General features: G+C 57.8%; 53 protein-coding genes and 1 riboswitch (2 of these 54 only partly in view). Of the genes, 37 read left to right on the top strand and 16 right to left on the bottom strand.

Annotated elements, in window-relative coordinates; translation table 11 throughout:
• Nucleotides 1-65 carry the 5' end (the start) of a uridine diphosphate-N-acetylglucosamine-binding protein YvcK gene (gene yvcK, locus NR302_RS06125; protein ID WP_008102701.1) on the bottom strand. Its footprint begins 838 nt before the window's first position, so the window shows 65 of its 903 coding nt (coding positions 1-65); the start codon lies at nt 63-65; the stop codon falls past the left edge of the window.
• A gap of 196 nt (nt 66-261) precedes the next feature.
• Nucleotides 262-397: riboswitch (molybdenum cofactor riboswitch) on the top strand.
• Here yvcK and moaA point away from each other — a divergent pair.
• From moaA to NR302_RS06160, 7 genes are all read left to right on the top strand, one after another.
• Nucleotides 387-1373 (top strand): GTP 3',8-cyclase MoaA, encoded by a 987-nt coding sequence (gene moaA, locus NR302_RS06130; protein ID WP_258144793.1) that lies wholly within the window; start codon nt 387-389, stop codon nt 1371-1373. (Overlaps the previous riboswitch by 11 nt.)
• 17 nt (nt 1374-1390) lie before the next feature.
• On the top strand, nt 1391-1906 hold the full coding sequence (moaB, locus tag NR302_RS06135; protein WP_258144794.1) for a molybdenum cofactor biosynthesis protein B: 516 nt from the start codon (nt 1391-1393) through the stop codon (nt 1904-1906).
• Between the two features lie 2 nt (nt 1907-1908).
• Nucleotides 1909-2394, top strand: a complete 486-nt coding sequence (moaC, locus tag NR302_RS06140) for a cyclic pyranopterin monophosphate synthase MoaC (RefSeq protein ID WP_154153274.1) — start codon at nt 1909-1911, stop codon at nt 2392-2394.
• Nucleotides 2387-2632 carry a molybdopterin synthase sulfur carrier subunit gene (moaD, locus tag NR302_RS06145; RefSeq protein WP_061717329.1) on the top strand — a complete coding sequence of 82 codons (246 nt, stop codon included), beginning with the start codon at nt 2387-2389 and terminating at the stop codon, nt 2630-2632. The genes moaC and moaD overlap by 8 nt, the downstream gene beginning before the upstream one ends.
• Before the next feature lie 2 nt (nt 2633-2634).
• Complete coding sequence (moaE, locus tag NR302_RS06150; protein WP_008102692.1) at nt 2635-3087, top strand: molybdopterin synthase catalytic subunit MoaE; 453 nt, start codon at nt 2635-2637, stop codon at nt 3085-3087.
• A gap of 80 nt (nt 3088-3167) precedes the next feature.
• Nucleotides 3168-4262, top strand: coding sequence for a DUF1615 domain-containing protein (locus tag NR302_RS06155; protein ID WP_154191948.1), 1095 nt, complete (start codon nt 3168-3170; stop codon nt 4260-4262).
• Nucleotides 4263-4325: 63 nt separating this feature from the next.
• Nucleotides 4326-5033, top strand: coding sequence for a Bax inhibitor-1/YccA family protein (locus NR302_RS06160; protein ID WP_258144795.1), 708 nt, complete (start codon nt 4326-4328; stop codon nt 5031-5033).
• A 72-nt stretch (nt 5034-5105) separates the two neighbouring features.
• On the opposite strand, the gene NR302_RS06165 is transcribed toward NR302_RS06160, so the two are convergent.
• From NR302_RS06165 to NR302_RS06175, 3 genes are read right to left on the bottom strand one after another with little or no spacing between them, the layout of a single operon-like run.
• Nucleotides 5106-6080: a lysylphosphatidylglycerol synthase domain-containing protein gene (locus NR302_RS06165; RefSeq protein ID WP_008102686.1), complete on the bottom strand. Its 975-nt coding sequence runs from the start codon at nt 6078-6080 to the stop codon at nt 5106-5108.
• Nucleotides 6080-7324: a cardiolipin synthase ClsB gene (gene clsB / locus NR302_RS06170; RefSeq protein WP_258144796.1), complete on the bottom strand. Its 1245-nt coding sequence runs from the start codon at nt 7322-7324 to the stop codon at nt 6080-6082. The genes NR302_RS06165 and clsB overlap by 1 nt, the downstream gene beginning before the upstream one ends.
• Nucleotides 7321-8082, bottom strand: a complete 762-nt coding sequence (locus NR302_RS06175; RefSeq protein WP_154191953.1) for an endonuclease/exonuclease/phosphatase family protein — start codon at nt 8080-8082, stop codon at nt 7321-7323. Before NR302_RS06175 ends, clsB begins: the two co-directional genes overlap by 4 nt.
• Nucleotides 8083-8259: 177 nt before the next feature.
• On the opposite strand from NR302_RS06175, the gene NR302_RS06180 reads away from it, so the two are divergent.
• The 4 genes from NR302_RS06180 to NR302_RS06195 all read left to right on the top strand — a co-directional run bounded on the left by NR302_RS06180 (nt 8260) and on the right by NR302_RS06195 (nt 12549).
• Nucleotides 8260-8652 (top strand): YbhQ family protein, encoded by a 393-nt coding sequence (locus tag NR302_RS06180; RefSeq protein WP_007890591.1) that lies wholly within the window; start codon nt 8260-8262, stop codon nt 8650-8652.
• Between the two features lie 215 nt (nt 8653-8867).
• On the top strand, nt 8868-10256 hold the full coding sequence (gene rhlE, locus NR302_RS06185) for an ATP-dependent RNA helicase RhlE (RefSeq protein WP_008102680.1): 1389 nt from the start codon (nt 8868-8870) through the stop codon (nt 10254-10256).
• 4 nt (nt 10257-10260) lie between these two features.
• The gene (gene dusC, locus NR302_RS06190) at nt 10261-11217 is read left to right on the top strand and encodes a tRNA dihydrouridine(16) synthase DusC (protein ID WP_258144797.1); all 957 of its coding nucleotides are present in this window, start codon (nt 10261-10263) and stop codon (nt 11215-11217) included.
• A 129-nt stretch (nt 11218-11346) separates the two neighbouring features.
• On the top strand, nt 11347-12549 hold the full coding sequence (locus NR302_RS06195) for an MFS transporter (RefSeq protein WP_258144798.1): 1203 nt from the start codon (nt 11347-11349) through the stop codon (nt 12547-12549).
• Here NR302_RS06195 and ppk2 read toward each other — a convergent pair.
• Both ppk2 and NR302_RS06205 read right to left on the bottom strand, forming a co-directional pair.
• Nucleotides 12546-13466 (bottom strand): polyphosphate kinase 2, encoded by a 921-nt coding sequence (gene ppk2 / locus NR302_RS06200; protein ID WP_154153256.1) that lies wholly within the window; start codon nt 13464-13466, stop codon nt 12546-12548. The two genes, NR302_RS06195 and ppk2, sit on opposite strands and share 4 nt — an antisense overlap.
• Before the next feature lie 12 nt (nt 13467-13478).
• On the bottom strand, nt 13479-15089 hold the full coding sequence (locus tag NR302_RS06205) for an inorganic phosphate transporter (protein WP_258144799.1): 1611 nt from the start codon (nt 15087-15089) through the stop codon (nt 13479-13481).
• A 162-nt stretch (nt 15090-15251) separates the two neighbouring features.
• Here NR302_RS06205 and NR302_RS06210 point away from each other — a divergent pair, with 162 nt between their 5' ends.
• Nucleotides 15252-16277: a transporter gene (locus NR302_RS06210; RefSeq protein ID WP_008102665.1), complete on the top strand. Its 1026-nt coding sequence runs from the start codon at nt 15252-15254 to the stop codon at nt 16275-16277.
• 166 nt (nt 16278-16443) lie between these two features.
• Here the strand turns inward: NR302_RS06210 and NR302_RS06215 are convergent, their stop codons facing one another.
• Nucleotides 16444-17496 carry a L,D-transpeptidase family protein gene (locus NR302_RS06215; protein ID WP_008102664.1) on the bottom strand — a complete coding sequence of 351 codons (1053 nt, stop codon included), beginning with the start codon at nt 17494-17496 and terminating at the stop codon, nt 16444-16446.
• 196 nt (nt 17497-17692) lie between these two features.
• Nucleotides 17693-19507, bottom strand: coding sequence for a glycoside hydrolase family 15 protein (locus NR302_RS06220; RefSeq protein ID WP_258144800.1), 1815 nt, complete (start codon nt 19505-19507; stop codon nt 17693-17695).
• Between the two features lie 117 nt (nt 19508-19624).
• Between NR302_RS06220 and NR302_RS06225 the strand changes: the two genes are divergently transcribed.
• Nucleotides 19625-20401: an SDR family oxidoreductase gene (locus tag NR302_RS06225; RefSeq protein ID WP_008102660.1), complete on the top strand. Its 777-nt coding sequence runs from the start codon at nt 19625-19627 to the stop codon at nt 20399-20401.
• Here NR302_RS06225 and NR302_RS06230 read toward each other — a convergent pair whose 3' ends face one another.
• On the bottom strand, nt 20402-20977 hold the full coding sequence (locus NR302_RS06230) for a DedA family protein (protein ID WP_008102658.1): 576 nt from the start codon (nt 20975-20977) through the stop codon (nt 20402-20404). It abuts the gene before it with no gap.
• Nucleotides 20978-21143: 166 nt separating this feature from the next.
• On the opposite strand from NR302_RS06230, the gene NR302_RS06235 reads away from it, so the two are divergent.
• The 3 genes from NR302_RS06235 to NR302_RS06245 all read left to right on the top strand — a co-directional run bounded on the left by NR302_RS06235 (nt 21144) and on the right by NR302_RS06245 (nt 25587).
• Nucleotides 21144-21731 (top strand): Yip1 family protein, encoded by a 588-nt coding sequence (locus tag NR302_RS06235; protein ID WP_258144801.1) that lies wholly within the window; start codon nt 21144-21146, stop codon nt 21729-21731.
• A gap of 268 nt (nt 21732-21999) precedes the next feature.
• A complete protein-coding gene (pbpG, locus tag NR302_RS06240) occupies nt 22000-22938 on the top strand; it encodes a D-alanyl-D-alanine endopeptidase (RefSeq protein ID WP_258144802.1) in 939 nt (312 codons plus the stop codon).
• A 207-nt stretch (nt 22939-23145) separates the two neighbouring features.
• On the top strand, nt 23146-25587 hold the full coding sequence (locus NR302_RS06245; RefSeq protein WP_061717305.1) for a DUF3772 domain-containing protein: 2442 nt from the start codon (nt 23146-23148) through the stop codon (nt 25585-25587).
• 48 nt (nt 25588-25635) lie between these two features.
• On the opposite strand, the gene dld is transcribed toward NR302_RS06245, so the two are convergent.
• The gene (dld, locus tag NR302_RS06250; RefSeq protein ID WP_258144803.1) at nt 25636-27345 is read right to left on the bottom strand and encodes a D-lactate dehydrogenase; all 1710 of its coding nucleotides are present in this window, start codon (nt 27343-27345) and stop codon (nt 25636-25638) included.
• A gap of 154 nt (nt 27346-27499) precedes the next feature.
• Between dld and bglX the strand changes: the two genes are divergently transcribed.
• On the top strand, nt 27500-29797 hold the full coding sequence (gene bglX, locus NR302_RS06255; RefSeq protein ID WP_258144804.1) for a beta-glucosidase BglX: 2298 nt from the start codon (nt 27500-27502) through the stop codon (nt 29795-29797).
• A 115-nt stretch (nt 29798-29912) separates the two neighbouring features.
• The gene (locus NR302_RS06260; RefSeq protein ID WP_258144805.1) at nt 29913-30776 is read left to right on the top strand and encodes an oxygenase MpaB family protein; all 864 of its coding nucleotides are present in this window, start codon (nt 29913-29915) and stop codon (nt 30774-30776) included.
• A gap of 3 nt (nt 30777-30779) precedes the next feature.
• Here NR302_RS06260 and NR302_RS06265 read toward each other — a convergent pair whose 3' ends face one another.
• Nucleotides 30780-31073 (bottom strand): hypothetical protein, encoded by a 294-nt coding sequence (locus tag NR302_RS06265; protein ID WP_008102643.1) that lies wholly within the window; start codon nt 31071-31073, stop codon nt 30780-30782.
• A gap of 225 nt (nt 31074-31298) precedes the next feature.
• On the opposite strand from NR302_RS06265, the gene NR302_RS06270 reads away from it, so the two are divergent.
• From NR302_RS06270 to idi, 3 genes are all read left to right on the top strand, one after another.
• Nucleotides 31299-32411, top strand: a complete 1113-nt coding sequence (locus NR302_RS06270; RefSeq protein WP_008102641.1) for a suppressor of fused domain protein — start codon at nt 31299-31301, stop codon at nt 32409-32411.
• 152 nt (nt 32412-32563) lie between these two features.
• Nucleotides 32564-34459, top strand: a complete 1896-nt coding sequence (locus NR302_RS06275; protein ID WP_258144806.1) for a methyl-accepting chemotaxis protein — start codon at nt 32564-32566, stop codon at nt 34457-34459.
• A gap of 283 nt (nt 34460-34742) precedes the next feature.
• On the top strand, nt 34743-35276 hold the full coding sequence (gene idi, locus NR302_RS06280) for an isopentenyl-diphosphate Delta-isomerase (RefSeq protein WP_192236588.1): 534 nt from the start codon (nt 34743-34745) through the stop codon (nt 35274-35276).
• 70 nt (nt 35277-35346) lie between these two features.
• On the opposite strand, the gene NR302_RS06285 is transcribed toward idi, so the two are convergent.
• Nucleotides 35347-36813 (bottom strand): MFS transporter, encoded by a 1467-nt coding sequence (locus NR302_RS06285; protein WP_154181421.1) that lies wholly within the window; start codon nt 36811-36813, stop codon nt 35347-35349.
• Between the two features lie 215 nt (nt 36814-37028).
• Between NR302_RS06285 and NR302_RS06290 the strand changes: the two genes are divergently transcribed.
• The 4 genes from NR302_RS06290 to NR302_RS06305 are packed head-to-tail and all read left to right on the top strand — an operon-like array spanning nt 37029 to nt 40766.
• Entirely contained in the window at nt 37029-37937 is a 909-nt protein-coding gene (locus tag NR302_RS06290) for an ABC transporter substrate-binding protein (RefSeq protein ID WP_008102632.1), read from the top strand.
• A 3-nt stretch (nt 37938-37940) separates the two neighbouring features.
• On the top strand, nt 37941-39107 hold the full coding sequence (locus NR302_RS06295) for an ABC transporter permease (protein ID WP_258144807.1): 1167 nt from the start codon (nt 37941-37943) through the stop codon (nt 39105-39107).
• Nucleotides 39100-40035 (top strand): ABC transporter ATP-binding protein, encoded by a 936-nt coding sequence (locus NR302_RS06300; RefSeq protein WP_154153219.1) that lies wholly within the window; start codon nt 39100-39102, stop codon nt 40033-40035. Before NR302_RS06295 ends, NR302_RS06300 begins: the two co-directional genes overlap by 8 nt.
• Nucleotides 40035-40766, top strand: a complete 732-nt coding sequence (locus NR302_RS06305; protein WP_061717283.1) for an ABC transporter permease — start codon at nt 40035-40037, stop codon at nt 40764-40766. The genes NR302_RS06300 and NR302_RS06305 overlap by 1 nt, the downstream gene beginning before the upstream one ends.
• A 170-nt stretch (nt 40767-40936) precedes the next feature.
• Here the strand turns inward: NR302_RS06305 and NR302_RS06310 are convergent, their stop codons facing one another.
• On the bottom strand, nt 40937-41671 hold the full coding sequence (locus NR302_RS06310; RefSeq protein WP_008102616.1) for a MerR family transcriptional regulator: 735 nt from the start codon (nt 41669-41671) through the stop codon (nt 40937-40939).
• Between the two features lie 151 nt (nt 41672-41822).
• On the opposite strand from NR302_RS06310, the gene NR302_RS06315 reads away from it, so the two are divergent.
• On the top strand, nt 41823-42386 hold the full coding sequence (locus NR302_RS06315) for a helix-turn-helix domain-containing protein (RefSeq protein WP_258144808.1): 564 nt from the start codon (nt 41823-41825) through the stop codon (nt 42384-42386).
• Nucleotides 42383-42901, top strand: coding sequence for a GNAT family N-acetyltransferase (locus NR302_RS06320; protein WP_258144809.1), 519 nt, complete (start codon nt 42383-42385; stop codon nt 42899-42901). Before NR302_RS06315 ends, NR302_RS06320 begins: the two co-directional genes overlap by 4 nt.
• Nucleotides 42902-42974: 73 nt before the next feature.
• On the opposite strand, the gene NR302_RS06325 is transcribed toward NR302_RS06320, so the two are convergent.
• Nucleotides 42975-43946: a LysR family transcriptional regulator gene (locus NR302_RS06325; protein ID WP_154153209.1), complete on the bottom strand. Its 972-nt coding sequence runs from the start codon at nt 43944-43946 to the stop codon at nt 42975-42977.
• A 157-nt stretch (nt 43947-44103) separates the two neighbouring features.
• On the opposite strand from NR302_RS06325, the gene argH reads away from it, so the two are divergent.
• Genes argH through NR302_RS06360 form a run of 7 tightly spaced genes read left to right on the top strand, consistent with a single transcriptional unit; the run spans nt 44104 to nt 51118 of the window.
• Complete coding sequence (gene argH / locus NR302_RS06330) at nt 44104-45531, top strand: argininosuccinate lyase (RefSeq protein ID WP_258144810.1); 1428 nt, start codon at nt 44104-44106, stop codon at nt 45529-45531.
• Nucleotides 45532-45541: 10 nt separating this feature from the next.
• Nucleotides 45542-46420 (top strand): amino acid ABC transporter permease, encoded by an 879-nt coding sequence (locus tag NR302_RS06335; protein ID WP_008102605.1) that lies wholly within the window; start codon nt 45542-45544, stop codon nt 46418-46420.
• 13 nt (nt 46421-46433) lie between these two features.
• Entirely contained in the window at nt 46434-47198 is a 765-nt protein-coding gene (locus NR302_RS06340) for an amino acid ABC transporter ATP-binding protein (RefSeq protein WP_008102604.1), read from the top strand.
• 16 nt (nt 47199-47214) lie between these two features.
• Nucleotides 47215-48036 (top strand): ABC transporter substrate-binding protein, encoded by an 822-nt coding sequence (locus NR302_RS06345; protein WP_008102602.1) that lies wholly within the window; start codon nt 47215-47217, stop codon nt 48034-48036.
• Between the two features lie 11 nt (nt 48037-48047).
• Nucleotides 48048-48893, top strand: a complete 846-nt coding sequence (locus NR302_RS06350) for a polysaccharide deacetylase (protein ID WP_154181425.1) — start codon at nt 48048-48050, stop codon at nt 48891-48893.
• Entirely contained in the window at nt 48886-49773 is an 888-nt protein-coding gene (locus NR302_RS06355) for a polysaccharide deacetylase (RefSeq protein WP_258144811.1), read from the top strand. The genes NR302_RS06350 and NR302_RS06355 overlap by 8 nt, the downstream gene beginning before the upstream one ends.
• Nucleotides 49757-51118, top strand: a complete 1362-nt coding sequence (locus NR302_RS06360; RefSeq protein ID WP_258144812.1) for an MmgE/PrpD family protein — start codon at nt 49757-49759, stop codon at nt 51116-51118. The genes NR302_RS06355 and NR302_RS06360 overlap by 17 nt, the downstream gene beginning before the upstream one ends.
• Before the next feature lie 463 nt (nt 51119-51581).
• Here NR302_RS06360 and NR302_RS06365 read toward each other — a convergent pair whose 3' ends face one another.
• Together NR302_RS06365 and speB are read right to left on the bottom strand one after the other, a co-directional pair.
• The gene (locus NR302_RS06365; RefSeq protein ID WP_258144813.1) at nt 51582-52667 is read right to left on the bottom strand and encodes an iron-containing alcohol dehydrogenase family protein; all 1086 of its coding nucleotides are present in this window, start codon (nt 52665-52667) and stop codon (nt 51582-51584) included.
• A complete protein-coding gene (speB, locus tag NR302_RS06370) occupies nt 52667-53623 on the bottom strand; it encodes an agmatinase (RefSeq protein ID WP_061717265.1) in 957 nt (318 codons plus the stop codon). Before speB ends, NR302_RS06365 begins: the two co-directional genes overlap by 1 nt.
• A 124-nt stretch (nt 53624-53747) precedes the next feature.
• Between speB and NR302_RS06375 the strand changes: the two genes are divergently transcribed.
• The 3 genes in view from NR302_RS06375 to ybiB are tightly spaced (at most 54 nt apart) and all read left to right on the top strand, a layout consistent with a single transcriptional unit that may run on beyond the window.
• Nucleotides 53748-54644 carry a LysR family transcriptional regulator gene (locus NR302_RS06375; RefSeq protein WP_258144814.1) on the top strand — a complete coding sequence of 299 codons (897 nt, stop codon included), beginning with the start codon at nt 53748-53750 and terminating at the stop codon, nt 54642-54644.
• 54 nt (nt 54645-54698) lie between these two features.
• Nucleotides 54699-56843: an ATP-dependent DNA helicase DinG gene (dinG, locus tag NR302_RS06380; protein WP_256696008.1), complete on the top strand. Its 2145-nt coding sequence runs from the start codon at nt 54699-54701 to the stop codon at nt 56841-56843.
• Between the two features lie 45 nt (nt 56844-56888).
• Nucleotides 56889-57671, top strand: partial view of a DNA-binding protein YbiB gene (ybiB, locus tag NR302_RS06385; protein WP_258144815.1) — the 5' portion only. The gene runs 186 nt beyond the window's last position; 783 of the gene's 969 nt are visible here — the first part of the coding sequence; the start codon lies at nt 56889-56891; the stop codon falls past the right edge of the window.

Here is a 57671-nt window from a genome sequence, read left to right on the forward strand (position 1 = left end):
CGGCCCAAACCGTGTCCGCCACCTAATGCCACTACGCGGTCCAAATCTGCCAGGGTTCGATTCATGTTTCTCCTTTGTCACTGACGTCCTCGCGTTGAGGCGTAGTTGAACTGATGTGCATCAATATCTGTGATGCATTTTACCGTATCCTGTCGCGAAAATGCGGTGAAAAACACGTTATACATCAAGATATATAGCGAAATTCACTGATGGATGCGAATCGCTAATCGCGCTACCATTCGTTTTAACCGTGTTGTCCATAATGACAACAAACTCCCAAGCCTGGTTTCCTAAGTCGTTAAAGATATGGAATGCAGGCCGCAGCCTTGAGCTGCCAGGGTGCAGAAAGAAATGACTGCATCTCCCGACTTTGGAAAGGTGTTCAGGTGCCACAATTTACAGATGCCTACGCGCGCAGCTTTTACTATCTGCGCCTGTCGGTCACGGATGTGTGTAACTTCCGTTGTACCTACTGCTTGCCGAATGGCTACAAGCCGAACGGTACGCACAATAAAAGCTTTCTCTCGCTGGATGAGATTCGTCGCGTGACGCGTGCCTTTGCGGCTGCGGGCACGGAAAAAGTGCGCCTGACGGGCGGCGAACCCTCTATGCGTCGCGATTTCACCGACATCATCGCCGCCGTGCGAGAAAACGCCGCTATTCGCCAGATCGCGATGACCACCAACGGTTACCGCATGGCGCGTGACGTACGTGCGTGGCGCGCTGCCGGTCTCACCCACATCAACGTCAGCGTCGATAGCCTCGACGCACGCCAGTTTCACGCCATTACCGGCCAGGACAAATTTGCCGAGGTGATGGCGGGAATCGACGCCGCCTTTGATGCCGGTTTTGAGAAGGTGAAAGTCAACAGCGTGTTGATGCGCGATGTGAACAGCCACAGTCTCAGCACCTTCCTTGAGTGGCTGCGCCTGCGACCGATTCAACTGCGCTTTATCGAACTGATGGAAACCGGCGAAGGCAGCGATCTGTTCCGCCGTCATCACATCTCCGGTGAAGTGATCCGCGATCAGCTGATCATGCAAGGTTGGCAACGCCAGCCGCGCGGTCGCAGCGACGGCCCGGCGCAGGTGTTCCGTCATCCCGATTATCAGGGCGAAGTGGGCCTGATCATGCCGTACGAGAAAGATTTCTGTGCCAGCTGCAACCGCCTGCGCGTCTCGGCGCTGGGCAATTTGCATCTGTGCCTGTTTGGCGATGGCGGCGTGTCGCTGCGCGATCTGCTGGCCTCTGACGATCAGCAAGATGCGTTGCAGGCACGCATTGCGCACAGCCTTGGACAGAAAAAGCAGACGCATTTCCTGCATCAGGGCAACACCGGCATCACACAAAATCTCTCCTTTATTGGTGGCTAAACACAGGAGTTACGGCCATGGGTAAACCTTCTGGCGAATTTGTCGCCTTAAATGTGGCGGTGATGACCGTCTCGGATAGCCGCGATGCCAGCAATGACACATCCGGCGATTATCTGCGTGAAGCGCTGGCGGAAGCCGGGCATCAGGTGGTGGATCGCACGATTGTGCCGGATAACCGCTATCGCATTCGCGCCACTGTGTCGCGCTGGATCGCCAGCGACGATGTGCAAGTGGTGATCGTTAACGGCGGCACCGGCTTCAACAGCAAAAACAGCACGCCAGAAGCGTTGCTGCCGCTGCTGGACCGCGAAATCGAAGGCTTTGGTGAGCTGTTCCGCATGATCTCCTATGAAGAGATTGGCAGCTCAACGCTGCAGTCGCGCGCGGTGGCCGGATTAGCCAATCAGACGCTGATTTTTGCCGTGCCGGGATCGACCAACGCCTGCCGCAGCGCCTGGGAACGCATTATTGAAGATCAACTGGATGCGCGTACGCGTCCGTGTAATTTCGTCTCACATTTGAAGAAGTTGTAAGCATGTCATCGTTAACTCATATCAATGCCGCTGGCGAAGCCCACATGGTGGATGTCTCTGGCAAAACCGAAACGGTGCGCGAAGCGCAGGCCGAAGCGCTGGTGCTGATGAGCGCCGAAACGCTGCAGATGATTATTGACGGCAGCCATCACAAAGGTGACGTCTTCGCCACCGCGCGCATCGCCGGTATTCAGGCGGCAAAACGTACCTGGGAACTGATCCCGCTCTGTCATCCGCTGATGCTGAGCAAAGTGGAAGTCAGTTTGATTGCTGAACCCGAGCACAATCGCGTGCGCGTCACCTCGCTGTGTCGTCTGACGGGCAAAACCGGCGTCGAGATGGAAGCGTTGACGGCGGCATCCGTCGCGGCGCTGACCATCTATGACATGTGCAAAGCGGTGCAAAAAGACATCGTCATCGACCAATTGCGTTTGCTGACTAAAAGCGGCGGCAAGTCCGGCGACTTCAAGGCGGTGAGCCATGATTAAGGTAATGTTTTTTGCTCAGGTGCGTGAATTGACCGGCACCAGCTCACTTGATTTGGCTCCAGAATATGATGACGTCGCGACATTACGCGCGGCGTTAGCGGAGAAGGGCGATCGCTGGGCGCTGGCGCTGGAATCTGGCAAGCTGCTGGCGGCGGTAAACCAAACGCTGGTGCCGATGACTCATCCGCTGCGTGCCGGTGATGAAGTGGCCTTTTTCCCGCCGGTCACTGGAGGCTGATGATGGAAACGCGGATTCGTGTGGGTTCAGAGCCGTTCAACGTCGGCGAAGAGTACGAAAAACTCGCCGCCCATGACAGCGACGGCGCGGTTGTCACTTTCACCGGCAAAGTGCGCAATCACAATCTCGGCGCTAGCGTGGCGGCCTTGACGCTGGAGCACTATCCCGGCATGACGGAAAAAGCGCTGGCCGATATTGTTGAAGATGCGCGTCAGCGCTGGGCGCTGCAGCAGGTCACGGTGATTCATCGTGTTGGCGAACTGTTCCCCGGCGATGAGATCGTGTTTGTGGGCGTCAGCAGCGCGCATCGTAGCAGCGCCTTCGCTGCCACTGAGTTCATCATGGATTACCTGAAAACCCGCGCACCGTTCTGGAAGCGCGAAGCTACCGCTGCAGGCGATCGCTGGGTCGATGCCCGCGACAGCGATCATCAGGCTGCTGAGCGCTGGAGCTAGCGCGCAAAATCCTCCGGCTCCGATAGCGGCAGGCCACTGAAAACGTTAAGGTACGGTTTTTGTTGGCGTCAGGGAGCAGGATGAACACGAGCAAGATGATGAAAGGCGCAGCATTGCTGGCTGCGCTGGTGCTGGTTGGTTGTAGCACCAAAAAAGAGCCGCAGGTGCCTGCACGTCAGCCCGCCGATGTGAAAAGCCAAATCCAGCAGTTGTTGCCCAGCGACGTTAAGCAAAAGTCCGCCTGGGCCGACGACATCTATACCGCGTTCCGCGTGCAGCAAATCGATGCCAGCGTCAGCAACATCTGCGCGGTAATTGCCGTCACCGATCAGGAGTCCAACTTCAGTGCTGATGCGGAAGTACCGGGCTTACCGAAAATCGCATGGGGCGAAATCGATCGCCGCGCCGCCAAAGTACACGTTCCGGCATTTCTGGTGCGCACCGCGCTGCTGATCAAATCGCCGAACGGTGAAAGCTATGCCGCGCGTCTGGATAAAGTGCGCAGCGAGAAAGAACTGAGCGCCATCTTTGATGATTTCATCGATATGGTGCCGATGGGGCAGAAACTGTTTGGCAACCTTAACCCGATTCATACCGGCGGGCCGATGCAGGTCAGCATTGAGTTTGCGGAAGCGCACGCCAAAGGCTATCCGTATGCGGTTGACGGTTCGATTCGTCGAGAAGTCTTCACCCGTCGCGGTGGTATCTACTTCGGCACGCTGCATCTGCTCGGCTATCCAGCTGATTATAGCCAGCCGCTCTATCGCTTTGCTGATTTCAACGCCGGTTGGTACGCCAGTCGCAACGCGGCATTCCAGGCGGCAATTGCGCGCGCCAGCGGCATCAAGCTGGAACTGGATGGCGACTTGATTATGTATGGCAGCGAGCAGGCCGGCTCCACCGAACTGGCGGTACGCAGTCTGAGCAAGCAGCTGGATATGAGCAATCGTGAAATCCGCCGCGATCTGGAGAAGGGCGACAGCGAAGATTTTGCCAAAAGCACGCTGTGGAAGCAGACCTTTATTCTTGCCGATAAGATGGCCGGAAAACGTCTGCCGCGCGAAATGCTGCCGGGCATCAAGCTGGAGAGCCCGAAAATCACCCGCAATCTCACCACCGCGTGGTTTGCCCAGCGCGTTAATGGCCGCTATCAACAGTGCTTGACGCGCCGTTGACGCAAACGGGTGTACACTCCACACTTACAGAGTTTGTTAACGTAAAAGCTAATGAGGCGCTTCATGGATCGATATCCACGTAATGATTCAATCGTGCAGCAGGCATCCACCTCGCTGCAGACCTACATGGCGCAGGTGTATGGCTGGATGACCTGCGGCTTGCTGCTCACCGCGTTTGTTTCGTGGTTTGCTGCGAACAACGATCAGGTTATGTTTTTCATTTTTGCTAACCGAGTTGTTTTTTACGGCTTGATTATTGCGCAATTGGGATTGGTTTTTGTGTTGTCGGGCATGGTTCACCGCTTAAGTGGCACAGTAGCAACCAGTCTTTTTATGCTCTATTCAGCACTCACGGGTCTGACTTTAGCCAGTATTTTCCGTATTTACACAGACACATCCATAGCAAGCACCTTCTTTATAACGGCAGGTATGTTCGGTGCGATGAGTTTATATGGTTACACCACTAAGCGTGACTTAACTCGTTTGGGCAGTCTGCTCTTTATGGCGTTGATTGGTATCGTACTGGCGTCGCTAGTGAATTTCTGGTTAAAAAGCTCGGCACTAATGCAAGCGATTACCTATATCGGCGTGGTAGTGTTTGTCGGCTTAACCGCCTATGACACGCAGAAGCTGAAGGCGATTGGCGAGAACATCAACGTCAATGATAAAGAGAACCTGCGTCGCACTTCCATCATGGGCGCGCTGACGCTGTATCTCGACTTCATCAACCTGTTCCTGATGTTGCTGCGCATCTTCGGCAACCGCCGCTAATCCTCGTATATCTTCGTAGGGTCGCCATTCATGGCGACCAGGTCGGCATAAATGCCGACCCTACGAGGATATTTACCGCGAAACCGATTTCTCCATCTTCTGCTCATTCTTCTGCCGCAAATGCTTCGCGCGGCTCTCCAGCCACAAATAGAGCACCAGCGCCACCAACAGCGGCAGAATAAAGTAGAGCACGCGGTAAGCCAGCAGCGCCGCGATAATGCTGCCGTGCGAGGCATGTTGCCCACTCAGCAGCGCCAAAAATACCGCTTCCAGTACGCCAATCCCGGCCGGAATATGAATAATCACGCCCGCGATACTGCTGATCAACAGCACGCCTAACACAATCGGATAATCCACCTGACGCGCCAGCAGCAGCCAGATAATCATGCCCATCACCATCCAGTTGGCGCAGGAGACGGCAAACTGGAACAGCGCCATGCGCAGCGAAGGCAGCTGCAGGTGCTGGCCTTTTACCGTCCAGCGGCGCTTCTTCGCAAAGGCGCACGCCCACAAATAGACCGCCACCATCACCAGTAGCACCGCGCCAATAATGCGCAGCGTGGTTTCGCCAATGAACCAGCCGGAAGGAATCGGCACCATGCCCGCCGCAAACACCACGCCGGCCAGCAGAATATAGCCGAGCCAATTGGTGGCGATGCTCAGCGAGAAAATGCGCGTAATGGTGTTTCCCGGCAAACCGAGTCGCGAGTAGAGCCGATAACGCATCGCCACGCCGCCAACCCAGGTGCTGAGCGTCAGGTTGAAGGCATAACAGATAAACGACACCAGCATCACCTGACGCTTCGCCAGCTTATGGCCGCAGTACGCGCGTCCAATCAGGTCGTAAAGGCCATAAGTCAGATAACTCACCACCACCAGCGCGGCAGCGCTCAGCACCACATAGCGGTTGTAGCCGACGATGACGGTATAGACGTCTTCCCAATTCACCTTGCGCGCATACACCACCAGCAGCACAATCACCGCGATAAAAAACAGCCAGGTGAGGATTTTCTTCGCCAGTTGCCAGCGCGGATTCTTTTTCGACATTAAGGTTTCGCTCCTGGATTATCGGCTTCAACCCGATCCTGGGTTTCCATTTCAGGTTGCACCGGCGGCGCAACCTGCGACAAGCGCGGCGTATGCGCAGGCAACCAACCGGCTATAGCCGGGAAGTGGCGTAAAAAGTGGAACACAATCACGCCTTTGGTCAGTTGCCACCAGTTGCGCGGCGGCAGCTTGTCATCTTCCACGCGCACGCAGTCCTGCTGAATCAGCAACTCCAGATTGTCGCGCAGCGTCTGGTTGAAGGCGCGATCGTGCACCATCAAGTTGGCTTCCAGATTGAGGGATAAACTCAATGGATCGAGGTTGCTCGAGCCGACGGTGGACCACTGCTGATCCTGCACCGCAATTTTGCCGTGCAGCGGGCGGCGGCAGTATTCATACACTTCCACGCCACCATCGACCAAATAGTTGTACAGCAGCTCGGCGCCAACTTTAACGATCGGCATATCGGGTTCGCCCTGCACAATCAGCCTGACGCGCACGCCGCGCTGTGCCGCGCTCCGCATCTCACGCAGCAAACGATAGCCGGGGAAGAAGTAGGCGTTGGCGATGATCACATCCTTCTGTGCTTTGCGCAGCATGGCGAGATAGTGCTGCTCAATGTCGTCGCGGTGTTCGTCGTTATCGCGATAGACAAACAGCACCTGCGCTTCACCGGGCATGGCGTTAACCGCCGGACGATGTGAACGCGCGCCCCACCAGCGCCGCGTGTGCTGTTCGCTGCCCATCTGTTGCTGCACGTATTGGGCAATATCCAGCACCACCGGGCCTTTCACCTCCACCGCATAATCTTGTTTGGCTTGCGCGCCAAAATCGGTGTTGTGCTCGGCGGAGAAGTTGATGCCGCCGACAAAGGCGATCGCTTCATCGACCACCACAATTTTGCGGTGCAGACGACGGAACACGTTGGTGCGCATGCCGAGCACCAGCGGACGCGGATCGTAATAGATAAAGCGCACGCCAGCGGCGGTCAGGCTATTAACAAATCGATCGGACAGATCTGGCGAGCCGTAGCCATCGACCATCACTTCAACTTTCACTCCACGCTGCGCTGCGTTAAGCAACGCTTCGTGCAGGTCGTTACCCACTTCATCTTCAAACAGAATAAAGGTTTCCAGCAGCAGCGTGCGCTCGGCGCGCTGAATCGCGCCTAACACGCGCGGGAAAAATGCGTCACCGTTCTCAAGCAAACGGAGCTGATTACCGTCGCGCCAATTGAAACTCATAGGAAAATCTCCACCGCTAATGGCGCATGATCGGACAGGTGTGACCAAGGTTTAACCGGCAGCGCCCACGGCTTACTTACCGTGGCGTTGCGGATGTAGATACGATCAAGCCTTAACAGCGGAAAACGTGCCGGAAAGGTGCGGGCAGGGCGGCCGGTTTTGATACTGAACACTTCCTCTAAGCCCACCGCGCGCTTGAGAAAGCGATTAGCGCTGACCTGCCAGTCATTAAAATCACCGGCCACCACCAAGGGCGCATCGGGTGGCAGCGTATCGATGAAGTCGCACATCATCTTCATCTGCGCCTGACGATGTTTCTCTTTCAGACCGAGATGCACGCAGAACACATGCAGCGGCTCAGCACGATCCGGCAGGCGAATTTGGCAGTGCAACATGCCGCGCTTTTCACTTCCGGCGACGGAAATATCGCGGTTTTCATATTCAACGATGGGAAATCGTGACAATATCGCGTTCCCGTGATGTCCTTCGGGATAAACGGCGTTGCGGCCATAGGCGAAATCGTCCCACATGGTATCGGCCAGAAACTCGTAATGTGAGGTTTCCGGCCAGTTTTCGATGTGCAGTGAATGGATAGCGTGGGTGCCCATCACCTCTTGCAGGAAGACAATATCCGCTGATGTCGCGCGGACAGCGTCACGCAATTCCGGCAGGATAAAGCGGCGATTAAAGCTGGTGAACCCCTTGTGGGTATTGATCGTCAGGACTTTAAATGAAAATCCTTGCGTATTTTGTGGCATACTTCGACGCGCTCCTTTTCATCATCAACAGCACAAAGTGTAGTCTTTGTCACAAATGGGTGGTGTTAAGGGCAGAAAATTAGGGCGTAATCCGAAATTTGCTTTACATTGAGGACGTTCGTCTGGCCTCCAGCCAGATACACTTGGGCGACCTGTTGGGTCTGCCAGGAGAAGAGAATGAAATGGTCTAATCGTGTTCAGATTGTTACCGGACAAACCTGTTTGCACATTGCAATGCACCTGCTGGTGATTGCCGCGCTGGTTTGGGGCTGGAAACATAGGGCGCTGGTTGAAGTGAGCAGTACCCTGGTGGCAGCTTATGCGGTGGTATTTATTACCATGCTGGTCATGCAGCGTAGTGCCCGTTTACGTAGAATGGGTGATTCCCTCGAAGAGGTGACCACCACGTACTACTTTGGCGCAGCGATGTTAACGCTGTTCCTGATCTCCCGCTTTATCCACAACAATCTGCTGATTGGTATCCTCGGCGTGGTGATGTTGGTGGGACCGGCGCTGGTATCACTGCTGGCGAAAGAGCCGGTCCAGCGCATCGAGAAGAAGCGCAGTTGATCAATTAGGGACCGCAACCCTGCGGACCTGACAAAAAGGAGCCAAATGCGGCTCCTTTTTTTATGGATGCTGTACGCGCGGAAAGCTGCTAAACTCGCGCCCTTACGCATGGTAGTTTGTGCCCTTTTCACACGTGAGCCCCGCGCTTGCGTCATATCCCTCCTGAAAACTACATCGCCTACGGCGATCAGGACGGTTCGGAGTAATACACCTGCATGTCATTTGACTCTCTCGGCTTAAGTGCCGATATTTTGCGTGCGGTAGCAGAACAAGGCTACCAAGAGCCGACGCCAATTCAGCGTCAGGCAATTCCTGTGGTGCTGGCTGGTCGTGACCTGCTGGCGAGCGCCCAAACCGGCACCGGTAAAACCGCCGGCTTTACGCTGCCATTGCTGCAGCGTCTGACTGCAAAACCGTCCACGGCGCGTGGCCGCCGTCCGGTGCGTGCGTTGATTCTGACCCCGACCCGCGAACTGGCGGCTCAGGTTGGCGAGAACGTGCGTGAGTACAGCCAATATCTGGATATCCGTTCGCTGGTGGTCTTCGGCGGCGTGAGCATCAACCCGCAGATGATGAAACTGCGCGGCGGCGTTGACGTGCTGGTAGCAACACCGGGCCGTCTGCTCGATCTGGCACACCAGAACGCGGTTGATCTGTCACAGGTTGAAATCCTTGTGCTGGATGAAGCGGATCGTATGCTCGACATGGGCTTCATCCACGACATCCGTCGCGTGCTGGCGCGTCTGCCTGCTAAGCGTCAGAACCTGCTGTTCTCTGCCACCTTCTCTGACGAGATCAAAACGCTGGCGGAAAAACTGCTCACCAACCCAGAACAGGTTGAAGTTGCGCGTCGTAACACCGCATCTGAGCAGGTTTCACAGCAAGTGCATTTCGTGGATAAGAAGCGCAAGCGGGAACTGCTGTCGCTGATGATTGGTCGTGATAACTGGCAGCAAGTGCTGGTCTTCACCCGTACCAAACACGGCGCCAACCACCTGGCTGAACAGCTGAACAAAGACGGCATCACCGCCGCCGCGATCCACGGCAACAAGAGCCAGGGCGCACGTACCCGTGCATTGGCTGACTTCAAATCTGGCGGTATTCGCGTGTTGGTTGCCACCGACATCGCGGCGCGTGGTCTGGATATCGAAGAGCTGCCACACGTGGTGAACTACGAGCTGCCAAACGTGGCGGAAGATTACGTGCACCGTATCGGTCGTACCGGCCGTGCGGCTGCTACCGGCGCGGCACTGTCGCTGGTGTGTGTTGATGAACACAAACTGCTGCGTGACATTGAGCGTCTGCTGAAGCGTGAAATCCCACGCATCGAGCTGCCTGGTTTCGAAGTCGATCCAAGCATCAAAGCCGAGCCAATCCAGAACGGTCGTCAGCAGCAGGGCGGCGGTCGCGGTCAAGGTGGACGCGGTCAAGGGCAGGGTCGCGGACAGGGCGGCAACGTCTCTCGCCCGCACAGCGGCAACGCACCACGTCCGCAGGGTGAAGCGCGTTCAGCGCGTCGTCCAGCGCAGGGCGCAAGCCAGGCCGCGCCAGCCGCCAACAGCGGTCGTCGTCGTCCGGCACCGAAGAAAACCGGGAACGCCTAACGTCATGAGGGTTTTGCTGGCGCCGATGGAGGGCGTGCTTGATTCGCTGGTGCGTGAGCTGCTCTCCGGGGTTAATGATTATGACTTATGCGTGACCGAGTTTTTGCGCGTGGTCGATCAGCTGCTGCCGGTAAAATCCTTCTATCGTTTGTGTCCTGAGCTGCATAACCACAGCCGCACGCCGTCAGGCACGCGCGTTCGCATGCAGCTGCTCGGGCAATATCCCGAATGGCTGGCAGAGAACGCCGCGCGCGCGGTGGAACTCGGTTCCTGGGGCGTCGATCTCAACTGCGGTTGTCCGTCGAAGCTGGTAAATGGCAGCGGCGGCGGTGCCACCTTGCTGAAAGATCCCGAACTGATTTATCGCGGCGCGAAAGCGATGCGTGAAGCGGTGCCGGATCATTTGCCGGTGACGGTGAAAGTACGATTGGGCTGGGATTCCGGCGATCGTCGCTTTGAAATCGCCGATGCGGTGCAGCAAGCCGGTGCCAGCGAGTTGGTGGTGCACGGTCGTACCAAAGAAGATGGCTATCGCGCCGAGAGCATTAACTGGCAGGCGATTGGCGAAATCCGCCAGCGTCTGAGCATTCCGGTGATCGCCAACGGTGAAATCTGGAACTGGCAGGACGCGCAGGATTGCATGCGCATTACCGGCTGCGATGCGGTGATGATTGGACGCGGTGCGCTCAACGTGCCGAATCTGGCGCGCGTGGTGAAGTACAACGAAGCGCCGATGCCGTGGTCTGACGTGGTCGCATTGTTGCTGAAGTACACTCAGCTGGAAAAGCAGGGCGATACCGGCATGTATCACGTGGCGCGCATCAAGCAGTGGCTTGGCTACCTGCGCAAGGCGTATCACCAAGCCGACGGCTTATTCAGCGAAGTTCGCACCCTCAAAGTCTCCGCCGAAATCGCCACCGCGATTGAGCGGCATGCATCAGCAATCATCAAATCCTCGTAGGGTCGCCATTTATGGCGACCTTCTCACACAAGTGCATATAAACTTTATAACTAAAAAATCCGCGATCTATTAGCAGGCTAAGGTTATAGTTGTCGTTCAATTTCATCATCATGCCCGACGCCACCTTCCATGTCTGACGCCGCTGTACTGAGTAACGCTCAGTTAAATAAACGTATTCTCTCCGTCATTGTCTTCACCTTCTTTTGCTACCTTTCGGTGGGTTTGCCGCTGGCGGTGCTGCCGGGATTCGTGCATAACCAGCTTGGATTCAGCTCATTCATCGCCGGATTGATCATCAGCCTGCAATACTTCGCCACGCTGTTAAGCCGTCCGCATTCCGGTCGTCTGGCGGATCGCTACGGTCCAAAACGCGTGGTGATGATGGGATTGGTGTTCTGCGGCATGAGCGGCGTGCTATCGATTATCGCCGCGCTGTGCAGCGATATGCCGCTGCTGAGCCTGGCGCTGCTGGCGGCGGGCCGCTTGTTCCTCGGCGTCGGTGAAAGTTTTAGCAGCACCGGATCCACGCTGTGGGGCATGAACATTGTCGGCCCGCTGCAAACCGCGCGCGTGATCTCGTGGAACGGCGTGGCGACCTATTTCGCCATGGCGATTGGTGCGCCGCTCGGCGTGCTGCTTAATCAGTGGTTTGGCATTAGTGGCTTTGCCGGTTTGGTGGCGATCATGGGCGTTGCCGGATTCTGGATGGCGAGCCGCAAAGCGGGCGTCAGCGTTACCGCCGGCGTGCGCATTCCGTTTCATCGTGTGGTCAGCCGCGTGTGGATGTTTGGTCTGGCGCTCGGCTTTGGCACCATCGGCTTCGGTGTAATCTCCACCTTTATCACCCTCTATTTCGCCAGCCGCGACTGGAGCGGAGCCGCGTTCGCGCTGACGCTGTTCAGCCTCGGCTTTGTGATTGTGCGCCTCGGTTTTGGCCGCTACATCACGCGTTTTGGTGGCCTGAAAGTGGCGCTGGTGTCGTTCGTGCTGGAGTGTGCCGGCTTGCTGCTGATTTGGCAGGCCGACAGTATCTGGCTGGTGGATTTGGGCGCGTTCCTTACCGGCGGCGGTTTCTCGCTGGTGTTCCCGGCGCTGGGCGTTGAGGCGGTGAAGCGCGTCCAGCAGCAGGATCAGGGTTCGGCGCTTGGCACCTATTCGGCGTTTCTCGATTTAGGGCTGGGATTAACCGGACCGGTGGCGGGCTTGCTGATTGGTCATTGGGGCATGCAATCGGTCTATCTGGCGGCGGCGCTGATGGTACTCGGCGCGTTTGTCATCACGCTGCGCCTGCACCAACAGCACGGCCGCCAGACGGCCGCGCAAGCGCTTTAGTATTTCTCTGGCACCACCATGTGCTCGGGTACCGGCGCGCGGCGATAGTCTTCAGAACGTTCGCGCGGCGGTAACATAATCGGTTTGGCTTCGCTCTCTTCGTATGGCATCTGCTGCAGCAAATGGCTGATACAGTTGAGTCGCGCACGCTTCTTATCCACGCCTTGTACCACCCACCACGGCGCTTCGGGAATATTGGTGCGCTCCAGCATCTCCTCTTTCGCCTCGGTGTAATCTTCCCAGCGACGACGGCTTTCGAGATCCATCGGGCTCAGCTTCCACTGTTTAAGCGGATCGTGAATGCGGCTGAGGAAGCGCAGCTCCTGCTCTTCATCGGTGATCGAGAACCAGTATTTGATGATCTGGATACCGCTGCGCGTCAGCATTTTTTCAAACTCCGGCACGCTGCGGTAAAACTCTTCCACTTCATCTTCGTTGCAGAAACCCATTACGCGCTCGACACCCGCGCGGTTGTACCAGCTGCGGTCAAACATCACGATCTCACCGGCGGCCGGCAGATGGGCGATATAGCGCTGAAAATACCACTGCGTTTTCTCACGATCGTTGGGCGCGGGCAGGGCGGCTACGCGGCAGGTACGCGGATTGAGACGCTGAGTGATACGTTTGATCACGCCGCCTTTTCCCGCCGCATCGCGCCCTTCAAACAGAATCACCACGCGATGTCCGGTGCGCATCACCCAATCCTGCAGCTTCACCAGCTCGCCTTGCAGATGCAGCAGTTCGCGGAAATAACGACGACGAAAGGCTTTATCGTCATCAGCCTGCGGCTCGTCGCTGTCGTTAAAACGCAGGTCATCCAGCTCCATCTCCAGCTCTTCGTCGTAGCTGTCGTAAAACTCCTGCAGCAGACGCTGATTAAAGGTCTCGCTGTGGAAGCTATTGTCGTGTGTCGCCATTATTTTCTCCCGTTACAGGTGGATAAACAGGGCGTAAAGAAGCCCCGAAAGTAAAACAGAAACCGGCAGCGTCAGCACCCACGCCATCGCCAGATTGCGGATGGTGGAAAGTTGCAAACCTGAACGGTTGGCGGCCATCGAACCGGCGACGCCCGAAGAGAGCACATGCGTGGTGGAAACCGGCAGGCCAAACACATCCGCCGCGCCGATGGTCGCCATTGCCACCAGTTCGGCGCTGGCCCCTTGCGCGTAGGTGAGATGGGTTTTACCGATGCGTTCGCCCACCGTTACCACAATGCGACGCCAGCCGACCATTGTGCCGAGGCCCAGCGCTATCGCCACCACCACTTTCACCCACATCGGGATAAAGCGCGTCGCGGCATCCAGTTCTTTCTTCACCGCCGCCAGGTTGCGCGCGGTCTCTTCCGGTAGCGTCACCTTGGCATTTTGCAGATGCTTGATGGTTTCCGATGCCAGATACATGTCATTACGCGTGTTGGTCACCGCCTGCGCCGGGATATTCTCAACCGCGCCATAGCGGCGAATCTGATCGCCAATATCGCCGAGCATCATGCCAAGCGCCGGCAACACTTGCGGGCGATTTTGGTTGGTGCGCACGAATTCGGTCAGCACTTCACGCGGCGCGGGCATGGCGGCGGGCGCGGGTTGCAGCGTCAGCAGCTGCTGTTCCGTCACCTGAGTTAAGGCGGCGACGCGCGGAATCTGCTCCGGCGGCAGCGAGCGGTTCAGCGCATAGGCAATCGGCATGGTGCCGACCAGAATCAGCATGATTAAGCCCATGCCTTTTTGGCCGTCATTCGAGCCATGCGCGAAAGAGACGCCGGTGCAGGTGAGGATCAGCAAGCCGCGAATCCATAACGGCGGCGGCTGATTGCCCTTTGGCGCTTCATACAGCTGGCGATTGCGGATAAAGGCTTTCATCGCCAGCAGCAACAGGGCGGCACAGACGAAGCCGACAATTGGCGACAGCAGCAGCGCATAACCGACTTTAATCGCCTGATCCCAGTCCACACCGCTGGTGCCGCTGCGACCATGCAGCAAGGCGTTCGCCACGCCGACGCCGATGATCGAACCGATCAGCGTATGCGAAGAGGAGGCCGGCAAACCGAAATACCAGGTGCCGAGGTTCCAGATAATCGCCGAGAACAGCAGCGCATATACCATTGCAAAGCCGTGGCCGCTGCCCGCCTGCAGAATCAGCTCCACCGGCAACAGCGAGATAATGCCGAACGCCACCACGCCGCTGGAGAGCAGCACGCCCATAAAGTTACAGAAGCCGGACCACATCACCGCCACGCCCGGCGACAGCGAATGGGTGTAGATCACCGTGGCGACGGCGTTGGCGGTATCGTGGAAACCGTTCACAAATTCAAAGCCGAGCGCGATGATTAGCGCCACGCCAAGCAGTACGAATGGCGTATAACTGGTGACCGGCGCGCCAGTCTCTTCAACATCATTAAACAGGTTAATGCCGGCATACATCAGGCCAGCGATCAGCAACAGTACAAAGATCAGGCGTGAGGCTGGACCGTTGCCGCGGTTAAGGTTCGGGCGTCCGCTGTGGGACGAGGAGGTCGATGCAGGTAAACTGTTTTCAGCCATAAAACACCTCAGTGTTAAATCACGATGCTCGAACGGCACCCGTTACTGGCAGTGTGATACGTGGTTTGTATGACAGAATGATGATGGCGATCACGCTGTGTCATCGTGCTGCAACAAAGCTGTCGCACGCTGTGGATCTGACCGTTGCGGAATGACCTGCTAATGCTCCAGCCCGTACTACCACTCGCCTCGCTGCCGGACTTCAACAACGAAGTCGCCGGATTGATTCACGGTTATCTGTTTACCCCCGCGTCGCCGCCCCAGCGCCTCAATGCGCGTGAAGCGGCCCAGCTGGCGCAGCAGCAGCTGCCGGAATCGTACTTTATCTGGCTGCACATCAACCTTAATCACGCACGTGCAGAGCGTTGGGTTCAGGACCACTTTGGCGTAGACCACGACTTTTTCGACGAGATACATTCCGCTTCGCCGCGCACCCGTTTAGCCCATCAAAACGATGCGCTGCTGGCGGTGCTCAATGACGTGACTTTCAGTAAAGAGGAACGCAGCACGCAGAACGCCACGCTGTGGATGTGGTGCTGCCCGCGTGTGGTGGTTACCGCGCGTTTTCGCCCGGTTGGCATGATTGAGCGCATGCATCAGCAGATGGATCGGCTGAAGTTCGCGGAGCCGGATGCGATGCTGCTGTGGCTGCTTGGCGAGCAGGAAGCGCAGCTGGAGCAAGTGGTGCGGCGATCCAGTCAGGCGGTGGATGCGATTGAAGAGCGCTTGCTGAGTGCGGCGATCAAAACCAACCGCCGCGAGCTTGGGCAGCTGCGTCGTATGCTGTTGCGCGTGCAGCGTTTACTGGCACCGGAACCGGCGGCGCTGTTTCGCCTGTTGAATCGTCCGCCCAAATGGCTGAAGCGTGAACCATTAGGCGAGCTGCGGATTTTCACCGAAGAGTTCAGCGTGGCGCTGAATGACCTGGCGAGTTTGATGGAACGCATTCGCTTGCTGCAGGAAGAGATTGCCGCGCGATTGATGGAGCAGAGCAACCGCACACTGTTTTTGCTGACGGTGATTACCGTGCTGGCGCTGCCGATCAATATCGTGGCGGGATTTTTTGGTATGAACGTGGGCGGGATTCCGCTGGCGAATAATCCGCACGGCTTTTTGCTGCTGGTGTTGGTGGTGCTGGCGTTTACGTTAGTGGCGGGTTGGCTGGCGTTTCGACGACCGCGGGATTGATTTGGCAAGGTCGCCATAAATGGCGACCCTACAAAACCCGGAACGGACGCTGTCGCCATGAATGGCGATCTTGCCGTTTCCGTAGGGTCGCCATTTATGGCGACCTTCTTAAAGCAGGCACAAAAAAACCAGCCCGCAGGCTGGCTCTTCACATCTTAAACCGCGATTACAGGCTGGTAGTCGGCTGCGCCGCTGGCGCTGCACCGTTGATACCTTGCGGTGTCATTGGCTCTTCTTTAGGCAATGCGTCAGAAGACTCCTGAACCGGAACCGGTGCTGGCTGAACTTCGCCTGCTGGACCGTTAATCTTGATCGGCATACCGTTACGCGCCTGGATAGCGTTGTTGACCGCATCCTGGTTGGTGCTGGCATCAGCAATCACTTTGGTCACAGCGGAAGTCAGGTTGATCGGCACCACTTCGCGTGAGTTGAACTGCTCTTCGGTGGTCGACAGCGGATTGTGCACTTCCACATAGCGCGAACCATCTGGTTCAACGGTGGCTTTCACCGGCTGATCGATGAACTGAACGCGCGTACCAACCGGCACGTTGTCGAACAGCCATTTGATGTCGTCAGCACGCAGACGCACACAGCCGTGGCTCACGCGCAGACCGATACCGAAGTTGGCGTTAGTGCCGTGAATCGCATACAGGCGGCCAATATAGAGCGCGTGCAGGCCCATCGGGTTATCCGGGCCAGCCGGGAACACCGCAGGGATGCTCTCGCCGCGTGCCGCATATTCTGCGTGCATCGCTTTGGTTGGCGTCCAGGTTGGGCCATCTTTCTTACGCTCAACCGCCGTTGTCCAGTTGATCGGCGTATCTTTACCCAGCTCGCCGATACCGATTGGCAGCACGACCACAGTCTTGGTGCCTTTCGGGTAGTAATAAAGACGCATCTCAGCGCTGTTGATCACGATGCCTTCACGCGGCGCGTCAGGCAGAATCAGCTGCTGTGGGATGATCATTTTAGTGCCAGCTTTCGGCAGATAAACGTCAACGCCCGGATTGGCTTCCAGCATGTTGCTGAGGCCCATCTGATACTGAGCAGCAAAGGCTTCCAGCGGAAGTTTGCTGTCATCAGGTACGGTGATTTCAATGTTTTCGCCGATCAGACGGCTGTTAGCCGGCGGCAGCGGATAGACTACTGCAAATGCCGACTGGCTGAACGCCGCCAGTGCGAGGGCGAGTGAAGCGAACGCGCGAATGCTCATTTTCATGTTTTTCAAGTCGTTATGGCCATGTTTCAGGCTTGTCAGTGTGTCGAATCCATCGTGGTCAGTATGACCCGCTGCGCATTATATGTGCATTGACGCATTGATGGAAATCAGGATTTTTACTGGCTGCAGATACTTTACGCAATTCCTTGTCTTTACCAGACAATTCTCTTGGATCCGCAGCCCAAAATGTGAATTTTCACGGCTGCCACAGCGTCACTTCATTACTCAGTTTACGATTGAGGAAAAAAGCGGCACTGATTAATGCAAGATGCGTCAACGCCTGCGGCATGTTACCCAATGCTTCGCCGTGCGAAGTGAACTCTTCGGCATACAGACCGAGCGGATTGGCGTAACTCAGCAGCTTTTCGAACTCAAAGTGTGCCTCATGTACGCGACCCGCACGCGCCAGACACTCCACATACCAGAATGAACAGGCGGCAAAGGATCCTTCGCCACCGGTTAAAGCATCGGCAGGCGTCTCATGAATGTTATAGCGTCGAACTAAACCGTCGCTCACCAAATGCGTTTTAATCGCGTCCAGCGTCGAAATCCAGTCGGGATCGGTGGAGCTGACAAAGCGTACCAGCGGCATCAGCAGCATCGAAGCATCAAGGAAGGTTCCGCCGCGCGTAGCGGTGAAATGGCCCAGTTCCGGGTTCCAGAAGTTTTGCCAGATATCATCGCGGATCTCGCTGCGCACCTTATCCCAGCGTTCGTACGGCATCGGCAATGAACGCTTCATACCTAATCGCAGCGCACGATCGAGCGCCACCCAACACATCAGGCGTGAATGCAGAAAATGCTCCGGCTCACCGCGCATCTCCCAAATCCCAGCATCGGGCTGATTCCAGTTAACGCAGACGTAATCGATCATATCGGAGACGTACTTCCAGCCGCGATGTGAAATCGCTTCGCCATATTTGTTGGCGAGATAAATGGCATCCATCAGCTCGCCGTAAATATCGAGCTGCGTCTGACGCCAGGCATCATTGCCGATGCGCACCGGGCGTGAATTGGCGTAGCCAGAGAGATTGAGCAACTCGGTTTCGTGCAGTTCGGTGCCGCTGTCGAGGCGATACATCACCTGTAAGTGTGGCGTGTCGTCGTGGCTGTGTTCAACGCAGCGGCCGACCCATTTGGTGAAGTCACGCGCCTCTTCGGTGTAGCCGAGGCGCATTAGCGCGTACATGCTGAATGAGGCATCGCGGATCCACGAGGCGCGATAATCCCAGTTGCGCTCGCCGCCCAACTCTTCCGGTAAGCCAAAGGTGGCGGCCGCGGCGATTGAACCGTGCTGATGCGAGGTTAGCAGCTTTAGCGCCAGCGCCGAACGCGTCACCATCTCCTGCCAGCGGCCACGATAGGAACTGTGGCTGCTCCAGCGTCGCCAGTATTGCAGCGTGTCATGGAAACACTGCTCGGTGGCGATCTTGGCCACGTTGGCATCGTCATCGTTGCCAAAGACAAATTCGGCGGTTTCACCGGCTTTCAGGGTAAATTCCGCTACCGCGCTGTGATTTTCGCGCGTCATCACCACTGTAGCGCTCAGGCGCAACGTGGGTTGTCCGGGCGCCAGAAACGCGATGCCGCCGGGCCGCAGTTCGGTGGTGGTTTCGGCGCGTGCATAGTCATGGCGCGGGGCGCACAGCAGATGAAACTTCGCCGTGCCGCGTACCATCTTCACACGACGCACGATACGCGGCACTTTGCTGTGTTCATCGCAAATCGGCATGTAATCGGTGATCTCTGCCACGCCCGCGTCATCCAGCCAGCGGGTTTGCAGAATATTGGTATCCGGCAGGTAAAGCTGTTGCTGGCGGGCATGTTTCCAGTCCGGCGCGAGAGAAAAAAGGCCAGCCTCATCGCTGTCGAGCAAGGCGGCGAAAACCGACGCGCTATCGAGCTCGGGCCAGCACAAATAATCGATGGTGCCGTCATTCGCGATCAGGGCGCAGGTGCGTAAATCACCAATCACACCGTGGTCGTCTATTCTTCGTTTTATCTCGCTCATCGTGCCCCCTAATGCGTATGTAATTGTTAACTATAGACGAAACGGCAGATTCGGCGGCCCCGAGGCACAGAAGGATAACTTCTATACTGTAAAGACACCCTCAATCAGGAGAATGTTATGAGCTCAGGAAAACAGAAAGTCGCTGTGGTTACCGGATCCAGTTCTGGCATTGGTCGCAGCTGTGCGGTGATGCTGGCCGAAGCGGGCTATACGCTTGGCATCACCTGGAGTTCGGATGAAGAGGGCGCCCAGGAAACCGCACGCATGGTGGAGAGCCGTGGACAGCAGGCGCAGGTGCGGCAGGTCGATCTCTCCGATCCGCAAGCTGGCGCGCAGCAACTGGCACAGCTGATCAACTCGCTGGGGCGCATCGATGTGCTGGTGAGCAACGCCGGCGTGATGACCAAAGCCGACTTTCTCGACGTCACCTTTGAGGATTGGCGCAAAGTGTTCAATGTGGATGTCGATGGCGCGTTTCTGTGCGGGCAGATTGCCGCGCGCCATATGGTGGATCAGGGCGACGGCGGACGCATCATCAACATCACCTCGGTGCATGAACACACGCCGCTGCCGGATGCCACTGCTTATACCGCCGCCAAACATGCGCTTGGTGGCCTGACCAAGTCGATGGCGTTGAGTCTGTTGCCGCACCACATTCTGGTGAACGCGGTCGCGCCGGGCGCAATTGCCACTGCAATGAACGATATGAAAGATGATCAGCAAGGGCGACGCATGCCGGAAATCCCGATTGGGCGTCCCGGCGATACGCGCGAAGTGGCGAGTTTAGTGGCGTGGCTCTGCTCGGAGTGGGCAACCTATACCACCGGACAATCGTTTATTGTCGACGGTGGTTTTATGCTGGCCAATCCGCAGTTTAAGGGTTACCACCAGTAATCAACCGGCGCGGCGGCGGTTCCAGTGGCGAATGATAAAGCGCAGGACAATGCCGAAAATCACCGCCGCCGCCAGCCATAATACCGGCTTGAGGTGCTGATCGATCTTGTGCAGCCAGGGCGCGACGATCTGTCCGGCGAAGTAGCCGAGCGAAACAAAGATCAGTGACCACAGCGCCGCGCCAATCACGTTAAGAATAAAGAAGCGCAGCGGCTTGAGATGGCTGGTGCCGATGATGATCGGCCCGACAATGCGAAAGCCATACATAAAGCGCACGCCAATCACGAACAGGCTGGGATGTTTGCGAATCAGCCGATTGGCTTTGCCGATGGTTTCCTGATGTTTACTGAAACGGCGCAAAATACGCGTGCCATAACGACGTCCCAGCCAGAACAGCAGCTGATCGCCAATGATGCCGCCCGCCATTGCCGCCAGCACCACGCCGCTGAAGTGCAATAAGCCTTCATGCGCCGCCACACCGCCCAACAGCGTGAACGTTTCCCCTTCGGCGATACAACCAATCAGAAGCGCCAGATAACCGTATTGGGTGATTAATCCATTGATATCAAGATGCAAATTATCCTCCCTGCAAAGTGTGAAATCGCTATTAGTGTATACCAGCGGCTTAATTTGTGTGGCGACCCGCAAAAACGGCGCTGACGATTATACTTGAGTTAACGCTGCCTCCGTTGATCAGGCCGTTAGCTGTAAGGGCAGCCCATCGCAGCAAAGGAGTAGATGTATGAATCATGTCTGGGGTTTACTGGCGCATCCAGGTCAGGAAATGCGCGATATTAAACAGGAAAATGAGAGCGTTTCGCACCATTACACCCATCATGTTCTGCTAATGGCGGCGATCCCGGTGATCTGCGCCTTTATCGGGACCACGCAACTGGGCTGGAATCTGGGCGAAGGGCAATTCGTACAACTCAATCTACTGACCGGTATCGGTCTCGGCATTCTGTTCTATCTGATTATTCTCGGCGGCGTGGCAGTGATGGGGCGGGTGATCCACTGGATGGCGCGTAACTATCCGCAGCGTCCTAGCCTGCAGCGCTGCACGGTGTTTGCCGGCTATGTGGCAACGCCGCTGTTTCTCAGCGGGCTGGTGGCGCTCTATCCGTTGGTATGGCTTTGCGTGCTGGCGGGCGCGGTGGCGCTGGTGTACACCGGTTATCTGCTTTATGTCGGCATCCCGGTGTTCCTGAGCATCGACCGTGAAGAGAGCCTGCGTTTCTCCGGTTCAACATTGGCGATTGGTGTGCTGGTGTTTGAGGTGCTGCTGGCGCTGACGGTGGTTTTATGGGGTTACGGGCCGCGTTTGTTCTGAGGTTAGCCAGGTCGCCATAAATGGCGACCCTACAAAAAACGCACCCACCCCGTAGGGTCGCCATTCATGGCGACCTTCCCCTAAAACGCACCCAACCCGTAAGGTCGTCTTTTATGGCGACCTTTTTAACGCCCAGAAACAATCTCGATAAGAAATTTCTCAGGTAAGTGCGTATGATACTGCTGCCAGCCCGCATCCTGTCTGGATTGTTGCGGGCGGCCTGTGTCTCAACACAGCGCAAAACTCCTTACCGGATTTTTTTGACACGATGTCTGCAAAAATGCGTATTTCCTTGCTGTCGCTGGCGCTGTTTGTCGCCGCGCCAGCCGCTGTAACGCCCGCGCACGCTGCGCCGGCGGCACTCTCTAACCTGGCGCCGATTGCCCAACCGCAAATCGCCTCCGGCAGTGCCATGATTGTTGATTTGGAAAACGGCAAAGTGCTGTTTTCCAGCCATCCTAACCGCGTACGTCCGATCGCTTCACTCACCAAAGTGATGACGGCGATGGTGGTCCTGGATGCCAAGCTGCCGATGGATGAGATGCTGTCGGTGGATATCAGCCATACCGCTGAAATGCGCGGCGTGTTTTCCCGCGTCAAACTGAACAGCGAAATCAGCCGCCGCAACATGCTGCTGCTGGCGCTGATGTCCTCGGAAAACCGTGCTGCCGCCAGTCTGGCGCATCACTATCCAGGCGGTTACGATGCGTTTATCCGCGCCATGAACGCCAAAGCGCGTTCACTCGGCATGACGCACACGCGCTATGTGGAGCCGACGGGCCTGTCGATTCAGAACGTTTCCAGTGCTGAAGACCTGGTTAAGCTGGTGAAAGCCACGCGTCAGTACCCGCTGATTGGCGAACTGAGTACCACCAAAGAAGATACTGCGGTATTTAAACATCCGAACTACGCGCTGCCGTTCCGTAACACCAATCATCTGGTGTACAAAAACGACTGGCGTATTCAGCTGACCAAAACCGGTTACACCGACGAAGCCGGGCACTGCCTGGTGATGCGCACGGTGATCAACAACCGCCCGGTGGCGCTGGTGGTGCTGGATGCCTTTGGCAAATACACCCATTTCGCCGATGCTAATCGCCTGCGCGACTGGCTGGAAACCGGCAAAGCCGCACCGGTTCCGGCCGCTGCGCTGGCGTATAAAAAGCAGAAGTCCGGTTTGACTGCCAGCAACAGCGAGGCGGAATAATCATTCGCAGGTAAGCTGCAATCTGTCGTAGGGTCGCCATTAATGGCGACCTGATTTACCCCGGCTACCGACAAAATTTCTTATCGTTAGCGCCAAAGTTTTACACCTTCATTCCTATAGTTTCAGTGTCGGCAACGTCTTAAACTAGCCGCCATTCACGATCGCACTTGCGTTTATCGGCTGTTATTGCGCTGGAATCTCATTCATATGTTCAAGTTTCGTCATCTGTTTACCCCGTTTTTACTGCTGCTTGTGCTGTTAGCCCCCACGCTGAGCGTGGCCGCTGATACGCCGCCCAACGATCAGGCAGAAGACGCCGCGCCCAAGGTTAACGCCTCGGTCGAGCTGCCTAAAATGCAGAAAATTCTCGACAAAATTAAAGGCCAGGTCTCAGGCGATACCAATGAAAGCCAGCTCAACCAGCTCAATGAGATGGCGCTCGAGCTTTCCGGTAATGCCGAAACCCTCGGCCAGGCCTTAGTGCCGCAGCGTCAGCAGCTGGATGCCCAGTTAGCGGTGCTCGGCCCGGCACCCAAAGCCGACAGCGGCGTGAAAGAGACGCCCGAAGTGACGCGCAAACGTGCGGCGCTGGAGAGCCAGAAAGCCAAACTGGACGATCAGATCAAACAAGCTGATGGCATCAAAAACGGTGCGCTGGTGCTGTCATCGCAGATCGTCAACCTGCGTCGTGACCAGCTGAAAAGCCAGCTGGCGCTGAACTCTGGCAGTATCCTCGGCCCGCGCTTCTGGGCGCCGGTGATGAGCAGCCAGGATCTCGATGGCGAGAAGATCAGCGATTTTATCGCCGAATTGCAGGACACCGCCGCGCTGTCGTGGGAGTCGGGCTGGCGTTTTGGCACCATCGCCTGGCTGTTTGCGGCGATGCTGGTGATGACGCTGGGACGCCGCTACAGCGAAGAGTTCTTTGCCTGGGTCAGCATTCATAAAATGCCGGAAGGGCGCTTACGTCGCAGCTTCCTCGCCGCCACCACCGCGCTCACCACGCTGGCGGCGGTGGTCCTGACTTTCAACTTCATCGCGCTGGCCTTTACGCGCCGCGACGAAGTCTCTGGCGATGTGCAGGATTTTGTCGAGCGTCTGGTGCAGCTCAGCGTCTATTGCGGCTTGATTGCCGGTTTAGGCCGCGCGTTCCTCTCAACCCGTCGCCCAAGCTGGCGTTTGCCGGCCATCTCTAACGAAGTGGCGCAGGCGCTAAAACCGTTCCCGCCATTCACTGCGGCGCTGGTGTTCGTTTTCCAGACGGTGGAAGCCTTCAACTACAGCGTTGGCACCAGCCTGAATACCACCATTTTTGCTAACGGCTTGACCGCGCTGCTGATCGGCAGCACCGGACTGGCGATCGGCATGCGCATCAACCGCGTACGCCGCCGCATGGTGCAGGAAGGCCATCAGCCTGAAGCGCGTTCAACGCTGGTGGGATTGGTGCAGCTGGCGCTGATGCTGACGGCACTGGGCATTCTGATATCGCTGATTATTGGTTACGTCACGCTGGCGCGCTTCCTCAGTTATGAGGTGATTTGGTGCGGCATCTTGTTTGGTTCGTTCTACTTCCTCAGCCATTTGGTGAATGACGGCTGCGAAAGCCTGTTCTCCACCAGCAATGCCACCGGCAAGCGCCTGCAAACCACGCTGAATATTGATGAGCGCTACCTGCAACAGGCGGCGACGCTGCTCAGCGCGCTGGGTAAAACCTTGCTGATTGCGATCCTGGCGCTGGCGCTGCTGAACGGCACTTTTGCTTCATCAACGCCGATTGAGCTGATCCAGAAGGTGATTGAATTCTGGGGCGGTAAAGGGCTGGAGTCGCTGAACATTGTGCCGGCGCACATGGTCAACGCGATTCTCTGTCTGGTGGTGGGCATTTACGTGCTGCGTTCGGTGCGTCGCTGGCTGGATAAAGATTTCCTGCCAAAAACCACCATGGACGTTGGTATGCGCGTGTCGCTGGTGACGCTGTTCAGCAACATCGGTTACGTGCTGATCATCCTGCTGACGCTGTCGATTATGGGCCTGCAGTGGAACAAGCTGGCGTGGATCGTCAGCGCCTTGTCGGTCGGTATCGGTTTTGGTTTGCAGGAGATCGTGAAGAACTTTATCTCTGGCCTGATTCTGTTGACCGAGCGTCCGGTAAAAGTGGGTGATCTGGTGAGCATCAGCGGCATTGAAGGGGATATTCGTCGCATCAACGTGCGCGCCACCGAAATTCAGCTGGGCGACAAATCGACGGTGATTGTGCCGAACTCGCAGTTTATCTCGCAGAACGTGCGTAACGCCACCATGGGCAATGCGCAGGGCGTGGTCACCATCTTGCTGACCTTCCCGCTGGATATTGATCCGGTGCGCGTGCGTGAAATTCTGCTGGAAGTGTATCAGGAGAATGAACGCATTCTGGAGACGCCAGAGCCGTCAGTGTCGTTTAAAGATTTGACGCCGGCGGGCATCGTGTTAAGCGTCACCGGTAACGTGGCGGGTCAGCGCCAGATTTCTGGTGCCAAGAGTGATTTGCTGTTCGATATTCTGACGCGTCTGCGCAAAGAGGGCATTATGCTGTCAACGCCGCAAACCATGATTATCGAGCGCCGCGCCATGGCTGCGGCACAAGATCAGCAAAGCGATCCGTTGCCATAAATCCGTAGGGTGGCCATTCATGGCCACCTTAACAACAACCGATCGGTCTCAAACCTTCACCGCCCAACCTTTCTGTTTACTGGTTTTGCCAATCCCCGGATTAAAACTATTGGTAGGATCGAGCTGCTGATAAAACGCCTGCAGCTGCGGTTTTGCCTGATACAGATGGCCGACGTTATGTTCGGCCGGATATTCGGCACCGCGCGCGGCTAAAATCGCCAGCATCTTCTCTTTCAGCGCATGCGCATCCACGCCTTTTTTCACGATGTAGTCCTGATGGAACACGTGGCAGAAGAAGTGGCCGTAATAGAGACGATGGCTTAAATCGTTATCGAACTCGGCCGGCAGGCGTTCAAACCACTCTTCATCATTACGACGCAGCGCGATATCCAGCGCCAGAATGTCCTCCACTTCATCGGCATGCACCGCGTGATAACGCACTGCAGCACCGGCGGCAGCAAAGCGATGCAGGAACGCGTGCGCGCCCTCTTTGGCGTCGCAGGCGAAGAACGCGCCGCCGCCTTCGCGGAAATATTCGGTCAGATAAGTCTGCGCTTCGGCCACGCCGTCGCCAGACATCTTGAGCATCAGGTGATGCTCATATTTATCGCGATACAGTTTAAGGCGTTTGGGCAGATGCGCCGGAAGCCAGCCGCTGACGCGCTGCAACAGGCGATCGGTGAGATGCGGTTTCACCCAGCTCAGCTTGCCTAGCCAGGCATCCACGCGGCCTTTGAGAGTGAAAAACAGCGGCATTTTGTCGGTGCCGAGTTTGTCGATCATCACGAAGGTATCTTTGCCGTACACCTCGGCGATGTCGAAAATGTCGCGGTGCATATATTCGCCCGCCACCGGCAGATGGGTAAACTCCGCCAGAATATGGCGACGAATATCGCCTAGCTCCGCCGGATTGTTGGTGCCGATATAGAACACCTGCTGCTGCGGTTCGGTGGGGAAGGTATCCAGGCGCACGGTAAACACCGCCAGCTTCCCGGCGCAGCCGGAGGCTTCAAACAGGCGGCGCTCATCGGCGTTGAAGCGCGCTGGCGTCTGCGCATTAATATCGCGCACGCGCTCGGCGTATTCGTGATCCGAGGCGTGACGCTCGTCCCAGCGCACATCACTCTGCTGCCAGCGATCGTCATCCAGCCGACCCAACATCTCTTCCGGAGAATGGCCAAGATCGATGCCGAGATGGTTTACCAGCTTGAGTTTGCCGCTGGCATCAATCTGTGCAAACAGCGCCATTTCGCTGTAGGCCGGACCGCGTTTGATCAGCGATCCGCCTGAGTTATTGCAAATTCCGCCCATCACCGAGGCGCCAATGCAGGAGGAACCAATCACCGAATGCGGCTCGCGCCCAAGCGGTTTGAGCGCTTTTTCCAGCTGATACAGCGTGCTGCCGGGGAAGGCGAGGATCTGTTTGCCGCTGTCGATCAGCTGCAACTTATCCAGACGCAAGGTGCTGATGATCACTACCGGACGATCGTAATCGTTGCCGTTCGGCGTGGAACCTTCGGTCAGACCGGTGTTGGCGGCCTGCATTAAAATGATCGCATCGGCGCTCACCAGCGCCTGCAACGCACGCCACAGCTCAAGCAGCGAACCGGGGAAAATCACCGCCAGCGCTTCGCCTTCGCCGGAGCGAAAACCTTTGCGGTAGCGCGCGGTTTGTTCTGCGTCGGTTAACAGGTTCGACGATCCGACCAGACGACGCAGTTCGGCGAGCAGAGTAGGGTGCGAAGTGTTGTTATTCATTGGCCTATCCTTGTCTTTAACATGGCGCATTTACTGTAGCACGCGTCAGCGACAGGGTCGCGGTGTGACATGGCGGCTACCTGCTATCCTCATCTTGTGGCAAACTGCCCCGGTTATTTCGATATTGCGCAGTCACTTAAGAGAACCCGACCTGATGAAATGGATTTACTCTGTTAGCCTCGCTGTCTCCTTAGCCATGCAACCCGCTTTCGCGGACGACTTGTTTGGCCCACATCCGATGACTGAACAGGCGCGCGACGCCTTTGTGAATCAGCTGCTCAGCAAAATGACCCTTGATGAAAAAATCGGGCAGATGCGTTTGATCAGCGTAGGACCGGATACGCCAAAATCGGCGGTTCGCGACATGATTCAGCATGGTCAGGTCGGGGCAATTTTCAACACCGTGACGCGTCAGGATATTCGCGCCATGCAGGATCAGGTGATGCAGCTCAGCCGCCTGAAAATTCCGCTGTTCTTCGCCTATGACGTGGTGCATGGTCAGCGCACCATCTTCCCGATTCCACTTGGCCTGGCGGCGAGCTGGGATCTGGATGCCATCGCTGAGGTGGGACGCGTCTCTGCTTATGAAGCCGCAGATGATGGCCTGAATATGACGTGGGCACCGATGGTTGATGTGTCACGCGAACCTCGTTGGGGACGCGGCTCGGAAGGCTTCGGTGAAGACACCTTCCTCAGCGCACAAATGGGCAGCAGCATGGTAAAAGCCATGCAGGGCAAAAGCGCGGCGGATCGCTTCTCGATCATGACCAGCGTGAAGCACTTCGCGGCCTACGGCGCAGTGGAAGGCGGACGTGATTACAACACCGTCGACATGAGCCCGCAGCGCCTGTTCCAGGATTATCTGCCGCCGTATAAAGCATCACTGGATGCCGGCAGCGGTGGCGTGATGGTGGCGCTCAACTCGCTGAATGGCACGCCGGCCACGGCAGACAGTTGGCTACTGAAAGACATCCTGCGCGGCGACTGGAAGTTCAAAGGCATCACCATTAGCGATCACGGTGCGATTAAAGAACTGATTAAACATGGTGTAGCCAGCGATCCGCAGGATGCGGTGCGCATTGCGATGAAATCAGGCATCGACATGAGCATGAGCGACGAATACTACAGCAAATACCTGCCGGGCCTGGTGAAGAGCGGCGCGGTGAGCATGGCGGAAGTGGATGATGCCGCGCGCCACGTGCTGAACGTCAAATATGACATGGGCCTGTTTAACGATCCTTACAGCCATTTAGGGCCGAAGGAGAGCGATCCGCAGGACACCAATGCCGAAAGTCGTTTGCACCGCGCCGAAGCGCGTGATGTGGCGCGCAAAAGCATTGTGTTGCTGAAAAACTGGCGTGAAACGCTGCCGCTGAAGAAAGACGCTACCATTGCGTTGGTGGGGCCGTTGGCGGATAGCCAGCGCGACATCATGGGCAGCTGGTCGGCGGCTGGTGTAGCGAAACAATCGATCCCGCTGCTGCAAGGCATGCGTAATGCGATGGCCGGCAAAGGCACGGTGCTGTACGCCAAAGGCGCTAACATCAGCGACAACAAAGGCATTCAGGACTTCCTCAATCTGTATGAGCAAGCGGTAAGCGTGGATAAGCGCTCGCCGCAGGAGCTGATTGATGAAGCGGTAGCACAGGCGAAAAAAGCTGATGTGGTGGTGGCCGCCGTCGGCGAAGCGCAAGGCATGGCGCATGAAGCCTCCAGTCGCAGCGATCTCGTTATTCCACCTAGCCAACAGAAGCTGCTGGCGGCGCTGAAAGCCACCGGTAAACCGCTGGTGATCGTGCTGATGAATGGCCGTCCTCTGACGGTGGTGAATGAAGATAAGCAAGCCGATGCGATGCTGGAAACCTGGTTCAGCGGCACTGAAGGCGGCAACGCGATCGCTGATGTGCTGTTTGGCGATTACAACCCGTCAGGCAAATTGCCGGTCTCCTTCCCGCGTTCCGTGGGCCAGATTCCGATTTACTACAACCATCTGCCAACCGGTCGTCCCTACAACTTCGCCAAACCGAACAAGTACACTTCGCATTACTACGATGCGGTGAACGGTCCGCTTTATCCGTTTGGTTACGGTCTGAGCTACACCACCTTTACTGTATCGCCGGTGAAGATGTCTTCACGCACCATGCCGCGTAACGGCTCGGTGGAAGCGTCAGTGACCGTCACCAACAGCGGTAAACGCGATGGCGCGACCGTGGTGCAGCTCTATCTTAACGATCCGGTGGCCAGCATCAGCCGTCCGGTGCAGGAGCTGCGTGGCTTCCAGCGCATCATGCTGAAAGCCGGTGAATCGCAGACCGTGAAGTTTAAGATCGACGTTGATGCGCTGAAATTCTGGAACCAGAAGATGCAGCACATCGCCGAGCCAGGCAAAATCAATGTAATGATTGGACTGGATTCGGTGCGCACTCAGGATGCGCAGTTTGATTATCTGTAAGTAAGCTTGTGGCGCTCTTTGGTCCGGTCAGCATGAATGCTGACCCTACATGTTATGCTTCACTGATTTGTAGGGTCGGCATTCATGCCGACCAGGTCAATGAGCGCACAAACCCATGAACATCCGCGAACGCATCCAACAGCAAGTCTTCCGCCTCAACGGCCTGTCACTCAACGAATTCGACATCTCGCAACCGCCTGGCGATCCCGGCTTATTTGGCCCGGATCACGTTATCTGGCGCGTCCACGGCGACTTCACCTCCATGCTGTGCGGCGGCATCAGCGCGTTGATGCTGCAAATGCTGCATCCGGCGGCGCTGGCGGGCGTGTGGGATCACTCCAATTTCCGTCAGGACATGATGGGCCGCCTGCGCCGCACCAGCCAGTTTATTGCCGTCACCACCTTCGGTAACACCGTGGATGCCAATATCTTGATCGACCGCGTCAAACGTATTCACCTGCGCGTCACCGGTGTCGATAACGCGGGCAAGCCGTATGCCGCCAGCGATCCGCATCTGCTCACCTGGGTGCACGTCGCGGAAACCAGCCGCTTTCTGGCGGCGCATCTGCGCTATAAAAATTCGCATCTCAGCCTCGCCGATCAGGATCGTTACTATCAGGAAGCGGCATTAGTTGCTGAAGCGCTGGGTGCGCAGCGGGTGCCGAAAAGCGTGCAGGCGGTTGAGGCATATCTTCAGATGATGCGGCCCGAGTTGATCTGCGATGCGCGCACGCTGGAGGTGATGCAGTTATTGATCAACGCGCCCGCGCCCAGCTGGCAGGCAAAACCGGCCATGCGCGTAATGCTGAAAGCGGGGATGGGATTGCTGCCGGACTGGGCGCAACAGCAGATCCAGCAGCCGGTTGCGCCGCTGACGCAGTGGCGAGTCGATCGGGAAATGGCGGTGATCGCCGCACTGCTGCGCTGGTCGATTCAGCGCGGCGCTTATACTCGTGCGATGCAGCGCATGGGCCGCTAAAGGTTACAGATGCAGTTCATCCTGCTTGTTCGTGTAGGTGCGCGGCGTGCGCGCTTGACGTTTTAACGCCAGCTGACGTTGCTGATAATGATGCAGCAACATGCCAAGCCCGAGGCCAATCAGCGCCAGCGGCAACAAGCTGTAATAGATATCAATCGGTAATAACACCAGCAATGCCACGCCGCTTAGCAACAAGGTCAGCGACGACATCACCCACGTATAGCGGATAAACAGCCACACCAACATCACGAAAATAACCACATCCCGCAGGTTCAGATCGAGGTTTTGCAGCACCATGATGGCAGCTCCAAAGAGGCGAATGTGCAAACAATATCACGCGAAATTGTAAAAGAATCGCAAATTAATCTGAAGCTTGTCAGCCAGTTAAGCGGCGATACATAAGCCGCTCTCATCTATTTCCCACCGCACTTTGAGAGTTTTACCCTTGTGTCACATGGCACGAGTGCCGATCCTGCTCTATTCTCGGGGAAAATGGATTCCTCCAGGTAATATCGAGGCGTTATGACCCACCAACCTCTGATTGCTGAGGTGCCGAATCAGCAACACACACTAACCGCGATCGTCGAGCAGGATGCGCGTACGGCTTATTTTTATATCTGGCCGAATGACCTGTTTCGCAGCCAATACGCGGTGCGCGGCTGCTGGCTGCGTAACCTGCTGCCTGCTCCCGCGCAGGAAGATCGTGAAGCGATGGAGCAGGGCATCGCGCCGCTGCTGAGTGCCGAGTATTGCCGCACGCTGGAAGCCGAGCCGATGCTCGATCCGGCGGGATTACAGGTGCTGTGGGAGCCCAGCGACGACGGCGCAGCGCTGTGGTATTACGGCCAATTGCTGGCGGTGATCCCCGGCTGGAGCCTGTATCAGGATAAGCAGGTGAGTTTTTCTGCTGCCTGCATCAAAGAGAATCGCCTGACTGCGCCGCTTGGATCGGCCTCCACCAACGATTACTACGCGCGCGCTGAACAGCAGCGTCACTTCTGGCGCGACTGGCACGACGGTCATTTGTGGGATGTGGTGCAGCGCGAGCTGATGCAGTGTTATCAGGCGCAGTTTGGCGAGTCGGTAAAATATTACTCCATCGATCAGGGCAACTGGCCGCCGATGGCGATTTCGCAGCACTTGCATAACGGCGTTTGGTACTTCCTCACCCTGGGAATGGGAATTCGTCCGATGCCGCAGGTGGATCATCTGTTTGACGAGCTGGCCCCGCAGTATCGCCGCGTCGAGCTGGCGATGGCGGTAGACGGTGAAGTGATGACCGAAGCCAACGCGGTGCAGATGGCGAGCGCGCTGGCTGAGTTTGCCCATCTGCCGTGGGCGCGCCTGACCTGGATTGGCGAAGGACATACGCTGGCGTCGGAAGTGGCACCGGTGGGCTTTGAAAGTTTCCTGCTGGCGAATGATTTAGCGCCCGAAGCGGCGCAGTTCCGCTTGCCAAAACGCGATGGCGATCGCGTGAATCTGCTGTGGTCCACGCCGATTACCGAAGCCGAACGCCAGTTTGCTCAGGCTGACGATCGCGGTGGACAACAGCTGCTGCAGCGTTTGCTGGCGGACGGTAATAATCATGTGTTCCGGCCACGGCAGGAAGTGGTGGAAACCCCCGCACCGTAAATCAGGTCGGCATCAATGCCGACCCTACGGTTTTAAATTATCACCCAAATCAACTATTTCACTGCTTTGTGATCCCGCTCACCTCAAGTTCCCTATTAACACGCCGTTAACCTCGATCAGGCAACTCGCCAACCAGGGTAAGGGCACACATAATGTTCAAAACAACACAATCCCGTTTCACCGCGACGCTTGTCGCCTTTTTTGCCGGTCTGATGCTGGTTACCGTGCTGGTAATCAATCAGTTCATCGCGCCGCAACTCTCCGAAAATGAAAGTCGTCTGGTGCGTTACGAAGTGGACGGCCTGGCCGGTCGCATTGTCGAGCAGATGAACCGCGTACAGGCGCAGCAGCGCGCCATTACCGAAGCCGCAGGCGTGATGGACAGCGCAGCCATCGATACCTTGCTGCCCGCCTTAGTTAACCAATATCAGGACAGCAATGTGTTCGGCGGCGGCATCTGGCCGTTACCGAACCGTCGCGATCCGGCCAAAGAGAAAAACAGCTCATTCTTTGCGCGCAACGCCAGCAACCAGCTGCAGGTCAACACCTACTGGAACTCGGATGCCGCCGACAAATACTGGGAGCAATCCTGGTACAAAGATGGTTTAGCCGCGCCTAAAGGCCAGTGCGCCTGGGCGAAAGCCTATCAGGATGCCGCCAGCCCGCAGCCGCGTACCAACTGCGCAATGGCGATCTATCGCGATGGCACCGCGTGGGGCGTGGCGACCATTGACGTGACGCTCGGCTTCTTCAACCAGCTGGCAAAACAGATGGGTGAGGCGATTCAGGGCCGCGTACTGATCGTTGAAGCTGACGGCAAAGTGGTGGGTAACGCCGCGCTGGTAGATGGCGCGCCGAAGCTGGAAAACCTCGCGGATACCCAGCTGCCGATGGCATCGGCGCTGAAAGGTCTGTTGGCGCAGGCGGGCAGCCAGCCCGCGCAAACCACCTTTGAAGGTGAAGATGGCGAACACACGCTGTTCGTGCAGGCGATTGCCGGCAGCCCGTGGTATCTCGCCAGTGATGTGCCGTCGAGCTTGCTGGATGCACAAACCCACAGCATGTTGACGCGTCTTGGTCTGGTGCAGATTCCGCTGGCGGTGATCCTGCTGCTGGTGCTGCTTGGCTTCGTGCGTGCCATGATGAAACGTCTCGCCGTGCTGAACAGCAACATTGAAGCCTTATCAACCGGCGGCGCCGATTTGACGCAGCGTCTGCCTGCCAGCAACAGCCCGGAGTTCAACGCCGTGGCGCAGAGCTTCAACCAGTTCATTGCTTATCTGCAAGGCCTGATGCGTCAGGTGGGCGACAGCGCGCTGGCGATTACGGCGGCTTCGCGTGAAATCGCCAGCGGCAACGCCGATCTCTCGGCGCGTACCGAATCGCAAGCCAGTTCGATTGTCGAAACGGCGGCGTCGATGGAAGAGCTGACCGGCACGGTGCGGCAGAACGCCGACAACGCCACGCACGCAAACCAGCTGGCGGATGGCGCATCGCAGGTTGCCGCACGCGGCACCGAAGTGGTGCGTCAGGTGGTCACCACCATGGGCGCGATCAATCACTCATCGCGCAAAGTGGTCGATATCATCAGCGTCATCGACAGCATCGCCTTCCAGACCAACATCCTGGCGCTGAACGCCGCGGTAGAAGCGGCGCGCGCCGGTGAACAGGGTCGCGGTTTTGCCGTGGTGGCATCGGAAGTGCGTAACCTGGCACAGCGCTCGGCTAACTCAGCGCGTGAAATCAAGAAGCTGATTGAGGAGTCGGTGGCGAATATCGATACCGGCAGCCAGCTGGTGGAGCAGGCCGGGCAAACCATGGATGAGCTGATGCAGGGCGTCAGCAGCGTGACCACGCTGATGAGCGAAATCATGTCGGCCAGCCGCGAGCAGAGCATGGGCATCGATCAGGTGAACGTGGCGATTACTCAACTGGATGGCAGTACTCAGCAGAACGCCGCGCTGGTCGAGCAGGTTTCCGCCGCCGCGCAGTCGATGCAGCAGCAGAGTGTGCAGCTGGAGCAGGTGGTGCAGAGTTTCAAGTTGTAAGTTTTTGGATGCGGTCGCCATAAATGGCGACCCTACAAAATCTCCCGGCCGTCGAAAAATTGCGGCCGCCACAACTCTCCCGTAGGGTCGCCATTTATGGCGACCTTCTCACCCTCCGCACACATCTCCTCCATTAACGCCGTTCCCCGCCTTTTTATGCTGAATTGCCCGCCGGCTGCTACGCTTTAGTGTGCCCACGTTAACGCACGGAATGTGCGCTATTTCCTCCATCAACCCTGTGGAGGTTGTGTACAATAGCTGCGAATTTTCCGAAGGAGTTGTCATGCCCGCCATTGAAGTTATTCTCGTTGACCACCTCGATCGTCCTATCGGCAAAATGGAAAAGCTGGAAGTGCATGAAAAAGGATTGCTGCATCGCGCGGTGACGGTTTACGTGTTCAATTCGCGCCATGAAGTGCTGCTGCAGCGCCGTGCCAGCAGTAAATATCACTGTGGTGGCTTGTGGAGTAACACCTGCTGCAGTCATCCCTATCCGCAGGAATCAACGCGCGACGCCGCCGAGCGCCGTTTGCGTGAAGAGATGGGCATGAATGTGGCGTTAACACCGGTGTTTGAGCTGAGCTACAACCTGCCGCTGAGCAACGGGTTAACCGAGCATGAATATGGCCACGTGTTCTTCGCCATCAGCGACGAGCAGCCGGTGCTGAATCCGGAAGAGGCAGACGCGTGGTGCTACCGTTCGATAGCGCAGATTCAGCAGGAGATGCAGGAGAATCCGGCGCAGTTCACGCCGTGGTTTTTGCATACCTTCCCGCGAATCCCCAATACGCTTGGGGAGTTTCGCCTGACGGCGTAATGGCAGAGGTCGCCATAAATGGCGACCCTACGAGGTGATGTCGCCATTTATGGCGACCTCTGTTAATCCATCACTGAAAATCTTCCGCATCCACGTCGTAACCCGACGGCTCCCAGCGAATCGCCAGCAGCGCCAGTAAGCCAATCAGCGGCGCAAGGAAAATCACCCAGAACACGCCAGTGCCGAAGGCCGCCACCAGCAGCGGGAAAGCAAACAGCGACACGGTTGAGCTACCGCGCATCAGCGTCTGGTTGAAGCCGACGCCGACACCGCGCAGAGAAGCCGGATAGCTCAGCGAGGCAAACGTCATGGTGTGCGAGCCGGGACCAAAACCCTGACCAAACAGGAACAGCGCCAGCATGGCAATCGCCACTGCCGCCTGTTCGCCGCCTTCCGGACGACCAATCAATGCCAACCCGAGCAGCGCCACGCACTGACAGGCGTAACCGGCCACCGACATCTTCCACGCGCCTAGACGCGGCACCAGCCGCACCGCCAGCAAGCCGCCGACAAAGGCAAACAGCAGATTCAGCGCCAGCGACACCAGAATGGTGGTCAGCATCGATTGCGCAAAGAAGCTGGAGATAATCACCGGCAAACCAAACGCCACCGCGTTATAGGCAAACGACGAGGCGATCGAGGTGACGGTAGCCAGAATCGTACGACGGCGATAAACGCCCTGCAGCAGCGCGCCGTAGTTGCGCCAGCTGGCTTTGCGCACCGCTTTCTGCGGCGTTAGATCGGCGTCATCCGCCACCTGCGCGTTGATGTTGTAGGAGTTGCGCAGAATCTCCGCCGCGCCCTTCAGGTTGCCCTGATTGGCTGCCCAAATTGGTGATTCACTCATGTAGCGGCTGCGAATGGCGATGATCAGCAGCGCAGGTACCGCACCAAATCCCAGAATCAAACGCCACAGCCAATCGGTGTGGCTTTCGGGCAATACCGCATACAGCAGCAGGACCAGCAGATAGGAAATACTGATCGCTGCGTACCACGTCGGACACCACATCGCCACGCTGGCGGCCTTGTTACCTTGCCCGCGCAGCTTGGAAAATTCGGCGAGAAACGCCATCGCCACCGGCAAATCAATCCCCACACCGAGGCCCATCACAAAGCGCGCGCCGGCCAGCACATACTCGTTTGGCGCAAACGCACAGGCCAATGCTGCCACCACGAAGAAGAACATATCGGCCATAAACACACGATAGCGGCCAATTTTGTCAGTGAGGTAGCCGCCAATCAGCGCCCCGACAATCGCACCAAAGGTAATCGCCGATGCCACCATGCCGGTGCCCGCTGGCGTAAGCTGGAACTCACGCGTCACGTCTTTGATGCCAAAGGCTAATGCGCCGAGATCGTAGGCGTCGAGAAATACGCCGCCCAGCGCAATGGCGATAACGATGCGCGCGTTGCTGCGCGATTCGTCGCTGTTGTTGACTAGTCCGGAGACGTCGGCCGCGCTGCGGATCCATTTGGTCTCGCCGGTTGGTGTATTCCCTGCCTGCGCGACGTGCGCCGGAGAAGCTAAGTCGGTCATGATGTTTTGTAATTTATTGTAATGAGTGGGACTGTGAGCATAAGCCGCCACCGAAGCATCGAAAATTCCAATTGGTTATATGTGCTGCGTTTTGGTTATAACCGTTGCGATATTGATAGCAAAAAAAGCACGAAGTAAGCCGCTTGACCGCGCCCATCCCGATTCGCCAGGCTACGCTTGATAGTCACACAATGAAAACAAATGAGGGAAGCGAGATGATAAAGCAGGGTTTATTGGGAATGATTGCATTGGCAATGAGCGTGGGTGCAGCGCAGGCGGCGGATCCGGTCAAAGTCGGTTCCAAGATTGATACCGAAGGCTCGCTACTCGGCAACATCATCCTGCAGGTGCTGGACAAGCACGGGGTAAAAACCGTCAACAAAATCCAGCTCGGTACTACGCAAGTGGTACGCGGTGCGATTACCGCCGGCGAGCTGGATATCTACCCGGAATACACCGGCAACGGCGCGTTCTTCTTCAACGATGAGAAAGACACGGCGTGGAAAAACGCTCAGCAGGGCTACGAGAAAGTGAAGAAACTCGACGCCGAGAAAAATCATCTGGTGTGGCTGACGCCCGCGCCGGCCAACAATACCTGGACCATTGCGGTGCGCGGCGACGTAGCGCAGAAGAACAACCTCAACTCGCTGGACGATCTCAGCGCCTACCTGAAAAAAGGTGGCACCTTCAAGCTGGCCGCCTCGGCGGAATTTATCGAACGTAGCGATGCCTTACCGGCGTTTGAAAAAGCCTACAACTTCAAGCTTGAGCAGGCGCAGCTGCTGTCGCTGGCCGGTGGTGACACCGCCGTGACCATCAAAGCGGCAGCGCAGCAAACCTCCGGCGTGAACGCGGCGATGGCGTACGGCACCGACGGTCCAGTGGCGGCGCTGGGCCTGCAAACGCTGAGCGATCCGAAAGGCGTACAGCCAATTTATGCCCCTGCGCCGGTGATCCGCGAAAGCGTGCTCAAGCAATATCCTGACATCGGCAACTGGCTGCAGCCGGTCTTCAGCAAGCTGGATGAGAAAACCCTGCAGCAGCTAAATGCGCAGATCGCGGTGGATGGTCAGGATGCCAGCCAGGTCGCGAAACAGTGGTTACAGACCAATAAGTTGCTGTAAGCAGTGTCGTCGTTGTTACTCAGACCGCGCCAGCAGCCGGTGCTGCTGGTGTTAATCACGCTTATCACGCTGGCGCTGTTTGCCTTACCGCTGCTGAGCTTTGCTGCCAATCGGCTGGTATCGGGCCAGCCGCTGACCTTCTGGCAGGTGACCAACAGCGCACTGCTGTTGATTCCGCTGCTGTGGCTTTGGCAGAGCTTGTGGTGGCCCCCGCGCCGCATCCACGCGATAACGGTGCTGCTGGCTGCGGAGTTGCTGCTGGTCTTGCTCATCTGGCTAGCCGGACAGCAGGCCAGCGAACTGGCGAACAGCGGCAGCCCGCTGGCACGCACCGCGTTTGGTAGCGGCTTGTGGTGCGCGGCGGCGCTGGCGCTGCTGCTGGCGGCGGAAGCGATACGGCAAATCACGCGCAGTACGCCGTGGCGGATTGTGCTCAATCTACAAATCTGGCTGTTGCCGCTGGTGTTGTTACTCAGCGGTCATCTCGATCGTCTCTCGCTTATGAAAGAGTACGCCAACCGTACGGCGGTGTTTGACGCGGCCTTCACGCAGCATTTGTGGCTGCTGGGCGGCACGCTGCTGCCGACGGTAATCATCGGTTTGCCGCTCGGCCTGGCGATTGCGCGCCGTCCGCGCTGGCAAAACGCCGCGTTTAGCGTGCTCAATCTGATCCAAACCGTGCCGTCGGTGGCGCTGTTCGGCTTGCTGATTGCGCCGCTGGCAGGATTGGTGGCGCATTTCCCGGTTCTGGCCCGCTGGGGCATCAGCGGCATCGGCATCGCTCCAGCATTGATTGCGCTGGTGCTCTACGCGCTGTTACCGCTGGTGCGCAGCGTGGTGGCCGGTTTGCAGCAGGTGCCGCAGGAAGTGCGTGAAACCGCGCGCGGCATGGGCATGAGTGCGTGGCAACAGTTCTGGCACGCCGAGCTGCCGCTGGCGCTGCCGGTGTGGCTCTCCGGGCTGCGCGTGGTGGTGGTACAAACCGTTGGCCTTGCGGTGGTCGCAGCGCTGATTGGGGCAGGCGGATTCGGCGCCATTGTTTTTCAGGGATTGCTGAGCAGCGCGCTGGATCTGGTGCTGCTGGGCGTGATTCCGGTGGTGGCGCTGGCGGTGATTTTTGATGCACTGCTGCGTTTACTGTCGGCACTGCTGGAGAGACGTCATGATTGAATTTCACCAGGTGAGCAAAGTGTTCGCCGGCAAAGAGGCGATACGTAACCTGTCGCTGAAGATTGAGAAGGGCAGTTTTACCGTGCTAATCGGCACGTCCGGTTCCGGCAAATCGACCACGCTGAAGATGATCAATCGGCTGGTGGAGCACGACAGCGGCGAAATCCGCTTTGCCGGAGAAGCCATCGAAACCATGGATGCGCGCGCGCTGCGCCGCCGCATCGGCTACGCCATTCAGTCGATTGGCCTGTTTCCACACTGGAACGTGGCGAAGAACATCGGCACCGTGCCGTCACTGCTCGGCTGGCCGCAGGCGAAGATCAACCAACGCGTCGAAGAGCTGCTGGCGCTGCTCAATCTCGATAGCCATCTGGCGACGCGCATGCCGCATCAGCTGTCGGGCGGACAGCAGCAGCGCGTCGGCGTGGCGCGTGCGCTGGCGGCCGATCCCGAATTGCTGCTGATGGATGAACCCTTCGGCGCGCTCGATCCGGTTAACCGTCTGGCGCTGCAACACGAGATGCTGCGCATCCAGAAAATGTCCGGTCGTACCGTGGTGCTGGTGACGCATGACATCGACGAAGCGCTGACGCTGGCCGATCAGCTGGTGCTGATGGACGGCGGAGAAATCGTGCAGCAGGGCAGGCCGATCGATCTGCTGACGCAGCCGGTGAATGACTTTGCCCGCGAGTTCTTTGGTCGCAGCGAGCTCGGCGTGCGTTTGCTGGCGCTGGGGCGTGCGGGCAGCGCGGCACGACGCGGTGAATGGCTCGATGCCGAACCGATTGCCGCATCGTTGACGCTGCGTGAAGCGCTGTCGCAGTTTATTGCACGCCGCACCGACAAATTGCCGGTGATCGATCAACATCAGCAGCCGCTCGGCGTGCTGCACTTCAGCGATCTGCTGCGCCAGCGGGAGGCGAGCTGATGCGGCTGTTACGCGATCCGCTTTACTGGCTGTTGGCGGCTTTTCTGCTGCTGCTGTGGGGCTTGCCGCACAGCGGTCCGCTGTTTGCCCACTGGTTTCCACAGCTGGAGCGTCCGCTCTATCAGCAGGAGAGTTTCTGGCGGCTGGCGCTGGCGCATCTGGCGTTAGTGGTCAGCGGCAGCCTGTTGGCGTTGCTGGTTGGCGTTGGCTGTGCGGTGTTTGCTACGCGTCACGCCGGTCGCGCCTTTCGTCCGCTGCTGGAAACGGTGGCTGCGGCCGGGCAGACTTTTCCGCCGGTTGCGGTGTTAGCGATTGCGGTGCCGGTGATGGGATTTGGTGCGACGCCCGCGGTGATGGCGCTGTTTCTCTACGGCTTGCTGCCGATTTTACAGGGCACGCTGGCGGGCTTAGATAGCGTACCGGCCAGCAATCGTGAAATCGCGGTCGGCCTTGGCATGGGGCCGTGGCGACGCTTGTGGCAGATTGAGCTGGCGCTGGCAGCACCGGTGATTATGGCGGGCGTGCGAACCTCGGTGATGATCAACATCGGCACGGCAACCATCGCTTCCACGGTGGGCGCGGAGAGTCTTGGATCGCCGGTGATTATCGGTCTAAGCGGCTTTAACACCGCCTATGTGATTCAGGGCGCCCTGCTGGTGGCGCTGCTGGCGTTGATTTGCGATCGCCTGCTAGAGCGCGTGCAGCGCAAACTTAGTTGGTATGCACAATGAGGCTGTAGCCGACCAGCATCATGCCGCCCATGCCGCCAAGCGCCATGATGGCAAACAGGGAACCGATGAGGAGTTTATTCCAGTTCATGTGGAGACCTGAGAAAAGAAATTTAGGGCGGCATGATAACGCGCACACCACGCCAGGCAAAGGCCGTGTGTGCGATTTTTAGTTACGCGGGATCGTGCAGGTGAATGGCAAAACCTTGTGCCTGCCAGTGCTCAAACTGTTCGACCTGGCGACGCGTCGGCTTTTTGCCGGTCCAGATAAACAGGTTTTGTCCGGGGAATAACTCAGGGCGCGGCATGTCCAGCGGTTCCGCCAACACATCCATGCGCCAGCCTTGCTGCGACAAACGCCAGGCTTCCAGCCAGATGCGGGTACGATCTTCCACCGCCCAGCCAATCATCAGCGCATCTTTACCGGCTTTTTTACGCCCACCGGCCAGACAAAACGCCACATAATCAATCAGCGCGCCATCTAGCAGGCTGCACATGGTGCGCGCAGTATTTTGATCTAAACCGAGACGCTGACGAACCGGCACGAACACGTGATCGATCAGCGCATCTACCGGATGTTCCCGGCCAATGGTGGCAATTTTGACGCGCAGTTTTGCTGGGCGAACGTGACGCAGCACGCTCATCAACTCTTCCTGCAGCGCCGACCAACCGTCATGCACATTGACGGTAGCACCTTCCAGCAACGCTTTTACTTTGCCGACGGGCACGCCGCTCTCTATCCAGCGTTTTATCTCTTCGATACGCTGAACATCTTCATCATCAAACTGCCGATGACCACCTTCGGTGCGCTGGGGTTTTAACAGACCGTAACGTCGCTGCCAGGCGCGAAGCGTTACCGGGTTGATTCCACAGCGTTCGGCCACATCCCCGATACTGTATAAGGCCATAGACTCCTCGAAAATACTGACCTGCATAACAACACCTTAACCCCCACGCTTGGGTTGTACAACGATTTTTTAGTTGTACAACTTGACCTTGTTTAGGATTCGTAGTGTTATCTCACATATGAGATTTATTTCCCATAAATGAGAGGTAAAGATGTCTGCTTCGGATACCGACGATCGACTGGCGGCACGACTGGCCGAATTACGCGTACAGCGCGGTTGGTCATTAGATGATTTGGCGATGGCGACCGGCATCAGTCGGGCGTCATTGTCGCGCATTGAACGCGCTGAAACGAGCCCAACAGCCGCTTTGCTTAACCGGCTTTGCGTGGCTTATGGATTGACCATGTCGCGCCTGCTCAGCGAGGTGGAAGAGGAGGCCGCGCTGCTGCTGAAAACGGAGCAACAGCCGGTGTGGCGCGACGACGCCAGCGGTTTCCAGCGCCGCAACGTATCACCGCCCGCCAGCCACTTTAAAGCGGAACTGGTGGAAGGCGTGCTGCGTCCCGGTGCGCGTATTGATTACGACGCGCCGCCAATTCAGGGACTGGAGCAGCACATCTGGCTGCAATCGGGCGAGCTGACCATCAGCATGGACGATCAACACTGGACGCTGCAGGCGGGTGACTGTCTGCGCTTCCACCTCACTGGCAAATCCGCGTTTGCCGCCCATGCCGAAGGCGGCGCGCGCTACATTTTGGTGGTATGCAAACCATGATTGACATCGAACGTCTCAGCGCCACCCAGGCGCAGCCGCTGCTGGCGGCATTGTGTGATGTGCTGCAGGGCTGCGTCGCCGACGGCGCCAGCGTGGGCTTTATTGATGCCAGCGATCGCGCGGCCATTGAGCGTTTCTGGCAGGACAAAATTTACAGCCTGGCGAGCGGCGACAATCAGCTGTTGGTGGCGTATCAGCAGGGCGTGATTGTGGCGACGGTGATGGTAGGTTTCAGCGCGATGCCGAACGGTCGCCATCGTGCGGAGATCAGCAAGCTGCTGGTGCATCCGCGCGCCAGACGGCAGGGCATTGCGCGCCGCCTGATGCAGCAGGCCGAACAACTGGCGGCAGAGCAGGGCAAAACCTTGCTGGTGCTGGACACGCGCAGCGGCGACGTGGCGACGGATTTGTATTTGTCGATGGATTGGCAGATTGCGGGGTCGATTCCAATGTATGCCGAGTCAACTGAAGGTGTGCTGGATGCGACCACGGTGATGTTTAAGCTGCTGCGTTGACCAGGTCGGCATAAATGCCGCCCCTACGGTAGGGTCGCCATTCATGGCGACCTGTACAAAACTCTGCACCAAATCAGTGCGCCGCCTCTCCCTCTGCCACGCCCAGCGCCTGCATAAACAGCCGGATAATCGGGTTTATTTTGCGGCCCTTCTTCATCATCAAACAAAACGGGTTTTCACGGCGAATCGAATCATCGCCCAACTCACACAGCTGACCACGCGCAATAAACGCGGCGGCATAATGATCCGGTAAATAACCAATAAAATGGCCGGTTAAAATCAACATGGCGACAGATTCAACCTGAACTGCCTGCGCACCGCTGTCCTGCAACGGAATGATGCGACGATCGTCGCGTGGCGTCACATATAAATGATTAATGATTTTCTGCTCACGTAATATTTCCAGTGAGATGTTTTTATCACACGAGCCGGAATATAAAGGATGTGACATGGAGCAATATAATTTTGAATATTCCTTATAAAGCGGGAAGTAATCAAAATCACTTTTCATTTCATAAACCGGTGCAATGCCACAATGAAAACGGCCTTCGCTGATGCCGCGTTCAATATCATCTAATTGCGCGGTTTGCAGTCGAATTTGTACCTTTGGCGCTTTCTGGTGCAGCTGTTGCACCGCGGCGGTGACCGGTGATTGCGGATCCGAAATAGTGTTATCCACCACGCAAATGGCAATGTCACCCAGCAGTTCATTGCGGCTGTTGTGCAGCCGCTCGCGAAACAGATTCAGCGAGACGAACAGCTCCAGCGTGGCCTGATAGACGTTGATGCCGTATTGCGTCAGCTCAAAACCTTCGCGTCCACGGCTGCACAATGTCATGCCGAGACGAATTTCCAGATCGGAAACCTGTTTACTGATCGCCGCCAAACCAATATTGAGTTCGTGACTGGCAGCGGTTAATCCGCCGGCTTCCACCACGCATTTAAATACCCGCAGTAATTTTAAATCGATATTACTCAGTGCCAGAACCGCATTATCGCTGCGATTATTTGCATTGTTTCCGGACTGGGAAACTTTACTTTCCATTTTTGCTATTCAACTCCGGAATAATTGCGGTGAAAGTACAGTGAACCTGAAATAGGCCCTATTTACCAGTGTAGCCATAAAATAAGTTTTTATTATCTCAACTGGCTCACCCATATCTTTTTCATATCGCTGATGATTATCTGTAAGGGGAAATAGCATGTCTGATAATGCCGAACTGTTATGGGGCGCGCGTTTCAAAGCGGCACCGGCGGCGAGTTTAACCGCGCTGTCTCGTAGCCCGGATTATTACTTTGCATTGGCACCTTACGATCTGGCGGGCTGCCGGGCGCATGCCCGTGAACTGGCGCGCGGCGAACTGCTGAGCGCCGAAGAGCTCAGCACCATGCTGGACGCCATTGACGCCTTAGACGCCGATTATCGCGCCGGTCAGCTGCATCCAATTGCCGCCGACGAAGATGTGCACACCTTTATCGAACGCGCGCTGACCGAGCGTTTAGGCCCGCTGGGCGGCAAGCTGCGCGCCGGGCGTTCACGCAACGATCAAACCGTTAACGACTTGCGTCTTTACCTGCGCGACAACGGCCGCAAAGTGGTCAGCGCCTTGCTGGTACTGCAGCAGGCGCTGGTCGAGCAGGCGGCGCAGCACACCGAAAGCGTCGCACCCGGTTTCACACATCTGCAGCAGGCGCAGCCGATTGTGTTCGGCCATCAGCTGCTGGCCCACGCGCAATCCTTCGCCCGCGATATTGAACGCATGCAGGATTGGGATCGCCGCAGCGCGCGCTGTCCGCTCGGTGCTGCGGCAATGGCCGGTTCCGCCATTGCGCGTCAGCCGGAGCAAGCCGCCGCCGATCTCGCCTACCTCGCGCCGTGTGAAAACTCCATCGATGCCGTGGCCAGCCGCGACTACGCCGCTGAATTCCTGTTCGTCACCAGCATGATCGGCATCAACCTGTCACGCCTGTGCGAAGAGGTGTGCATGTGGGCATCCCGCCAGTTCCGCTGGGTCGAGCTGCACGACAGCTACGCCACCGGCAGTTCCATCATGCCGCAGAAGAAAAACCCGGACATCGCCGAACTGACGCGCGGTCGCTCTGGCCGCCTGGTCGGCAACCTGATGGCGCTGCTCACCACCATGAAAGCGATGCCGCTCTCCTATAACCGCGACCTCAGCGACGACAAACGCAACGTGATTGATGCGGTGGATACGCTGCTGCTGGTGCTGCCAGCGATGGCGGGCATGATGGCGACGCTGAAATTCAACACCGACGTGATGCGTGAGCAGGCGCCGGATGGCTTCACGCTGGCGACCGAAGTGGCCGACTGGCTTGCGATGCGCGGCGTGCCGTTCCGCGAAGCGCATGAGATCACCGGCCAGCTGGTGCAGCTGTGCGAGCGCGAAAACTGCGGTCTGTCGGATCTCAGCGATGCGCAGCTGCACGCGGTGGATGCCCGCTTAACGCCGGAAGTACGCAGCGCCCTGACGCTGGAAGCGGCGCTGGCGGCCCGCAGCGGCTACGGCGGTACCGCACCGGCACGCGTGCGTGAGCAACTGGCGCGCTTGCAAACCCTGATGCAGGACCAGCAGCGCTGGACTGAAGATTACGCTGGCCCACGCGCCTGAGGAGAGCTCTATGTCGCAATCAACGCCGATTGAGCCGGGTTTGAACAATAGCCGCGAGCAGACGCATTACGATCTCGATCGTTATCAGGTGGTGCCGCGCCGTTATTACGGCCGCATTACCGCGTCGGCGGTGATTCTGGTGCTGCTGGCGCTGCTGGTGAACGCCTTTGCCCACGGCAATATCGAATGGTCGTTTGTCGGCCAGTTCTTTACCGCTCAGGCGATCCTCAACGGCGTGGTCAACACGCTGATCATGTCGGTGCTGGCGATGGGGCTGGGCGTACTGTTTGGCGTCATCACCGCCATCATGTACATGTCGCCCAATCCGGTGCTGCACTACATCGCCGTGGGCTACGCGTGGATTTTTCGCGGCACGCCGCTGATTTTGCAGCTGCTGCTGTGGTTCAACCTCGCGCTGGTGTTTCCCACCATCAGCATTCCGGGTGTGTTCAGCGTGCAAACCGTCACCATCATGACGCCGTTTCTCGCCGCGCTGCTCGGTTTGAGCATCAATCAAGGCGCGTACACCTCGGAAGTGGTGCGCGCGGGCTTGCTGTCGGTGGATACCGGACAGTACGAAGCGGCGAAAGCCATCGGCATGCCACGTCTGCAGGCGCTGCATCGCATCATTCTGCCGCAGGCGATGCGCGTGATTCTGCCGCCGGTCGGCAACGAATTTATCAGCATGATCAAAACCACCAGTCTCGCCAGCATGATTCAGTACTCCGAACTGCTCTACAACACGCAAACCATCTACTTCGCCAACGCGCGCGTAATGGAACTGCTGTTCGTGGCAGGTATTTGGTACTTGATTGTGGTCACGGTGTTGTCGTTTGGACAGAGCCGACTGGAACGTTATTTCTCACGCGGCCATCGTCAGCGTCAGTAATCAGGAGCCCAACATGAGAAACATCGTGCGCGCCGTCAAGGTGAACAAATATTTCGACCAGTTCCACGCCCTGAAGGATGTCAGCCTCGAAGTGAACTACGGCGAGGTGATGTGCATCCTCGGTCCGTCCGGTTCCGGCAAAAGCACCTTTTTGCGCTGCATTAATCAGCTGGAGAAGGTCGATAAAGGCGGAATTTGGGTCGACAACGAGCTGGCGGGCTATCGCATCGCCGGTAACAAACTGCATGCGCTGAGCGACAAGCAGATTGCGCGTCAGCGCCTGCAAACCGGAATGGTGTTCCAGCGCTTTAACCTGTTCCCACACAAAACCGCGCTGGAGAACATCATCGAAGGGCCGTGTCGCGTGCTGCTGCGCCCAAGGCGCGAAGCCAGCGAAGAGGCGATGGCGCTGCTCGATCGCGTCGGTCTGGCGCACAAAGCGCACGACTATCCGCAGTCGCTCTCCGGCGGCCAGCAGCAGCGCGTGGCGATTGCCCGCGCGCTGGCGATGAAACCCAAACTGATGCTGTTTGACGAACCCACCTCGGCGCTGGATCCGGAGATGGTGGGCGAAGTGCTGGCGGTGATGCGTCAGCTGGCAAAAGAGGGCACCACCATGCTGGTGGTCACGCACGAAATGGGCTTTGCCCGTGAGGTGGCCAATCAGGTGGTGTTTATGGACGAGGGACGCATTATCGAGCAGGGCGCACCGGAAGACATTCTGCTGAACCCGCAAAATCCACGGATGAAAAACTTTATTAACGCGATTCTTCTTTAACATTACCGGGGTGAATATGAAAAAGCTGTTATTGAGTGCCATCAGTGCCGCCGTTTTGCTGCAATCCTCTGCCTGGGCAGATATCGCCGTACCTGCTGCGATCAAAGAGAAAGGACTGACCGTGGCGATCATGCCGAACTATCCGCCAATGGATTTCAAAGATCCGGCCACTAACCAGCTGACCGGCGTGGATTACGATCTCGGCCAGGCGATTGGTGAAAAGCTCGGCGTGAAGATCAACTGGCAGGAGATCGCCTTCGAGCAGATGGTGAACGCGGTGGTGACCAAGCGTGTTGATCTGGTGATGTCCGGCATGACGGACACCAAAGAGCGCCAGCAGGTGGTTAACTTTATCGACTACTTCAAAACTGGCCCGCAGTTCTATACCCAATCCGCGCGCAGCGATATCAACAGCGCGATGGATCTGTGCGGCAAGAAAGTCGGCACCAGCCGTCGCACCACCTTCCCACTGGAAATTGCCAACTGGTCAAAAGCGCACTGTGAAGCGGCCGGTAAGCCCGCGATCATCGTGGTAGGCGCCGAAGGTACCGCCGATGCGCGTACTCAGCTGCGCCAGAATCGTCTGGATGGCGTGGTGCAGGGCAGTGAAACCCTGCCGTACATCATGGATCTGGAAAAGGGCAAATATAAGGCGCTGGATAAAGCCTTCTCCTTCCAGTACACCGGCATGGCGATTGGTAAAGATGCGGGCGAACTGACCACGGCGATTCAGGCGGCGATCGACGCGATGATTGCCGATGGCTCTTACCAGAAAATCCTCGGCAAATGGGGCCTGGCAGACAACGGCGTGGCGAAGGCTACGGTTAACCAGGGCTAAGGAGCGTGCAGATGCAACAACCGGGCGCAGTGCGCTGGCCGCAGGGTAAACGCGGCTGTATGGCGCTGGCGTTTGACCTCGACGGTCCCACCGGCGATGCCATGCTGAATGGCAGCCTGTGGTCAACGCCAGAGTATTTTACCTTTGGGGCTTACGGGCCGTACCGCGCGCTCGGGCGTCTGCTTGACCTGCTGCGCGCCTTCAATATTCCTGCCACCTTCTTTGTACCGGCGTGGGTGGTGGAGCAGTGGCCGCAGCAGTGTCAGGCGATTATCGAACAGGGCCACGAAGTGGCCTATCACGGCTATCGCCACGAATCCTTCTGGGCGATATCACCGGATGAACAGCGTGCGGTAATGGCGAAATCCGCTGAAATTTTCCACAACATTCTCGGCATCACCGCCTGCGGTTTTCGCACGCCGTCGGGCGACTGGCATGCCGAAACGCCACAAATCCTGCGCGATGCGGGCGTGATTTATTCCAGCAGCATGCGCGGCGACGATCGTCCTTACAGCATTCCGGTGGCGGGCCATACGCCGCTGGTGGAGATCCCCGGTAAATGGGAGATGGACGATTACGCCTCGCTGGCCTACACGCGCCAGCCCGATTTCCCCAAAGGCGGCGACCGCATCGCCAGCTATGCGCACACGCGCGATAACTGGCAGCGCGAGTTCGATGGCGCGATGGATGAAGGCTTGTGCCTCACCACGTTGTTCCACCCGAAAATCTCCGGCCAGCCGGGACGCATTTTGCTGCTCGAACAGCTGTTTGAACATATGACGGCGCGCGATGACGTGTGGTTCGCGCGCTGCGATGCGGTGGCGCAGTGGTATTTGCAGGAGCAACAGCATGACTGAACCTTCACGCTGGCCGCTGGGCTTCCAGTCGGCGGCGATCCTCACCATCGACTTCAACGACATTCACGGCATTCTCACCCAGGCACCGGCGGTGGCGGGGCGCGATAAAACGCTGTCGGTGTGGCGCTACGGCACGCTGCGCGGCGTTGATCGCTTGCTAACGCTGCTGGCGGAAAAACAGCTTAAAGCCACATGGTGTATGCCCGCGATTGTTGCCGAAGAGCAGCCGGAACTGGTGCTGCGCATGGTGGCCGACGGCCATGAAATTGCCTGCAGCGGCGATATGCATGAAGATTTCTCGTTACTCACGCTGGAGCAACAAATTGCCAGCGTGACGCGCGGCTGCGACAAACTGGTGCAAATTACTGGGCGCAAAATTATCGGCTTCCGCACGCCCGCCGGGCAGTGGAAACCGGGATTGGCCGAGGCGCTGATAGAACGCGGTATTCGCTGGTCATCGAGCTGGCGCGGCGACGATTTGCCGTACTTCCATCCCGGCACGCGCCTGGTGGAACTGCCAATGCACTACACGCTGGAAGATGAGCCTTATTTCGCCTTCAACCTCAGCCCGGCGATTCCGCCAGGGCAATCGCGCATCGCACCTTATGCGGAAACGCTGGCGAATATGACGCAGGATTTCCACGGCTTCCACCGCTTTGGTCTGTGCTACTTGCTGCGCCTGCATCCGGAAATTATCGGCACCGCCGGACGTATTGGCCTGCTGCGGGCGCTGCTCGACACGCTGCAACAGCACAACGTGTGGATCGCCACCGCTGAGCAGGCGGCGGCGCATTGGCAGACGCAGCCGGATAACGATGTCTCCCATCCGGCGGAAGTGTTTACTCGCATCATCGGAGGTGCGCATGGCGAGCACGCTTGATCAACTGGCGGCCTTTATCGCCGAGACGCGTTTTGCACAACTGCCTGCGCCGCTGGTGGAGCAGGCGAAACGTCATTTGCTTGATACGCTCGGTGCTTCGCTGGCGGGCTGCGACAGCCCGATTTGGCGCGAATGTCTGGCTCTGGTGCAGGGCGAAGGTGGACGCGAGCAGGCGCAGATTTGGGGCAGCGCGCAGCAGGCCAATCCGCGTCAGGCGGCGTGGCTGAACGGCGTGGCGGCGCATATGTATGAACTCGACGACACTGGCGGCTGCGATCACTCCGGCGCGGTAGTCATTCCGGCGCTGCTGGCAGCCTTGCCACTGGCGACGCAGCCGGTGGACGGACAAGCGCTGCTGGTGGCGATGGTGATCGGCTATGACGTCGGCCGCCGCGTGTTAGAAGCCTGCGGCGGGTACTCGGCGCACAACGGCGCAGGCTGGCACTCTACCGCCAGCTGCGGCGTATTTGGTGCGGCGGCGGCGGTGTGTTCGCTGCTGCAGCTGGATCGCGTGCAGTGTGCGTCTGCGCTGGGCATTGCTGCCAGCTTCAGCGGCGGTTTGTGGGGTTTTATTCACGACGGCTCGCATACCAAAAAACTGCATGCCGCGCGCGCCGCAGAAGGTGGCGTGCAAGCCGCATTGCTGGCACAGCGCGGTATCAGCGGCCCTTCGGCGGTGTTTGAACCGCGCTGGGGCGGCTTCCTGCAAACTTTAGCGGCAGATACTCAGCAGCCGCAGGCCTTAAAGGCGGATCTCGGCGACGTGTGGAAACTGGCGCGCTGCTCGATCAAACCTTACGCCTCGTGCCGTGGCACCCACGCGGCGATTGATGCGCTGGGGCTCCTGCTACACCAGCATGATGTGCGCGCAGAGCAGATCGCGCGCATCATGGTGGGCGTGAATCCGTTCCTGCTGGAGATGTGTGGCGGACGTGAGTTACACAGCCTGGCGGCGGCGCAGATGAGCCTGCCGTATGCGCTGGCGGCGCGTGCGCTTTACGGCTCGGCGGAGTTGGCGAGTTATGACGACGCCAAACGGCTGCATCCTGATGTGGAAGCGTTGCTGGCGCGTATTGAGCTGGTGATCGATGCGCAGCAGAGCCGCGACGATGAACCGTGGGTGCGGCTGGAAACCGTGCAGGGCGCGCAGTGGCAGCAGCATGTGCCGGTGCCGTCAGGCGCGCCGACCAATCCGCTCACGCTGGATGCGCTGTTGGCGAAGTACCGCAGTTTGGCCGCGCGCGTGTTGCCGCTGGAGCAAGTCGAACGGCTCGAGGCGGTGTGTCTGGAGCTGGATGAAGTGGCGGATGTAAGGGAAGTGGTGGGGTTGTTGGCGCTGAGGTAAAACCAGGTCGGCATGAATGCCGACCCTACAAAATCCACGCATTTCGCCGTAGGGTCGCTATTAATGGCGACCGCTTTAAATCCTGCCCGCCAACCTCTCAATCCGCGCCATCGCCGCCAGCTCACGCTCAGTCAGGTCGGCATGAATGCCGACCCTACAAAATCCACGCATTTCGCCGTAGGGTCGCTATTAATGGCGACCGCTTTAAATCCTGCCCGCCAACCTCTCAATCCGCGCCATCGCCGCCAGCTCACGCTCAGTCAGGTCGGCATGAATGCCGACCCTACAAAATCCACGCATTTCGCCGTAGGGTCGCTATTAATGGCGACCGCTTTAAATCCTGCCCGCCAACCTCTCAATCCGCGCCATCGCCGCCAGCTCACGCTCAGTCAGGTCGGCATGAATGCCGACCCTACAAAATCCGCACATTTCAGCGTAGGGTCGCCATTAATGGCGACCGCTATTAAACCCTGCCCGCCAAACCCTCAATCCTCGCCATCGCCGCCAGCAAGCGCGCCTCGGTCACCGCTTCGGCCATGTTCTCCATATCCGGCGCATGCACCGATTCACGCACAATCAGCGCCAGCTCATGCTCATCCAGCTCGGCAATCTCGCTCAGCGTCAGCGGCACGCCGCAGTCGCGCGCTAGGCGCATCTCATCCAGCACTTCTTCATCGGCGCGGTTCTCCAGCGCCAGCAAACAGAGGTTGCCGAAGCCGACCAGCAAGCCATGACCAAACTCGCGGGTTTTATCGCAGAAGGTAAAACCTTCATAAATCGCGTGCGAAGCTGCCGCGTGTGCGCCGTTGCTCATCAGCGAGGTTAATCCTGCCCAGGTGAAAATCGCATCCAGCACTTGATCGAGCGACGCGCTGCTCTCACCGCGCAGCACTGCGGCGTAGGCCGCCGGGCCGTGTTCGGCAATCACGTCATAACAAATCTGGCTGTGCGCCAGTGACGAGAGCGCATTGCCGTCGCGTGCCGGATGGCGTGCGCTGACCGCACGGAATTCGTACCACTTCGCCAGCGTATCGCCCAGCCCGGCGGCCAGCCAGCGGGCGGGCGCTTTTGCCAGCAGCTCGCTGTCGATAATTACTGCTGCTGGTGCCTGCGGCAGTGGGAAGATATCGAAGAAATTGCCGTTGTCGTCATAACGAATACTCAGCGGCGTTACCGCAGAACAGGTGGCGGCGATGGTTGGCAGCGTCACCACCGGCAAGCCGAGCTGTGCGCCAACCGCTTTCACCGTATCCAGCGATTTACCACCGCCGACGCCAATCAGCACCTCGGCGTGCAGTTCAACTGCCAGCGCCGCTAAACGATCGATGTGATTGATGGAGGTTTCGCCGCCAAACCACTCTTGCGCCAGCAGCGTGATATTGGCCGCCAGCAGTTGCGCGCGAACCTGCGCTTCAACCGCCTGCAACGCCTGATGGCCGCCAATCAGCAGCGCACGCTGGCCCAGCCCGGCGCAGATCGCGCCTAATTGATTGATCACGCCCGCACCGCGCAGCACGCGCGCCGGGAACACCAGATTCTGTTGTGTCATCACTTATTCTCTGTGTAACGGACGCCGGGCAACACGCACAGCATCTCATAAAGGATATTGGCCGCCAGCTGCGAGGTCATGCCGCTGATGTCATACGGCGGCGAGACTTCCACCAGATCGCCGCCCACCAGATTGAGTCCACGGCAGCCGCGCACGATCTCCAGCCCTTGCATTGAGGTTAAACCGCCCACTTCCGGCGTACCGGTGCCGGGCGCCCATGCGGGATCGAAGCTGTCGATATCGTAAGAGAGATACACCGGGCCGTTGCCGATACGCGCGCGCACCTCGGCCATCAGCGGCGTCATAGAGCGATACCAGCACTGCTCGGCGGGCACCAGATGGAAGCCCTGATCGACGCCCCACTGAAAATCGTCGGCAGCGTAACCTTGCGCACGTTGCCCAATCTGCACCACGCGCTGACAGTCGAGCAGGCCTTCTTCCACCGCGCGGCGGAACGTGGTGCCATGCGCGATCTTCTCGCCAAACATCTCGTCGTTGGTATCGGTGTGCGCATCAATGTGAATCAGCCCCATCGGACCATGCTTCTTCGCCAGCGCGCGCAAAATCGGCAGCGTCAGCGTGTGATCGCCGCCCAACGTTAACGGGATAATCGGCCAGTTATTCAGCTCGGTATAATAGTTTTCGATGATATCAACCGATTTCAGCAGGCTGTAAGTGTTGATCGGCACATCACCGAGATCGCCGACGCGCAGCGAATCAAAGGGCGCGGCGCCGGTGGCCATGTTGTACGGGCGGATCATCACGGAATCGGCGCGAATGGCGCGCGGGCCATAGCGCGTGCCGCTGCGCTGCGAGGTGCCGATATCCAGCGGAATGCCGACGAACGCCACATCCAAATTGGCCGGTGTGTCAGCGGCGGGCAAACGCATCATGGTGCCGCGTCCGGCAAAACGGGGCATCTCGTTGCCGCCTTGCGGCTGGGGAAAATCGGTCATCACGCACTCCTTCAGTCAGGTGAAACCCATCATTACCCAGCCCGCGCGCCGGAAAAATCCTTGACAGCAGATAATCACTTCAGAGATTACTTAACTTTAGTCAGCAATCACTGAAGGAAAATCGGTGCAGACGCTTCCCAACCTTAAACTGCTGCAGGTGTTCGCCAGCGTGGTGGAAAATCAGGGCTATTCGCGCGCGCAGCAGGCGCTGAACATGACCACGCCCGCCATCAGCGCCTACATGAGCGAGCTGGAAACTCAGCTCGGTTTTATCCTCTGTCAGCGCGGACGCGGCGGCTTTACCCTGACCAGCAAAGGCGAGCAGTTTTATCGCTACAGCCAGGAGATGCTGGCGACATTGGTGGGTTGGCAAGAGCAGGTGGAAACCTTGAAAAGCGCGCAGGGCGGCACTTTTTCGCTCGGCGTGGTGGATGCCACCGTCACAGACAGCACGCTGGATCTGCCCGCTGCGATTGCGCGTTTTAATCAGCGCTTTCCAGCGGTGTTTTTCAATCTGAGCGTACGCGATCCCAATGAGTTGCAGCAGCAGTTGCTGGAGGATCGGCTCGATTTGGCGATTGGTCACTTCCCGCTGCGCGCCAGCAATTTGGTGACCATTCCACTGTATGAAGAGCAGCATTGGCTCTATTGCAGCCCGGCGCATCCGCTGGCTGAAGGTCATCCGGATGTGCGCACCGTGCAGCAAACCGGCATGGTGACGCGGCGTTACTGGAATCAGCAGGAGCTTAACAAGCGTGGCTTCCGCCAGAGCAATGCGTCGGTGGAGAGCATCGAAGCGCAGCTGACGCTGATTCTCTCAGGCCGCTTCATCGGCTATTTACCCGAACACTATGCGCGCAGCTGGGAACAGCAGGGCGCGCTGCGCCGCCTGCTGCCGCACCATTTCCACTTCCGCGCGCCTTTCTCTTTTGCGTTCCGCCGTGGGCGCGCGCGGGAAACCTTGATCCGTGCGATGCGTGAAATTCTGAATCCAGCGCGAAAAAATAGCAGCGAAAGCTGACGCTGCGCCAATACTGTGTAAAAATACAGGCCAATTCAGCAAACAGTAACGAAAATGGCCCTGACAGCAGCGATAAAAAGCCAGATTGCGCAATGGTATAAGGCGCTGCAGCAGCAGGTTCCTGACTTTATCCCGCGCGCGCCGCAGCGCCAGATGATTGCCGAAGTGGCGAAAAGTCTGGCCGGTGACGAAGGGCGTCATCTGGCGATTGAAGCGCCAACCGGCGTCGGCAAAACCCTCTCTTATTTGATTCCCGGCATTGCGGTGAGCCGCGCCGAGGAGAAGCGGTTGGTGATCAGCACCGCCAACGTGGCGTTGCAGGATCAGATCTTCACCAAGGATCTGCCGCTGCTGAAGAAAATCATCCCCGATCTTACTTTTACCGCCGCCTTTGGCCGTGGACGTTATGTCTGTCCGCGCAACCTTGCGGCGCTGGCGGCGACCGAAGATCAGCAGGGCGATTTGCTGCTCTATCTTGATGAAGAGGCGGTCACCGGCTCGAAAGAGGAGCAGAAATTCTGCGCCAAACTGGAGAAGCAGCTCAGCAGCTACCGCTGGGATGGCTTGCGCGATCACACCGATGTCAACATTGACGACAGCTTGTGGCAACGCCTCTCCACCGATAAAGCTAACTGCCTCGGGCATCACTGCCGTTGGTATCGCGAATGCCCGTTCTTTGTCGCGCGTCGAGAAATTGAGCAGGCGGATGTGGTGGTCGCCAACCATGCGCTGGTGATGGCGGCGATGGAGAATGAATCGGTGCTGCCACCGGCGAAAAACCTGATGCTGGTGCTGGACGAAGGCCATCATCTGCCGGAAGTGGCGCGCGATGCGCTGGAGATGAGCGCAGAGATCACGCCTGGCTGGAGCAGCTTACAACTCGATCTGTTTGTGCGGCTGGTGGAAACCATCATGGCGCAGTTCCGCCCGAAATCGCCGCCGCCGCTCACCAATCCGGAACGCCTGAAAGGCCACTGCGATGAAATGCGCGAGCTGCTGCAGATTCTCTGCGATGCGCTCAATCCGCTGCTGCCGGGGCATAATCAGCCGGGCGAGTTCCGCTTTGTGCTGGGTGAATTGCCGGAAGAGCTGCTGAGCCTGTGCGCGCGGCTGTTCAAACTGAGCGATGCGCTGCGTGGCCTGAGCGAAGGCCTGCTCAATGAGTTGGGCGATCAAACCGGTAAAGCTGACATCATGCGGCTGCATAAAGCGATTATTCAGCTTAATCGCCACTTCGGCTGGTTCGAATCAATCAGTAAATTGTGGCGGCTGGCAGCGATGGAGAAAGCCTCGAATGCGCCGGTGTCGAAGTGGATTACGCGCGAGATCCGTGAAGGCCAAGCGCATCTGCTGTTCCACTGTGCGGGTATCCGCGTGAGCGATCAGCTGGAAAAAATCCTGTGGCGCAAAATCCCGCATGTGGTGGTGACCTCGGCCACTTTGCGATCGCTCAACAGCTTTAACCGTTTGCAGGAGATGTCCGGCCTGAGCGAGAAGGCTGGCGACCGCTTTGTGGCGCTGGATTCACCGTTTAACCATATCGATCAGGGCAAACTGGTGATTCCGCAGATGCAGTTTGAGCCGCAGATGGCGCAGGAAGCGGAGCACATCGCGGAGATGGCGCGCTTCTTCCGCCAGCAGATCGCCGAAGAGAAGCACAAAGGTGTGCTGGTGCTGTTTGCCAGCGGCCGCGCGATGCAGCAGTTTGTCGCGCACATTCCGGAGCTGCGTTTATCAATGCTGGTGCAAGGTGACCAGCCACGTTCGCGCCTCGTGGCGCTGCACCGGGAACGCGTCGAAGCCGGTAAAACCAGCATTTTAGTTGGCCTGCAATCGTTCGCCGAAGGGCTGGATCTGAAAGGCGATCTGCTGTCGCAGGTGCATATCCATAAAATCGCTTTTCCGCCGGTAGACAGTCCGGTAATTTTGACCGAGGGCGAATGGCTGAAGAGCCTGAAACGTTATCCGTTCGAGGTGCAGAGCTTGCCGAGCGCCTCCTTTACCTTGATTCAACAGGTAGGACGTTTGATTCGCAGCCACAGCTGCTTTGGCGAAATCGTGATTTACGATCGCCGCCTGCTCAACAAAGCTTATGGCAGCCGACTGCTGGCCGCGTTACCGGTGTTCCCGATTGAGCAACCGCCGATGCCGGAAGCCAGCAGTGACAAGCCGAAAAAAAGTCGCAGTAAGAAAATCTAACTTTGGCAGCCGCATGGCGGCGCGCCCTGGAAGCGGGAATGCCTGATGGAACTGAATAAAATCATTAAAGAGATTGGGCGCGGTAAAAATCACGCGCGCGATATCGATTTCGACACCGCGCAGGCGCTTTACAGCGCGATGCTGGCCGGTGAAGTGCCGGAGCTGGAATTGGGTGGCGTGCTGATTGCGCTGCGCCTCAAGGGTGAAGGCGAAGAGGAGATGCGCGGTTTTTACCACGCGATGCAGCAGCAGATGATGCGGTTGCAGGCACCGGCTCATCGTCCGATGCCGATTGTTATTCCCAGCTACAATGGTGCGCGTCGTCAGGGCAATCTGACGCCGCTGCTGGCACTGTTGCTGGTGAAACTCGGCTTCCCGGTGCTGCTGCATGGCGTTAGCGACGATCCCACCCGCATCACCACCGAAGCGGTGCTGGCGGCGCTGGACATCGCGCCCATAACCTCCGCCGCACAGGCGCAGGCGAAGCTGGATAACGGCGAGCTGGCATTTATCACCATTGATCATCTGTGCGCGCCGATGGCGCAACAGTTGTCGCTGCGCTGGCGCATGGGCGTGCGTAACAGTGCGCATACGCTGGCGAAACTGGCGACGCCGTTTGCCGAACGCGCCGCGCTGCGCCTGGCCAGCGTCTCGCATCCGGAATATGTGCCGCGCGTGGGGAAATTCTTCCAGGATATCGATGCACCGGCGATTCTGCTCAACGGCACCGAAGGCGAGGTGTATGCCAATCCGCAGCGCTGCCCGGCGATTAACTATATTCGCGGTGTGGGTGCAGAAGCGGAAGTGTGGGTTGAACGCCAGCCGGAA

Source organism: Pantoea sp. SOD02 (assembly GCF_024707505.1).
GTDB classification, from domain to species: Bacteria; Pseudomonadota; Gammaproteobacteria; order Enterobacterales; family Enterobacteriaceae; genus Pantoea; species Pantoea symbiotica.

Bases quoted from the DNA above. Each gene is read 5' to 3' on its own strand.
- moaB (WP_258144794.1), top strand. From the start codon at position 1,391: ATGGGTAAACCTTCTGGCGAATTTGTCGCCTTAAATGTGGCGGTGATG.
- moaC (WP_154153274.1), top strand. From the start codon at position 1,909: ATGTCATCGTTAACTCATATCAATGCCGCTGGCGAAGCCCACATGGTG.
- moaD (WP_061717329.1), top strand. From the start codon at position 2,387: ATGATTAAGGTAATGTTTTTTGCTCAGGTGCGTGAATTGACCGGCACC.
- moaE (WP_008102692.1), top strand. From the start codon at position 2,635: ATGGAAACGCGGATTCGTGTGGGTTCAGAGCCGTTCAACGTCGGCGAA.
- NR302_RS06155 (WP_154191948.1), top strand. From the start codon at position 3,168: ATGAACACGAGCAAGATGATGAAAGGCGCAGCATTGCTGGCTGCGCTG.
- NR302_RS06160 (WP_258144795.1), top strand. From the start codon at position 4,326: ATGGATCGATATCCACGTAATGATTCAATCGTGCAGCAGGCATCCACC.
- NR302_RS06165 (WP_008102686.1), bottom strand. From the start codon at position 6,080: ATGTCGAAAAAGAATCCGCGCTGGCAACTGGCGAAGAAAATCCTCACC.
- clsB (WP_258144796.1), bottom strand. From the start codon at position 7,324: ATGAGTTTCAATTGGCGCGACGGTAATCAGCTCCGTTTGCTTGAGAAC.
- NR302_RS06175 (WP_154191953.1), bottom strand. From the start codon at position 8,082: ATGCCACAAAATACGCAAGGATTTTCATTTAAAGTCCTGACGATCAAT.
- NR302_RS06180 (WP_007890591.1), top strand. From the start codon at position 8,260: ATGAAATGGTCTAATCGTGTTCAGATTGTTACCGGACAAACCTGTTTG.
- rhlE (WP_008102680.1), top strand. From the start codon at position 8,868: ATGTCATTTGACTCTCTCGGCTTAAGTGCCGATATTTTGCGTGCGGTA.
- dusC (WP_258144797.1), top strand. From the start codon at position 10,261: ATGAGGGTTTTGCTGGCGCCGATGGAGGGCGTGCTTGATTCGCTGGTG.
- NR302_RS06195 (WP_258144798.1), top strand. From the start codon at position 11,347: ATGTCTGACGCCGCTGTACTGAGTAACGCTCAGTTAAATAAACGTATT.
- ppk2 (WP_154153256.1), bottom strand. From the start codon at position 13,466: ATGGCGACACACGACAATAGCTTCCACAGCGAGACCTTTAATCAGCGT.
- NR302_RS06205 (WP_258144799.1), bottom strand. From the start codon at position 15,089: ATGGCTGAAAACAGTTTACCTGCATCGACCTCCTCGTCCCACAGCGGA.
- NR302_RS06210 (WP_008102665.1), top strand. From the start codon at position 15,252: ATGCTCCAGCCCGTACTACCACTCGCCTCGCTGCCGGACTTCAACAAC.
- NR302_RS06215 (WP_008102664.1), bottom strand. From the start codon at position 17,496: ATGAAAATGAGCATTCGCGCGTTCGCTTCACTCGCCCTCGCACTGGCG.
- NR302_RS06220 (WP_258144800.1), bottom strand. From the start codon at position 19,507: ATGAGCGAGATAAAACGAAGAATAGACGACCACGGTGTGATTGGTGAT.
- NR302_RS06225 (WP_008102660.1), top strand. From the start codon at position 19,625: ATGAGCTCAGGAAAACAGAAAGTCGCTGTGGTTACCGGATCCAGTTCT.
- NR302_RS06235 (WP_258144801.1), top strand. From the start codon at position 21,144: ATGAATCATGTCTGGGGTTTACTGGCGCATCCAGGTCAGGAAATGCGC.
- pbpG (WP_258144802.1), top strand. From the start codon at position 22,000: ATGTCTGCAAAAATGCGTATTTCCTTGCTGTCGCTGGCGCTGTTTGTC.
- NR302_RS06245 (WP_061717305.1), top strand. From the start codon at position 23,146: ATGTTCAAGTTTCGTCATCTGTTTACCCCGTTTTTACTGCTGCTTGTG.
- dld (WP_258144803.1), bottom strand. From the start codon at position 27,345: ATGAATAACAACACTTCGCACCCTACTCTGCTCGCCGAACTGCGTCGT.
- bglX (WP_258144804.1), top strand. From the start codon at position 27,500: ATGAAATGGATTTACTCTGTTAGCCTCGCTGTCTCCTTAGCCATGCAA.
- NR302_RS06260 (WP_258144805.1), top strand. From the start codon at position 29,913: ATGAACATCCGCGAACGCATCCAACAGCAAGTCTTCCGCCTCAACGGC.
- NR302_RS06265 (WP_008102643.1), bottom strand. From the start codon at position 31,073: ATGGTGCTGCAAAACCTCGATCTGAACCTGCGGGATGTGGTTATTTTC.
- NR302_RS06270 (WP_008102641.1), top strand. From the start codon at position 31,299: ATGACCCACCAACCTCTGATTGCTGAGGTGCCGAATCAGCAACACACA.
- NR302_RS06275 (WP_258144806.1), top strand. From the start codon at position 32,564: ATGTTCAAAACAACACAATCCCGTTTCACCGCGACGCTTGTCGCCTTT.
- idi (WP_192236588.1), top strand. From the start codon at position 34,743: ATGCCCGCCATTGAAGTTATTCTCGTTGACCACCTCGATCGTCCTATC.
- NR302_RS06285 (WP_154181421.1), bottom strand. From the start codon at position 36,813: ATGACCGACTTAGCTTCTCCGGCGCACGTCGCGCAGGCAGGGAATACA.
- NR302_RS06290 (WP_008102632.1), top strand. From the start codon at position 37,029: ATGATAAAGCAGGGTTTATTGGGAATGATTGCATTGGCAATGAGCGTG.
- NR302_RS06300 (WP_154153219.1), top strand. From the start codon at position 39,100: ATGATTGAATTTCACCAGGTGAGCAAAGTGTTCGCCGGCAAAGAGGCG.
- NR302_RS06305 (WP_061717283.1), top strand. From the start codon at position 40,035: ATGCGGCTGTTACGCGATCCGCTTTACTGGCTGTTGGCGGCTTTTCTG.
- NR302_RS06310 (WP_008102616.1), bottom strand. From the start codon at position 41,671: ATGGCCTTATACAGTATCGGGGATGTGGCCGAACGCTGTGGAATCAAC.
- NR302_RS06315 (WP_258144808.1), top strand. From the start codon at position 41,823: ATGTCTGCTTCGGATACCGACGATCGACTGGCGGCACGACTGGCCGAA.
- NR302_RS06320 (WP_258144809.1), top strand. From the start codon at position 42,383: ATGATTGACATCGAACGTCTCAGCGCCACCCAGGCGCAGCCGCTGCTG.
- NR302_RS06325 (WP_154153209.1), bottom strand. From the start codon at position 43,946: ATGGAAAGTAAAGTTTCCCAGTCCGGAAACAATGCAAATAATCGCAGC.
- argH (WP_258144810.1), top strand. From the start codon at position 44,104: ATGTCTGATAATGCCGAACTGTTATGGGGCGCGCGTTTCAAAGCGGCA.
- NR302_RS06335 (WP_008102605.1), top strand. From the start codon at position 45,542: ATGTCGCAATCAACGCCGATTGAGCCGGGTTTGAACAATAGCCGCGAG.
- NR302_RS06340 (WP_008102604.1), top strand. From the start codon at position 46,434: ATGAGAAACATCGTGCGCGCCGTCAAGGTGAACAAATATTTCGACCAG.
- NR302_RS06345 (WP_008102602.1), top strand. From the start codon at position 47,215: ATGAAAAAGCTGTTATTGAGTGCCATCAGTGCCGCCGTTTTGCTGCAA.
- NR302_RS06350 (WP_154181425.1), top strand. From the start codon at position 48,048: ATGCAACAACCGGGCGCAGTGCGCTGGCCGCAGGGTAAACGCGGCTGT.
- NR302_RS06355 (WP_258144811.1), top strand. From the start codon at position 48,886: ATGACTGAACCTTCACGCTGGCCGCTGGGCTTCCAGTCGGCGGCGATC.
- NR302_RS06360 (WP_258144812.1), top strand. From the start codon at position 49,757: ATGGCGAGCACGCTTGATCAACTGGCGGCCTTTATCGCCGAGACGCGT.
- NR302_RS06365 (WP_258144813.1), bottom strand. From the start codon at position 52,667: ATGACACAACAGAATCTGGTGTTCCCGGCGCGCGTGCTGCGCGGTGCG.
- speB (WP_061717265.1), bottom strand. From the start codon at position 53,623: ATGACCGATTTTCCCCAGCCGCAAGGCGGCAACGAGATGCCCCGTTTT.
- dinG (WP_256696008.1), top strand. From the start codon at position 54,699: ATGGCCCTGACAGCAGCGATAAAAAGCCAGATTGCGCAATGGTATAAG.